Source organism: Priestia sp. YIM B13486, from assembly GCF_042787865.1.
In the GTDB taxonomy this organism is placed as follows: Bacteria; Bacillota; Bacilli; order Bacillales; family Bacillaceae_H; genus Priestia; species Priestia megaterium.
In genome coordinates, this window is sequence record NZ_JBHZOZ010000001.1 from 517,750 (window position 1) to 575,420 (window position 57,671).

60 protein-coding genes, 1 other RNA gene and 1 other annotated feature (2 of these 62 only partly in view) are annotated in these 57,671 nt (G+C 38.6%); of the genes, 9 read left to right on the top strand and 52 right to left on the bottom strand.

Going from position 1 to position 57,671, the window contains the following annotated elements; genetic code table 11:
• On the bottom strand, positions 1–192 hold the 5' end (the start) of the coding sequence (locus ACFX4G_RS02645; protein ID WP_013059263.1) for a YqeG family HAD IIIA-type phosphatase. Its footprint begins 321 nt before the window's first position; only the first 192 of its 513 coding nucleotides appear in the window; it begins with the start codon at positions 190–192; its stop codon lies off the left edge, out of view.
• Between the two features lie 549 nt (positions 193–741).
• Here ACFX4G_RS02645 and ACFX4G_RS02650 point away from each other — a divergent pair.
• A complete protein-coding gene (locus tag ACFX4G_RS02650) occupies positions 742–882 on the top strand; it encodes a sporulation histidine kinase inhibitor Sda (RefSeq protein WP_013059264.1) in 141 nt (46 codons plus the stop codon).
• A 73-nt stretch (positions 883–955) separates the two neighbouring features.
• On the opposite strand, the gene ACFX4G_RS02655 is transcribed toward ACFX4G_RS02650, so the two are convergent.
• Positions 956–1,738 carry a phosphatidylserine decarboxylase gene (locus ACFX4G_RS02655; protein WP_377572782.1) on the bottom strand — a complete coding sequence of 261 codons (783 nt, stop codon included), beginning with the start codon at positions 1,736–1,738 and terminating at the stop codon, positions 956–958.
• Positions 1,739–1,852: 114 nt separating this feature from the next.
• Here ACFX4G_RS02655 and pssA point away from each other — a divergent pair, with 114 nt between their 5' ends.
• Complete coding sequence (pssA, locus tag ACFX4G_RS02660; RefSeq protein WP_377572784.1) at positions 1,853–2,392, top strand: CDP-diacylglycerol--serine O-phosphatidyltransferase; 540 nt, start codon at positions 1,853–1,855, stop codon at positions 2,390–2,392.
• A 174-nt stretch (positions 2,393–2,566) separates the two neighbouring features.
• Here the strand turns inward: pssA and ACFX4G_RS02665 are convergent, their stop codons facing one another.
• Entirely contained in the window at positions 2,567–2,716 is a 150-nt protein-coding gene (locus ACFX4G_RS02665) for a hypothetical protein (RefSeq protein ID WP_014458166.1), read from the bottom strand.
• A gap of 217 nt (positions 2,717–2,933) precedes the next feature.
• On the opposite strand from ACFX4G_RS02665, the gene sigK reads away from it, so the two are divergent.
• Positions 2,934–3,662 (top strand): RNA polymerase sporulation sigma factor SigK, encoded by a 729-nt coding sequence (sigK, locus tag ACFX4G_RS02670; protein WP_013059268.1) that lies wholly within the window; start codon positions 2,934–2,936, stop codon positions 3,660–3,662.
• A 170-nt stretch (positions 3,663–3,832) separates the two neighbouring features.
• Here sigK and ACFX4G_RS02675 read toward each other — a convergent pair whose 3' ends face one another.
• The 6 genes from ACFX4G_RS02675 to ACFX4G_RS02700 all read right to left on the bottom strand — a co-directional run bounded on the left by ACFX4G_RS02675 (position 3,833) and on the right by ACFX4G_RS02700 (position 8,231).
• Complete coding sequence (locus ACFX4G_RS02675; protein ID WP_013059269.1) at positions 3,833–3,973, bottom strand: YrzI family small protein; 141 nt, start codon at positions 3,971–3,973, stop codon at positions 3,833–3,835.
• Between the two features lie 390 nt (positions 3,974–4,363).
• Positions 4,364–4,594, bottom strand: a complete 231-nt coding sequence (locus ACFX4G_RS02680; protein WP_377572786.1) for a YrhC family protein — start codon at positions 4,592–4,594, stop codon at positions 4,364–4,366.
• An 81-nt stretch (positions 4,595–4,675) separates the two neighbouring features.
• Positions 4,676–5,809 (bottom strand): bifunctional cystathionine gamma-lyase/homocysteine desulfhydrase, encoded by a 1,134-nt coding sequence (locus ACFX4G_RS02685; protein WP_377572788.1) that lies wholly within the window; start codon positions 5,807–5,809, stop codon positions 4,676–4,678.
• Between the two features lies 1 nt (position 5,810).
• The gene (locus ACFX4G_RS02690) at positions 5,811–6,734 is read right to left on the bottom strand and encodes a PLP-dependent cysteine synthase family protein (protein WP_377572790.1); all 924 of its coding nucleotides are present in this window, start codon (positions 6,732–6,734) and stop codon (positions 5,811–5,813) included.
• Positions 6,735–6,876: 142 nt separating this feature from the next.
• On the bottom strand, positions 6,877–7,572 hold the full coding sequence (gene mtnN, locus ACFX4G_RS02695; RefSeq protein ID WP_028411671.1) for a 5'-methylthioadenosine/S-adenosylhomocysteine nucleosidase: 696 nt from the start codon (positions 7,570–7,572) through the stop codon (positions 6,877–6,879).
• Between the two features lie 17 nt (positions 7,573–7,589).
• On the bottom strand, positions 7,590–8,231 hold the full coding sequence (locus ACFX4G_RS02700; protein ID WP_377572792.1) for a class I SAM-dependent methyltransferase: 642 nt from the start codon (positions 8,229–8,231) through the stop codon (positions 7,590–7,592).
• A gap of 138 nt (positions 8,232–8,369) precedes the next feature.
• Between ACFX4G_RS02700 and ACFX4G_RS02705 the strand changes: the two genes are divergently transcribed.
• Positions 8,370–8,585 carry a DUF2536 family protein gene (locus ACFX4G_RS02705; RefSeq protein WP_013085082.1) on the top strand — a complete coding sequence of 72 codons (216 nt, stop codon included), beginning with the start codon at positions 8,370–8,372 and terminating at the stop codon, positions 8,583–8,585.
• A gap of 13 nt (positions 8,586–8,598) precedes the next feature.
• Here the strand turns inward: ACFX4G_RS02705 and ACFX4G_RS02710 are convergent, their stop codons facing one another.
• From ACFX4G_RS02710 to cymR, 21 genes are all read right to left on the bottom strand, one after another.
• Complete coding sequence (locus tag ACFX4G_RS02710; RefSeq protein WP_013059276.1) at positions 8,599–9,264, bottom strand: YrrS family protein; 666 nt, start codon at positions 9,262–9,264, stop codon at positions 8,599–8,601.
• A 117-nt stretch (positions 9,265–9,381) separates the two neighbouring features.
• Positions 9,382–11,148, bottom strand: coding sequence for a peptidoglycan D,D-transpeptidase FtsI family protein (locus ACFX4G_RS02715; protein WP_097824619.1), 1,767 nt, complete (start codon positions 11,146–11,148; stop codon positions 9,382–9,384).
• A gap of 122 nt (positions 11,149–11,270) precedes the next feature.
• Positions 11,271–11,828, bottom strand: a complete 558-nt coding sequence (locus tag ACFX4G_RS02720) for an isochorismatase family protein (protein WP_377572794.1) — start codon at positions 11,826–11,828, stop codon at positions 11,271–11,273.
• Positions 11,829–11,947: 119 nt separating this feature from the next.
• Complete coding sequence (gene greA, locus ACFX4G_RS02725) at positions 11,948–12,424, bottom strand: transcription elongation factor GreA (protein ID WP_013059279.1); 477 nt, start codon at positions 12,422–12,424, stop codon at positions 11,948–11,950.
• A 218-nt stretch (positions 12,425–12,642) separates the two neighbouring features.
• A complete protein-coding gene (udk, locus tag ACFX4G_RS02730) occupies positions 12,643–13,278 on the bottom strand; it encodes a uridine kinase (RefSeq protein ID WP_013059280.1) in 636 nt (211 codons plus the stop codon).
• Between the two features lie 7 nt (positions 13,279–13,285).
• Positions 13,286–14,548, bottom strand: coding sequence for a peptidase U32 family protein (locus ACFX4G_RS02735; protein WP_013059281.1), 1,263 nt, complete (start codon positions 14,546–14,548; stop codon positions 13,286–13,288).
• Positions 14,549–14,587: 39 nt separating this feature from the next.
• The gene (locus tag ACFX4G_RS02740; RefSeq protein WP_028410597.1) at positions 14,588–15,517 is read right to left on the bottom strand and encodes a peptidase U32 family protein; all 930 of its coding nucleotides are present in this window, start codon (positions 15,515–15,517) and stop codon (positions 14,588–14,590) included.
• Positions 15,514–16,170: an O-methyltransferase gene (locus tag ACFX4G_RS02745; protein ID WP_013059283.1), complete on the bottom strand. Its 657-nt coding sequence runs from the start codon at positions 16,168–16,170 to the stop codon at positions 15,514–15,516. The genes ACFX4G_RS02740 and ACFX4G_RS02745 overlap by 4 nt, the downstream gene beginning before the upstream one ends.
• Positions 16,171–16,351: 181 nt before the next feature.
• A complete protein-coding gene (gene mltG / locus ACFX4G_RS02750; RefSeq protein WP_377572796.1) occupies positions 16,352–17,455 on the bottom strand; it encodes an endolytic transglycosylase MltG in 1,104 nt (367 codons plus the stop codon).
• A 412-nt stretch (positions 17,456–17,867) separates the two neighbouring features.
• Entirely contained in the window at positions 17,868–18,152 is a 285-nt protein-coding gene (locus ACFX4G_RS02755; protein WP_013059285.1) for a DUF1292 domain-containing protein, read from the bottom strand.
• A gap of 154 nt (positions 18,153–18,306) precedes the next feature.
• The gene (ruvX, locus tag ACFX4G_RS02760; RefSeq protein WP_013059286.1) at positions 18,307–18,723 is read right to left on the bottom strand and encodes a Holliday junction resolvase RuvX; all 417 of its coding nucleotides are present in this window, start codon (positions 18,721–18,723) and stop codon (positions 18,307–18,309) included.
• Positions 18,724–18,993 carry an IreB family regulatory phosphoprotein gene (locus ACFX4G_RS02765; protein WP_013059287.1) on the bottom strand — a complete coding sequence of 90 codons (270 nt, stop codon included), beginning with the start codon at positions 18,991–18,993 and terminating at the stop codon, positions 18,724–18,726.
• 84 nt (positions 18,994–19,077) lie between these two features.
• The gene (gene alaS, locus ACFX4G_RS02770) at positions 19,078–21,711 is read right to left on the bottom strand and encodes an alanine--tRNA ligase (protein WP_097824621.1); all 2,634 of its coding nucleotides are present in this window, start codon (positions 21,709–21,711) and stop codon (positions 19,078–19,080) included.
• Between the two features lie 388 nt (positions 21,712–22,099).
• On the bottom strand, positions 22,100–23,161 hold the full coding sequence (locus tag ACFX4G_RS02775) for an AI-2E family transporter (RefSeq protein WP_013059290.1): 1,062 nt from the start codon (positions 23,159–23,161) through the stop codon (positions 22,100–22,102).
• Positions 23,162–23,275: 114 nt separating this feature from the next.
• A complete protein-coding gene (locus ACFX4G_RS02780; RefSeq protein WP_013059291.1) occupies positions 23,276–23,410 on the bottom strand; it encodes a YrzQ family protein in 135 nt (44 codons plus the stop codon).
• 25 nt (positions 23,411–23,435) lie between these two features.
• Complete coding sequence (locus tag ACFX4G_RS02785; RefSeq protein WP_013059292.1) at positions 23,436–23,627, bottom strand: hypothetical protein; 192 nt, start codon at positions 23,625–23,627, stop codon at positions 23,436–23,438.
• A gap of 141 nt (positions 23,628–23,768) precedes the next feature.
• Positions 23,769–26,126: an SF1B family DNA helicase RecD2 gene (recD2, locus tag ACFX4G_RS02790; RefSeq protein WP_013059293.1), complete on the bottom strand. Its 2,358-nt coding sequence runs from the start codon at positions 26,124–26,126 to the stop codon at positions 23,769–23,771.
• Between the two features lie 24 nt (positions 26,127–26,150).
• Positions 26,151–26,810 (bottom strand): tetratricopeptide repeat protein, encoded by a 660-nt coding sequence (locus tag ACFX4G_RS02795; RefSeq protein WP_013085089.1) that lies wholly within the window; start codon positions 26,808–26,810, stop codon positions 26,151–26,153.
• A 157-nt stretch (positions 26,811–26,967) separates the two neighbouring features.
• A complete protein-coding gene (gene mnmA / locus ACFX4G_RS02800) occupies positions 26,968–28,080 on the bottom strand; it encodes a tRNA 2-thiouridine(34) synthase MnmA (RefSeq protein WP_377572798.1) in 1,113 nt (370 codons plus the stop codon).
• 106 nt (positions 28,081–28,186) lie between these two features.
• A complete protein-coding gene (locus tag ACFX4G_RS02805; protein WP_025750574.1) occupies positions 28,187–29,329 on the bottom strand; it encodes a cysteine desulfurase family protein in 1,143 nt (380 codons plus the stop codon).
• 23 nt (positions 29,330–29,352) lie between these two features.
• A complete protein-coding gene (gene cymR, locus ACFX4G_RS02810) occupies positions 29,353–29,769 on the bottom strand; it encodes a cysteine metabolism transcriptional regulator CymR (protein ID WP_013059297.1) in 417 nt (138 codons plus the stop codon).
• A gap of 225 nt (positions 29,770–29,994) precedes the next feature.
• Between cymR and ACFX4G_RS02815 the strand changes: the two genes are divergently transcribed.
• The gene (locus ACFX4G_RS02815) at positions 29,995–31,272 is read left to right on the top strand and encodes a replication-associated recombination protein A (protein WP_013085092.1); all 1,278 of its coding nucleotides are present in this window, start codon (positions 29,995–29,997) and stop codon (positions 31,270–31,272) included.
• 46 nt (positions 31,273–31,318) lie between these two features.
• On the opposite strand, the gene pstA is transcribed toward ACFX4G_RS02815, so the two are convergent.
• The 8 genes from pstA to ACFX4G_RS02855 form a co-directional block, all read right to left on the bottom strand.
• On the bottom strand, positions 31,319–32,248 hold the full coding sequence (gene pstA, locus ACFX4G_RS02820; RefSeq protein ID WP_377572800.1) for a phosphate ABC transporter permease PstA: 930 nt from the start codon (positions 32,246–32,248) through the stop codon (positions 31,319–31,321).
• A complete protein-coding gene (gene pstC, locus ACFX4G_RS02825; protein ID WP_013059300.1) occupies positions 32,245–33,132 on the bottom strand; it encodes a phosphate ABC transporter permease subunit PstC in 888 nt (295 codons plus the stop codon). The genes pstA and pstC overlap by 4 nt, the downstream gene beginning before the upstream one ends.
• 124 nt (positions 33,133–33,256) lie before the next feature.
• On the bottom strand, positions 33,257–34,141 hold the full coding sequence (locus ACFX4G_RS02830; RefSeq protein WP_043976147.1) for a phosphate ABC transporter substrate-binding protein PstS family protein: 885 nt from the start codon (positions 34,139–34,141) through the stop codon (positions 33,257–33,259).
• Between the two features lie 422 nt (positions 34,142–34,563).
• Positions 34,564–35,328, bottom strand: a complete 765-nt coding sequence (locus ACFX4G_RS02835; protein ID WP_025750578.1) for a tRNA threonylcarbamoyladenosine dehydratase — start codon at positions 35,326–35,328, stop codon at positions 34,564–34,566.
• A gap of 162 nt (positions 35,329–35,490) precedes the next feature.
• A non-coding RNA gene (gene ssrS / locus ACFX4G_RS02840) (6S RNA) lies at positions 35,491–35,672 on the bottom strand.
• A gap of 118 nt (positions 35,673–35,790) precedes the next feature.
• Positions 35,791–37,569, bottom strand: coding sequence for an aspartate--tRNA ligase (aspS, locus tag ACFX4G_RS02845; RefSeq protein WP_043976143.1), 1,779 nt, complete (start codon positions 37,567–37,569; stop codon positions 35,791–35,793).
• Positions 37,570–37,581: 12 nt separating this feature from the next.
• A complete protein-coding gene (gene hisS / locus ACFX4G_RS02850; protein ID WP_016765628.1) occupies positions 37,582–38,850 on the bottom strand; it encodes a histidine--tRNA ligase in 1,269 nt (422 codons plus the stop codon).
• Positions 38,851–38,918: 68 nt separating this feature from the next.
• Positions 38,919–39,151: a binding site (T-box leader), on the bottom strand.
• Between the two features lie 87 nt (positions 39,152–39,238).
• Entirely contained in the window at positions 39,239–39,415 is a 177-nt protein-coding gene (locus tag ACFX4G_RS02855) for a hypothetical protein (protein WP_013059305.1), read from the bottom strand.
• 166 nt (positions 39,416–39,581) lie between these two features.
• Between ACFX4G_RS02855 and ACFX4G_RS02860 the strand changes: the two genes are divergently transcribed.
• Positions 39,582–40,466 (top strand): N-acetylmuramoyl-L-alanine amidase family protein, encoded by an 885-nt coding sequence (locus ACFX4G_RS02860; RefSeq protein WP_377572802.1) that lies wholly within the window; start codon positions 39,582–39,584, stop codon positions 40,464–40,466.
• Here the strand turns inward: ACFX4G_RS02860 and dtd are convergent.
• The 6 genes from dtd to ACFX4G_RS02890 form a co-directional block, all read right to left on the bottom strand.
• The gene (dtd, locus tag ACFX4G_RS02865) at positions 40,457–40,918 is read right to left on the bottom strand and encodes a D-aminoacyl-tRNA deacylase (RefSeq protein WP_043976137.1); all 462 of its coding nucleotides are present in this window, start codon (positions 40,916–40,918) and stop codon (positions 40,457–40,459) included. The genes ACFX4G_RS02860 and dtd overlap by 10 nt on opposite strands.
• A gap of 15 nt (positions 40,919–40,933) precedes the next feature.
• Positions 40,934–43,132, bottom strand: coding sequence for a RelA/SpoT family protein (locus ACFX4G_RS02870; protein ID WP_013059308.1), 2,199 nt, complete (start codon positions 43,130–43,132; stop codon positions 40,934–40,936).
• 185 nt (positions 43,133–43,317) lie between these two features.
• Complete coding sequence (locus ACFX4G_RS02875; protein ID WP_013059309.1) at positions 43,318–43,830, bottom strand: adenine phosphoribosyltransferase; 513 nt, start codon at positions 43,828–43,830, stop codon at positions 43,318–43,320.
• Positions 43,831–43,845: 15 nt separating this feature from the next.
• Positions 43,846–46,188 (bottom strand): single-stranded-DNA-specific exonuclease RecJ, encoded by a 2,343-nt coding sequence (gene recJ, locus ACFX4G_RS02880; RefSeq protein WP_377572804.1) that lies wholly within the window; start codon positions 46,186–46,188, stop codon positions 43,846–43,848.
• 141 nt (positions 46,189–46,329) lie between these two features.
• Complete coding sequence (secDF, locus tag ACFX4G_RS02885) at positions 46,330–48,567, bottom strand: protein translocase subunit SecDF (RefSeq protein WP_377572806.1); 2,238 nt, start codon at positions 48,565–48,567, stop codon at positions 46,330–46,332.
• A gap of 137 nt (positions 48,568–48,704) precedes the next feature.
• A complete protein-coding gene (locus tag ACFX4G_RS02890) occupies positions 48,705–48,998 on the bottom strand; it encodes a post-transcriptional regulator (RefSeq protein ID WP_025750585.1) in 294 nt (97 codons plus the stop codon).
• 64 nt (positions 48,999–49,062) lie between these two features.
• Between ACFX4G_RS02890 and spoVB the strand changes: the two genes are divergently transcribed.
• A complete protein-coding gene (spoVB, locus tag ACFX4G_RS02895) occupies positions 49,063–50,673 on the top strand; it encodes a stage V sporulation protein B (RefSeq protein ID WP_097824628.1) in 1,611 nt (536 codons plus the stop codon).
• Between the two features lie 20 nt (positions 50,674–50,693).
• Here spoVB and ACFX4G_RS02900 read toward each other — a convergent pair whose 3' ends face one another.
• Positions 50,694–51,347 (bottom strand): DUF421 domain-containing protein, encoded by a 654-nt coding sequence (locus ACFX4G_RS02900; protein WP_405105263.1) that lies wholly within the window; start codon positions 51,345–51,347, stop codon positions 50,694–50,696.
• Positions 51,348–51,493: 146 nt separating this feature from the next.
• Here ACFX4G_RS02900 and ACFX4G_RS02905 point away from each other — a divergent pair, with 146 nt between their 5' ends.
• Complete coding sequence (locus tag ACFX4G_RS02905; RefSeq protein WP_013085105.1) at positions 51,494–51,877, top strand: TIGR04086 family membrane protein; 384 nt, start codon at positions 51,494–51,496, stop codon at positions 51,875–51,877.
• A gap of 36 nt (positions 51,878–51,913) precedes the next feature.
• On the opposite strand, the gene yajC is transcribed toward ACFX4G_RS02905, so the two are convergent.
• The 7 genes from yajC to ACFX4G_RS02940 all read right to left on the bottom strand — a co-directional run bounded on the left by yajC (position 51,914) and on the right by ACFX4G_RS02940 (position 57,125).
• A complete protein-coding gene (gene yajC, locus ACFX4G_RS02910) occupies positions 51,914–52,177 on the bottom strand; it encodes a preprotein translocase subunit YajC (RefSeq protein WP_043976131.1) in 264 nt (87 codons plus the stop codon).
• Positions 52,178–52,249: 72 nt separating this feature from the next.
• Positions 52,250–53,389 (bottom strand): tRNA guanosine(34) transglycosylase Tgt, encoded by a 1,140-nt coding sequence (gene tgt, locus ACFX4G_RS02915; protein ID WP_057245353.1) that lies wholly within the window; start codon positions 53,387–53,389, stop codon positions 52,250–52,252.
• Between the two features lie 23 nt (positions 53,390–53,412).
• Positions 53,413–54,441 carry a tRNA preQ1(34) S-adenosylmethionine ribosyltransferase-isomerase QueA gene (gene queA / locus ACFX4G_RS02920; protein WP_013059318.1) on the bottom strand — a complete coding sequence of 343 codons (1,029 nt, stop codon included), beginning with the start codon at positions 54,439–54,441 and terminating at the stop codon, positions 53,413–53,415.
• A gap of 23 nt (positions 54,442–54,464) precedes the next feature.
• Positions 54,465–54,665 (bottom strand): DUF2905 domain-containing protein, encoded by a 201-nt coding sequence (locus tag ACFX4G_RS02925; protein WP_013059319.1) that lies wholly within the window; start codon positions 54,663–54,665, stop codon positions 54,465–54,467.
• Complete coding sequence (gene ruvB, locus ACFX4G_RS02930) at positions 54,662–55,663, bottom strand: Holliday junction branch migration DNA helicase RuvB (RefSeq protein ID WP_013059320.1); 1,002 nt, start codon at positions 55,661–55,663, stop codon at positions 54,662–54,664. The genes ACFX4G_RS02925 and ruvB overlap by 4 nt, the downstream gene beginning before the upstream one ends.
• Positions 55,664–55,679: 16 nt before the next feature.
• Positions 55,680–56,291: a Holliday junction branch migration protein RuvA gene (ruvA, locus tag ACFX4G_RS02935; protein WP_013059321.1), complete on the bottom strand. Its 612-nt coding sequence runs from the start codon at positions 56,289–56,291 to the stop codon at positions 55,680–55,682.
• Between the two features lie 297 nt (positions 56,292–56,588).
• Positions 56,589–57,125, bottom strand: a complete 537-nt coding sequence (locus ACFX4G_RS02940) for a BofC C-terminal domain-containing protein (protein WP_116372478.1) — start codon at positions 57,123–57,125, stop codon at positions 56,589–56,591.
• A gap of 291 nt (positions 57,126–57,416) precedes the next feature.
• On the opposite strand from ACFX4G_RS02940, the gene ACFX4G_RS02945 reads away from it, so the two are divergent.
• Positions 57,417–57,671, top strand: the beginning of a protein-coding gene (locus tag ACFX4G_RS02945; RefSeq protein WP_377572809.1) for a YsnF/AvaK domain-containing protein. The gene runs 825 nt beyond the window's last position; only the first 255 of its 1,080 coding nucleotides appear in the window; it begins with the start codon at positions 57,417–57,419; the stop codon falls past the right edge of the window.

A 57,671-nucleotide genomic window follows, 5' to 3' on the forward strand; every position in this document is an offset into this window, starting at 1 on the left:
CGTAATTTTAATTCCACTATCTTTCATTAACTGAAACCACTCAATTAATTCCGGAGTGGCATCAGGGCGATCCCATTCCACCAACGTGTTATCTAAGTCGGTAATAATTCCTTTTATTCCGCGCTCTTTCAAATCGTCTGGCTTAATTTGAAACACGTTTTTCACATGTTCATTTGGTAAAAAAAGTTTCAACACGTATCATGCACCTCGAATATATAGTTACATACTAAAATTAACGCCGTCTATCATTATAACGACTTCTTGTTATTTTCCAACCTAAAATTTTATTCTCTTCAAAAACAGGTCTTTTCTTAGTATAAAGGATATGCCTTGTGAATGCTTTAACTTTATACAGAAAGTTATTGACAAAAGGTAGCAAACCTCTATTTGTTCGGAGGCTTACGATATATTCACCCTCTGCAAACTTAAAATAAAAAATAGTGCAGAAAACGTTTATTACTGATCAAATAGGGTAAGTGGTAAACAAATTCTGTTAAAAGTTTTCGACAAAAAATGATAAGCCTAATTATGTGGATAAGTTTATACACATTATCCTCTGTTATAGTTCAGCAATTAATGGTAATTATAAACAACATACCCACATTTTATCCACCGAAAGCTGTGGATAACAGAACGATTGTTCCTTTATTTGATTCATGTTAGATTATAAATAAGGAATTTATTAGCATTTAAATATAACTTTTTAGGATATTTATTTTAGTAGGAGGTGGCGGCAATCTTATGAGAAAATTATCAGATGAGCTGCTTATTGAATCATACAGCAAAGCAACCGAACTGCAATTAAGCCCTGATTTTATAAAATTAATTGAAGAGGAAATTGAAAGAAGATCATTAAAGATTAGCATACAAATTCCTTCTTAACGAATAAAAGAGCCTTCTTAATAAAAGAAAGCTGCATCTTCATTTATCTATCTACTCTTTTATTATATAGGCTCTATTTTTTCAAATGAGCAATTGGTTCTCCATACTTTACATAAGAACCTGAGTGGACGTTAGAATCAAAAGTGATTGAGTTCTTCTCAAATAATAAAATGACAGTCGAACCAAACGTGAAGTAAGCCATTTCTTCCCCTTTTTCGACTACTTCTTTTTTAGAAACCGCTTCAATGCTGTTGATAAACATGGCTCCTACTTTTACCATCAGCATGTGACCATTTTCAAATGTTAACTCCGTGAGCTTCCGGAAATTTTTCACCAGCGGTTCTTTTCCGTACTTGATTCCTAATGAATTTACTGGATAAGACTTTTGTCCAACGGTCCACGTATTCCCCACTTGGGCTTTAAGAGGACTGTGAATACGATGATAGTCTTTCGGACTAAGATAGAGAATAATAAACTGTCCCTCTATATATTTTTCAAGAATGAGATCATTTGAAACCATTTCCTGTATAGAATAAGGTTTGTTTTTTACAATCATTTCTTTTTGAGGCGTAATGACTCCATATGCTTCTATCTTTGCATCTACAGGACTGACAACGCTGTCTTTCTGCTGATCGACCGGACGGGCAGAAGGATTCAAACGGCGAATAAATAGCTCGTTTAAGGTTTGATAGTGATGCAGAGGCTTGTCCATTTCTTCTTTATTTACTTTAAAAACTTTTGTATAGGAGGGTATAACAAACCGACTCCATTTAGAGAAAGTGAATTTCCGAATGAGCTTCGATGATCCTTGATGATTCGTAAGCTCAATAAACGTTCGATACAGGTGCTGCAACAATAATTTTACCTCCACATACTGAATAGTTCTTTACTAGAATAAGGTTTGCGTCTACAATGAAATTACCATTATTTTTACCTTTAGTTCATTCCATCCTTTAAAGGAGTGAGGAAATTGTTTTTATTAGACTATCTAGATCATACAATTAAAAAGCTGAGATCCCAAGCGGCAAACTCCTTAACGATTGTTAATTTAAGTTTAGGAAGCTTTGCTATTTTATTTGTCATGAAAAATGAATTGAGCTTAAGTTTATTACTGATTTTTTTAGCAGCGTTAGCAGACCGATTCGACGGCATGGTAGCCAGAAAGCTGCAAATTGAATCTGAACTTGGAAAACAACTGGACTCCATGTGCGATATTATATCATTTGGCATCGCTCCAGCTCTACTACTTTATCAAAGTATTTTGTCTCACTTTGGTGCTGCAGGTTCAATTGTTACCATCTGTTACATTGCTTGCGGAGCACTTCGTCTTGCTCGCTTTAACATCACAGAAAATACTGGGTATTTTACAGGGCTCCCTATTACCGCAGCAGGTTGTTTATTAACTCTTAGCTACTTGGGCGTCCCTTATTTGCCTTCACACTTTTATATGTTTTTAATTATCGTACTCGCTTGCTTGATGATTAGTACTTTCAAGCTAAAAAAAGTGTAGAGCTCCATTTACTTTTGCAGAGGAATATTATCGTCTTGCTTCTTTTCTTAATTATAGAATAAATCATCTTCTTTAAGAAACAAAGCGAAAATTCCTTAAGAATTCTTAAGAATGAATGGTTCTATTCGGTAGGATATGTCATCTAAAAAAACTCATGCACATGCATGAGTTTTTTTAACACCAGCAGCTAAAAAACCAATAGAAGCTTCCGAAAATTAATAACAGGACAAACAGAACAATCAACAATCCAAGTCCCCAGCCGAAGCCTCCTCCACATGGGTAAGCTGGATAATTAGGATAACAGCAGCCTCCGTAACCGTACATACTTTCCCTCCTTACACTATGAACTACTACTAGCGTATGTACATACTTTTTTCTCTGTATAGGCTGGTAACTATCTATAAAGAAAAATCTGTGGACTTTTTCAAACTCTCTTGTCCCCGGGGGGAATTTTAAACGTACAGGCAAAGACATCCTTCTTTTTACATATAGTGTAATGTTAGTCTCTCACAAGTTGATATCCCCTTATGGAGGTGAAGAGATGTCTGCATTATTTACCGCACTAGGCTATTTCTTTAAAGAATTGGTTTTCCTTGTTTCCTACGTAAAAAACAATGCCTTTCCTCAACCCTTGTCTGCTGCTGAAGAAAAGAGATATTTATCTTTAATGGAACAAGGAGATCAAGAAGCGCGAAACCTTCTTATCGAACACAATCTCCGGCTCGTTGCGCATATTGTTAAAAAGTTTGAAAACACGGGAGAGGATGCGGAAGATTTAATTTCAATTGGGACAATCGGTTTAATTAAAGCAATCGAAAGTTATTCGCAAGGAAAAGGAACAAAATTAGCTACTTATGCCGCACGATGTATTGAAAATGAAATATTGATGCACTTGCGAGCGCTCAAAAAAACAAAAAAAGATGTGTCTCTCCATGATCCAATTGGCCAGGATAAAGAAGGAAATGAAATCAGTTTAATTGATGTATTAAAATCAGAATCAGACGATGTAATTGATATGATTCAACTAAATATGGAATTAGAAAAAATAAAAGAATACATCGATATTCTCGATGATCGGGAAAAGGAAGTAATTGTTGGTCGCTTCGGTTTGGATCTGCAGGATGAAAAAACCCAGCGAGAAATTGCAAAAGAATTAAATATTTCAAGAAGTTATGTTTCGCGAATTGAAAAGCGAGCGCTGATGAAAATGTTTCACGAATTTTACAGAGCCGAAAAAGAGAAAAAAAAGAGCGGAAAGAAGGAGAATTAATCCTTCTTTCCGCTCTTTTTTTAAAATAATTTCCAAATAATAATCCGTAGCAAACACATCATTACTCCCCCTACTAATCATTTAGGTGGAATCTTTCTCCACAAGCAGCCATACAACGATATATCCTTTTTGATTAATCATCATTCATCCACTCCTTTCCACTGTTCAAATTAGAAATGACGGTAAAACTCATACTTGCGGTCTTTTATTTCTTCTTCTAATTGTCTTACATACTGTTCATGCTTAATTTCTGCCTCAGAGTATTGACGAGACTTTATGGTAATAGTTAAAAAGAAAATGTTCAGTGTCATTACAATCACCTCCTTATACACAAAAAAGCCACAGTAATGCATAAGCATCCTGTGGCTGAAAAATAATAAAAACCACAGGGCTACTATTCGCACCTGTGGTGAATTAACGTGTTTTAATGATCAAAGTAAGAAAGTTACTTGATACAGGAACACGGCCGAATAGTATACGTATATAGACGATTTTTGAACATAGTTGAAACTGGATGACCCATAACTGATAAACGTCTTAACATATGACTCGACCTCCTTTTAATAAAGTATTTTCCTTACAATGGTAATTATATCCACAGACTCATAAAAAGTAAACTGTTTTTTTGAAAAATAGGGAATTTTTTTATTTTTTCAACCCTCATAAAAAAAAGACGATGTATGATCGTCTTTTTATATCTATTATTCTTTTTCTTTCATTAGTTCTTTTTTCAGTTTTTTAGTTTGATAACTAAAATAAAAGGCAAGAGTGGTAAAAAGAATAACGATGGCTTCCATTATTCCAAGCTGCATATCACTTTTTTCACCTTGGCCAATCATAACACCAATGTACAAGAATGTACTTACGGCTAGAAGGACGTAAATAAAGCGGCTGTAATCTTCAATTTTTGCTTTGATGCGTTGAGCTTTCATACAATCACCTTCTCAGTAGAATGTTATAACTCTACTCTATCATAGATCTATAGGTCTATAAAAATCCTATTTTTACCACCCTTATTTCAATGCCTCTTCTAAGTCTTCAATTAAATCTTCTACATCTTCAAGGCCTATAGAAATACGAATTAATCCATCTGTAATTCCTAGCTCTTTACGTCGGTCGCTCGGTATAGAAGCATGAGTCATTTTAGAAGGAATGGAAATAAGGCTTTCAATGGCTCCTAAACTTTCTGCTAATGTAAAATACTTCACTTTGCTCAGTACTTGTTCCGCTTTCTCTTCGCTTCCCACATCAAAAGAAACCATTCCTCCAAAACCTCTTGCCTGCTTTTTAGCAATGAGGTGGTTTGGATGGGTTTTTAATCCTGGATAATATACTTTTGTAACAGCAGGATGAGCAAGTAAAAATTCTACTATTTTCCCAGTGTTGAATTCATGTTCTTCCATTCGTATTCCTAATGTTTTAATCCCTCTCATCAAAAGCCAAGAATCTTGAGGTCCCAAAATGCCTCCAGTCGCATTTTGAATAAAATGAAGGTCTTCTGCCAATTTAGACGAATTCACAACGGCTAGCCCTGCTACAACGTCACTGTGGCCGCCTAGATACTTAGTTGCACTGTGCAGAACGATATCCGCACCTTTTTCGATAGGGTTTTGCCAATACGGGGTACTGAATGTGTTATCAACGATGGTAAGTAAATGATGCTGTTTAGCTACTGAAGAAGCCTGCTGCAAGTCAGTAATTTTTAGGAGAGGATTCGTGGGAGTCTCGATATAAATAGCTTTTGTGTTGGGGCGAATTTCTTTCTTAATATTTTCGATGTCGCTTGTATCAATAAAAGTAGCTTCAATGCCAATACGGCTCAGCACTTTTGTAATCACTCGGTACGTTCCTCCGTAAACGTCATCTGTAATTAGCACATGATCTCCGCTGTTAAACAGCATGAATACAGCAGTAGTAGCTGCCATACCAGATCCAAACGCAAACCCAGCATATCCTCCTTCAATTTCTTTGATAAGTTCTTCTAAGGCGTGGCGTGTAGGGTTACCGGTTCTAGAATATTCGTATCCCGTATGTTTCCCAGCTCCCTCTTGTTTATAAGTGCTCACTTGATAAATAGGAACAGAGACAGCACCCGTCTGTTCATCGCCAACAATTCCACCATGAATTAACTGTGTTTTACGTTTCATCTTATCTTCCTCCACTGTAAATATTTTTACTTAAGTACCGTTCGCTGCTATCGGGAAAAATAGTGACAATATGAGCGCCTTTTTCTGCATTTTTTGCTTCGAGCAGGGCTGCTTCAAAGGCTGCTCCCGAAGAGCTCCCTACTAGTAACCCTTCTTTTAAAGCCAGCTCTTTCACTCTTTGAAAAGCATAAACATCTTCAACAGTATGAATAGCATTAAAATAAGACCGCTCCATATAATCAGGGATGAACTCCATTCCAATTCCTTCAGTTAAGTGAGGGCCGGATTTCCCTCCGTTTAAAATCGAACCTTCTGGCTCTACAATGACTGTTTTTAGAGAAGGATTTTTTCCTTTCAAAAATTTTGCTGTACCCATGAATGTTCCACCTGTACCTGCTCCAGCCACAAACACGTCGATTTTTCCATCAAGCTGTTCATATATTTCTGGCCCTAAGGTTTTGTAATAAGTCATAGGATTGGCCGGATTAGCAAACTGCTGAGGACAATAAGAACCAGGTATTTCACGCAGCAGCTCTTGAGCCTTGTTTATAGCACCTTTCATACCAGCTTCAGTAGGTGTTTGAACCACCGTTGCCCCCAAAGCCTTCATAAGCTGCTGTTTTTCAATACTGAATTTTTCTGGAACACATAGTATAACGTTTATTTCGTGCTGAAGAGCAGCTAAAGCCAGCCCAATCCCCGTATTTCCAGCAGTAGGCTCAACCACCGTTCCGCCTCGATTCAGTCTTCCAGAGCTAAGAGCTTCTTTCAGCAGTTCTTTTCCTAAACGATCTTTTACACTTCCTCCTGGATTAACATATTCCAGTTTAGCAAATATCCTGATTTCTCTGGGTAAATCAAATTGTGTAATCTCAATCATAGGTGTGTTTCCAATCAATTCATGAACGTTTTTGGCTACCTTCATAAGCTTGAACACCTCGCTATCGAATAATATAACTTAACCTATAAATAAAGTCGGAATTAAGGTAAAAATATAGTCTACACCCCATGTTATGATAAACGATGCAGAGTGTAGACGAAAACAAACTCTATATTTTACGAACAGCTTATTTTAATTTTGTAATAAAATTCAATACTAATTTCGTTGAATTAACAGCTGCTTTTTCTAAAAATTGCTCAAAAGAAACATTTGATTCTTTGCCGGCGATGTCAGAAAGAGCACGAAGAATAACAAACGGTACGCCAAATTGATAGCATACTTGAGCAACAGCCGCCGCTTCCATTTCAGCTGCATACAGGTCTGGAAACTTAGAGCGAACAAACTCTACGCGCACAGGATCGTTCATGAACGAATCACCTGTAGCAATTAGCCCTTTTACAATTTTCATATCCGTTACTTCAAGAGCGCTTTCTTCAGCAAGACGAACTAGTTTTTCATCTGCTTTAAAAGCTGCAGGCAAGTTTGGTACTTGACCGTATTCATAGTTGAATACCGTTACATCTACATCATGATGACGAACTTCTGTTGAAATAACCGCATCTCCTACGTTTAACTCCGGATGGAAGCCGCCTGCTGATCCTGTATTAATAACGTAATCAGGTTTGAACTTCTCTAGTAAGATGGCTGTAGATAACGCAGCATTTACTTTTCCAATACCTGATTTTAATAATACAACCTCCACACCGCTGATTGTTCCTGTCGAGTATTCACATCCTGCGATTACTGTTTCTTGACGATTTTCAATTTTATCGCGTAAAATCGTCACTTCTTCTTCCATTGCTCCAATGATTGCTACTTTCATTTTAAAACCTCTTTCTACTATTGTTTCGTTGCCTCCAATACCCACACAAAGTGATTAAATTGTGTAAAGGTTATGTGAAAACCATTGCTTTCAAAGATTTGCTTTAAGACGGGAATCGTTGTATAGTATTCCCTCTCTAGATCTTCTGCTAGTTGCGTATACCCTTTGTGTTTTGCCTGAACAATGGTATCAGCAAATGAATCCGCTGTTTCAAACATTGTATCAGCAAACACTATTTTACCACCGGTTTGAAGTAACTTTCCATAGTTTATCACAGCTTCTTCTTTTTCTTTATCTGTTAAATGATGAAAAGCATACGTACTAACTAAGCTCTCTGCTGGAAACAATGATGTATCAAATTGTAAAAAGTCTCCTGGTGTGACTAAAACATCTGCCCCTAATTTCTGGTGTGCCAATTGTCTCATTGGTACTGAAGGTTCAATTCCTACTACAGTCAGTTCTTTTTCTAACAGTTTTTTTGTTAAGTTTCCAGTCCCTGTTCCAAATTCTATCACATGCCCTATTGAACGGTCTGCTACATGCTCTAAGATTTCATTATAATTGCGAAACACTTCTCTATACTGTTCATCTTTCCCGCTTACCGATGCATCATATTCATTCGCCCACTTTTCAAAGATATCTAAAAACTCTAGACCCATAAAAAACGCCTCCTTATAACTAATAATTCTTATGGATATAGTATGTTTTTGGCTATCGTTTGTTCTTCATTTACAAATATTTTAAGCTTTTAACTTTCTATTTGCTATACTATAGTAATGAGGTAAGGAGGTCGTAAGATGAATTTTGAATTTGAAATGATTGAAGATAAAATAGAATTTTTTGAAGCGCCTGATGTTAAAATGCTTGAGAAACAAATTGCGGAAAAAATTGATCAAAATAAAGCGATTTTGCTTGAGGTTCATAGCGTATCTCATCAAATGTCTGTGGACTATGAACAAGGTAAAAAACTGTACTCTGCGGTTGTTCATTTCAAATTAAAAAAGCAGCGCTAGCGCGCTGCTTTTCTTATTGAAGCTTATCCACTACTGCGGGCTTCCAGCCTTCTCCATCTACCCATTCAATTTGAACGCGGTATTTTGTTGATGAGTTGCCTTTAGGACTAACCGTAGCTACCGCTTTACCTACGCCACCGTTATTCCCTAAACGCCATACGGTCATATTGCTTGGGCTAATGCCTGACCCTTCGCCTACAGCTTTTAGCATTTCGTTCCAATCCGTTGATCCTTTTTTATAAGTTGCTGCAGGTGCATCTTGTGACGTACCTACTGAATCCCATGAAGGATCTACCTTGCGTTCTGCCACGCCAGGCTCTGGATTTTTCTCTACTTCAGCCTGTGAATCTGAATCATTTGATTCTTCATCTGTTGCTTGATCATCTTCAGAGCTTTGGTCATCTTCAGAACTTTGATCGTCTGTTGCTTGATCATCTGTTGCTTGATCATCTTTCGAAGAATCATCGTCTTTTTTAGCCGTCTTGTCCGTTTTTTGGTCATTTGTTTGCGGATTGTTTTGAGTTGTTTCCGCTTGGTTATCCGATTTATCCTTGTTTCCAAGAATCATCGTACCACCGACAAATACAATTAAAACTGCTACGACAGCAATTAACAGATTATATAATCGGTTTACTTTTTTTTCTTTGTTTTCGTGTCTTGAAGAACGATTGTTATTCATTGCTACAATTTCCTCCAACTTTTATAATGCTTTATTCTAACATGTGTTTTCTTATACATGAAGCATCAAAATTTATTTGAAGTATATTTGTAATATTTTTTACAAATTCTTCTTGTTTTAACGTGTATTTAAATCATACATCCCTTTAACAATATCATAAAATACGCTGTTTGTGGGAGATATCGCACTTTTTGTATTTAAATCCACTACTACCATTGCATATTTTGGATCATCTGCAGGAAAGTAACCCGCAAACCATTTATTGACGATATCTTCTTTCACATTGATTTCAGCAGTTCCTGACTTTCCTGCCACTTCATAAGGAAGCGTTTGAAATCTTCTTCCTGTTCCTTTTTCGCTCTGTACGACACCTTTTAAAAGCTGTTGCATAGAAGCAGCTGTGGCTTTATTAATGGTATCTCCTTTTAACCCGTGCTCTTTAAACGTATACAATGACGTGTTGTTTTTATACTCTAGCGCATCTACAGCTTTTACCTGTTTCTTTTCTCCTCCGCGTGCAATTGTCGCCATCATATTTGCTACTGCAAGCGGAGTCACTTTTACATCAAGCTGTCCAATTGCCGTTTGAGCTACAGCATTTGGTACTTTCTTTTCTCTTTCATTTGTCCAAACTCTTCCCGATTTTTCTCCTAAAAACTGCTTAAAATGTTCAAAGTGAAACACATCACCCGTCCATCCTACAGGCTGAATAAGCCCTAACTTATCGGCATATTGTTCAAGGATATTCGGATTAGATATTATCATTTCTTTTGCTAGCTGTGCAAACGTTGCATTACAACTTTGCGCGAAGCTTTCTTCAAACGTCAGCTGCCCTTTTTGATGATCTTCTTCTACATTATTGCCATAAATACTTTTATCGCAGTTATAGGTAAAAGAAGGCTGAATTTTATTTTGTTCAAGCGCTGCAGCTGCTGTTACGGTTTTAAATATAGATCCAGGAGTTTGTGGCGTCAGCAAACGATTTTCTACGCTGTCTGAACCATTTTGCTTTTTAAATGGATCTTTCTTATTAATCGAAGGCCTGCTGGCCATCGCAATTACTTTATTGTTTTTTATATCAATTAAGACGGCTCCTCCGTCTTTTAACTTATAATGATTTAATGTATTCTCTACTAGCTCCTGAGCAGACAAATCAAGCGTCGTACGCACACTGACTGGATAATACGGGTTAGCTGTGCCCGTGTATTTTACATCGATGCCAAACATAGGCCCACCTAGGCGATCAACATGATAAAGGAGCTTAGACTCCTGTTCCGGCAGCAAAAACTCGTCAAAAGCCCTCTGCATCCCTGAGATACCTACAGGCGTAGTTGATTTAATTGCTCCATTTTTTAATTTGTCACTATACTTCTCTTCAATTATTTGTTTGCTTTGTGCCTCTAGTCCGATTAAATGTTCAGCAAGAGGAACTGGACGCTCATCTTTTAGAGGAATTCCAAATACGCCAGGTACCTTTAATGCATTTATTTTTTCGACTTGTGCATGGGATAATTCTTTTGTAATAACAACCGGTGTTTTAGCATTCGCTAGTCTGTTCGTTAGTTCCTTTGGTTGCATTCCCACGATTTCACTTACTTGCTGAACAGGCCACTTCATTTTTTCTAAAAATGGAAACAGGACTAAGCGATTATGGGTGATAGATGTTAAAGACTGTCCATTTTTATCTTCAAATTTCCCTCGCCCGTCATCTACCACCATTTCCTGCGTACGCTGTTTTACGCTTCCTTCAATTAAGTTAATCTTTTTGTCAGTAAAAGATTCTGTGCTGACAAGCTGAAGTTGAACAAGCCGTGCTCCCAGTCCACTAATTAATAATAAAATAAAAATAAGAGTAATATAAATTCGCTTGTGAATTATTTTCATGACTACACCTCACTCTTTACAAGTGTCGACGTTGCCATTACTTTTAAAACCATTATCTTAAGAAATATTCATTCTTTTTTTCGTTTCACAAAAAAACTTGCTGATTCAGCAAGTTTTTATTATTAATTTTCTGTTAAAAATTGTTGAGTTGTTCTTAGCTTTCCTATTTTCGGAAAGATGTAAGAAAGAGTTGCTTCATGCTCTTCTTTTGTAAATGTCGCCATGGCATCCGTGATAAAAATTTGGTTATACCCATACTGAAATGCTTCACGAGCTGTGCTTTCCACACCAATATTTGTTGCAATTCCGCAAAGGACAATTGTATCAATTCCTCTTCGGCGAAGCTGAAGGTCTAAATCTGTCCCAAAAAAGGCTCCCCACTGACGTTTTGTCACAATATAATCATTCTCTTGAACATTAAGTCTTGGATCGAATTCCGCCCAGTCTGCACGTCTTTCTTGAGGAGCAGATGGCTTTTGATCCGTTTCTGGCGTCAACGCATCTTTTCCATCTTGAAAATCTACTCGTACAAAACTAATAAATCCATTTTGTTCGCGGAAACGATTCACAAGCTGAACAGATTTCTCCACAATTTCGTCTCCTCCAATTGGAACAATCCCTTTTTGTAAATCAATTAAAACAAGCGCTGTTTTAGCAAAATCGATATCTTTCATTTTCATCTTTCCTTTCTTACATATCTTTTCTATTCTCTCCGCTTTTTAAAATCATATAAAAAAAGCTGACGCGTGTCAGCTTTTTTACTTACGAGCATTCAGTAGAACGCTTCCAACCAAATGTTTTACTTAACAGATACAATTTTCACTGACATATCTCCACCAGGAGTTTGAACAGTTACTTGATCTCCAATTTGTTTGCCCATTAGACTTTTAGCAATTGGCGAATCATTTGAAATTTTCCCTTCAAACGGATCTGCTTCTGCACTACCTACAATTGTATACGTTTCTTCGTCACCATCTGGCAGCTCTACAAATGTTACAGATTTACCTAATGATACAATAGAAGAGTTTTCTACATCTTCTTCAATAATTTTCGCATTGCGAATCATATTTTCAAGCGTTGTAATACGGCCTTCTACGAAAGCCTGCTCGTCTTTTGCAGAATCGTACTCAGAGTTCTCCGATAAATCTCCAAAACTGCGGGCGATTTTGATACGCTCTACAACTTCTTTACGTTTTACTGTTTTTAAATATTCTAGCTCTTGCTCTAGCTTTAGCTTTCCTTCTTCTGTCATTGGAAATACTTTTTCTTGTGCCATAATCCCTTCACTCCTTCTTGAACTCAAAATCTCTAGTGTATACAGTCCATTTCTGTATGTACAAAAAATTTTCCACTCTGTGGAAAAATCAGTTAATAGAGAAATGACAGCTTCAAAACAGAAGCTGCTCGTTTCTCTATTCTTTATAATGTTTGTGTTTAGTTAGCAGAATATGTCTGCATTGTCTTCAAAAAAATTCCTGCATCTATGCTATGTTATTATAAAATGGCATTTTGTTCAAGAATTGTTTGAATTTTAGTGACCATCAAATCAATCGCTACGTGGTTTTGACCGCCTTCAGGAATGATAATATCTGCATAACGTTTTGTTGGTTCAACAAACTGATTATGCATCGGGCGAACGACAGATACGTATTGATCAACAACTGACTCAAGCGTACGCTCTCGTTCTTTAATATCACGAAGCATACGACGAATGATACGAAGATCCGCATCTGTATCTACGTATAGCTTGATATCCATTAAATTACGCAAGCGCTGATCTTCTAGTACAAGAATACCTTCTAAGATAATAACATCTTTTGGTTCTTCTCTAATTACCTTTTCAGAGCGCGTATGAATTGCGTAATCATATACCGGTTTGTCAATGCTCTCATAATTTAATAAGTTTTGCAAGTGTTCAATCAGCAAATCATTATCAAATGCTAAAGGATGATCGTAGTTTGTTTGCAAACGCTGTTCAAACGGCACATCGCTTTGATCTTTATAATAATAGTCTTGCTCAAGAAGCATAATAGAATGCCCTTTAAAATATTCATAAATAGCTTTGGTTACAGTTGTTTTACCAGAACCGGATCCACCAGCGATACCGATTACAACGGGCTTTTTCCCCATTTTATATTTAAATCCCCTTTCGCATCATGTTATATGAAAATAGAGGTTGGTCCACTTTAAATTTCACAATTTGCAGCGGATGACGCGCAGCATCTAGTTCATTGCCATCTTCGTCCCAAATTTTATCTATTTTTTGCGTAAAGTTTTTAATTTCCGGACCGAAAAATTCCACTTCTTCTCCCGGTTTAAAATAGTTACGCTGTTGCAGTGTCACGATGCTTGTTTCTTCATCATAATTCAATACTAAACCAGCAAAATCAAATTTTGTTTTCTTGCCGTGTACGCCAAACATTTGCTCATCTACTCCAGGAACTCCTTCAAAAAAGGCAGGAGCCGTATCGCGGTTTGCACATTTGTCTAGCTCATCAAGCCATTCTTTTTGAATCACAAAATTCTCAGGATCTGCACAGTATGCGTCAATCACCTTGCGATACACGCTCACCACTGTTGCGATATAGTGAATCGACTTCATACGTCCTTCAATTTTTAAGCTATCAATACCCAGCTCAATCATTTGAGGGATAGATTGAATTAAATTTAAGTCTTTTGGACTCATTGCAAACGGATCGTCTTGCTCATCAAATAAAGCCGTTTCCGTTTTACCGTCTTCTACTTTAAATAAATCATAGTCCCAACGGCATGATTGACAGCAGCCTCCGCGGTTTGAATCACGCGCTGTCATATGGTTACTTAGCACGCAGCGGCCTGAATAGGCAATACACATCGCTCCGTGAATAAAAGCTTCAATTTCAATATCCACTTTTTCTTTCATTTCGCGCATTTCTTCAGCACCCGTTTCACGAGCAAGTACAACACGTTCTAATCCTTCTTCTTTCCAGAACTGAACGGCTTTCCAGTTTGAAAGTGATTGCTGCGTACTTAAATGTACTTCAAGCTTAGGTGCAACGCGTCGACAGGTTTCGATAATTAACGGATCAGCTACGATGATTCCAGAAACACCAGCGCGCTCTAATCCCATTAAATAATCTTCAAGTCCGTCCATATTTTCATTATGAGCAAAAATGTTTGTTGTAACATAAATACGTGCGCCGTATTTGTTTGCAAACTGAACACCTTCTGCCATTTCTTCAAATGTAAAGTTATCTGCATTTGAACGAAGGCCAAACTCTTTTCCTCCGATAAACACAGCATCTGCTCCATAGTGTACGGCAACTTTTAATTTTTCAAGGTTACCGGCTGGAGCTAACAACTCAGGCTTCTTAGTAATAACTCGTTTACCTTCTACTACAGTATCGATTTGAACAGCCATCGTTTGTACCTCCTTTGTTTATCTTTTTTTGCATACTTTTTAATATACCGTTTCTTTAAAGAAAAACCCTGTGTCTAACGGACGGTTAATCGGCTGCAAGCTTTCAATTTCTTCTAACAAATCGTCTTTAACGTTTTCGTATTCTTCACGGTCATCTACACATAAATCAATCGCTTGACGATATTTTTTTGTTACTTCTAAAATATATTGCGGTGACTTTAATACGCCGTCAATTTTGAATACATCTACTTCAGCATCAATCATTTCGGAAAGCTCATCGATAATGCACATATCATTTGGACTCATAATGTGCGTTCCATTTTCATCTTCGAAAATTGGATACTTATTGTTTCGCTCATTATCAAGTAAAAACATATCTTTTTCCACTTTACGATTTTCAATTTCCATGACTTTTCCTTGATACTCAAAGTAGTTGCCAAGAAGTGAACGTTTTGATTGGAACATGCACGTCATGCCATGCACCTGAACTTCAATTTCTACTTCGGCTTTTTCTTTGATATCAATGATGCTATCCATGCTTAGCTCACGAGCAAGAACTGCGCGCTTAGCTCCTTTACGCCCCCAGTAGTTACATGAATACCAGTTTGTGCCCGTTGTTTCAGTACTCCAGTGCATCTTCATTTCTGGAGCTGTTTCACGCACTGCCATCAATACAGCAGGATCTCCAAATACAATCGCATCCACGCTTGCTTCTTTTAAGAATAAAATATATTCATTTAGTTCGGCGATTTTATCATTGTGAAATAATCCGTTCATCGCTACGTAGACTTTTGCATTATGCTGATGAGAAATATTTACAGCTTCTACGATATCTTCACGTTTGAATTCACCTGCTAAACGCAAACCGTAGCGCTGTTCACCAACCATAATAGCTGTTGCTCCAGCTTGTAGTAATGATTCGATTTCTGAAACTGCAGTTGGTGTCACTAATAGTTCTGGTTTTTTCATTCTTGGTCACCTCTTTTAATACTAATCGCGATTCCGTCTCCAATAGGGAGAATAGTTGTATAATAATCGGGATGATTCATCAGCCACGTATTGTATGCCTGAATTTTTTTAATTAAGCTGCGGCGTCGACGTGTTTCTACTTCGGCCAAATCGGTCGCTACGTGACCTTTAAATAGTACGTTATCCGAAATAATCATTCCTTTAGAAGACAGCATCGGCTCATAATGTTCAAAAAAACGCTGATACTGACCTTTAGCTGCATCAATAAACACTGCATCATAAGGACCATGACGTTCAATCTCATCTCTAAGCTCTAGTGCATCTCCAAACAACGACACAATTTTATCTTGTTTTCCCGCCCGTTCAATAAATTCTTGCGCTTTTTGGTAACGCTCTTCATTTCGTTCTACCGTAACCACTCGTGCCTCTGGAAGCGCATGGGTCATTCGAATAGACGAATATGCAATCGCTGTTCCAATTTCTAATATATGTTTTGGCTGATGAAGACGAAGAATTTGCAATAGCGTTTCAACACCAATCAATTCCATAATCGGAACGTGATGTTCTTTTGCATAAGCTTCCATTTCTTCAATAAGCTCCTGGCGCTTAGGAATAAGCTTTTCCACATACTGCTCTACGTTTTGTAAAAGCAAAACACTTCCTCCGTTCTCAGAAGTACATTTTACATTATGTTTTCATAACGTTTTATTACTGCAAAATAGTAAGACAACTAGTCTATTATAAGTTTTTTTCGTTTTTACGTAAACCCGATATATTTTAACATAAAAGATGGGGAATGCGAAGTATCGCGATTCCCCAATTTTAAATTTCCACTTATTTTTCGGTATTTTGCTTTTCTTTACCTGTAATATGCTTGGCTTTTTCTTTGTTATGTTCTTCTAACGTTTTGGTAAAAATAACTTTTCCTTCAGGTGTGGCCAAGAAGTATAAATAATCTGTATTGGCTGGATGTAACGCAGCTTTGATTGACATCAAACCAGAGCTGGCAATTGGTCCTGGAGGCAACCCTTTCACTTTATAAGTATTGTAAGGGGAGTCCACTTCTAAATGCTTATAGAACACGCGGTCTTTATGCTCTCCTAAGGCATATAAGACGGTTGGATCCGTTTGAAGAGGCATATTTTTTTCAAGGCGATTATAAAAGACGCTGGCAATTTTTTCTCGGTCGACTTTTGCAGTTGCTTCCTCTTCAATCAGAGAAGACATGGTTAACAATTTATGTGCACTGAATTTTTTCTTCTCCATTTGCCCACTGTACTGACCTAATACATTATTTGTTTTCCCTACCATTTTATCCAATATTTCATCTAACGACACATTTTTATCATAAAAATCATACGTAACGGGATATAAATAACCTTCTAGCGGATGTTTAATATCTTTTTGCATCACTTCATCCGTTACTAAATCTGGATATTTTTCTTTCATTTTATTGACGAATGCCTTATCGTCTAGCTTTTTCATGACTTCATCTTTTGTAAACTTTGTATTTTTAGCAATGATATCAGCAATTTCGACAAGCTGACGTCCTTCTGGAATGGTGACACGAATATCCGGTTGTTTTGAAACCTCGCCTTTTTCCATTTTTTCAACCATTTCCCCTAAGCTCATGGAAGGAGAAAATAAATACGTTCCAGCTTGAAATCCAGACACATGGGTTAATTTTACGTAATAGCGAAATGCACTTTTACTTTTAATTAACTCTTCTTTTTGCAATACCGTACCAATCGATTGGACGGAAGAACCTTGTGGAATGGTCACATTTACTTTTTTACTGCTGTTTCGATCCACGGGCGTTAAGCGGGATTGAGCATAGAAAAATGCACCGCCAACTAGTAAAAGAAGTACGATAATTGTAATAAAAATAACTCGTTTTTTTCTTGAACGATTAGGTGGTAAAAATGTTTGTTGCGACAAGCAGCTTCCTGGTTAAATCTACTTCTGTAAAAGAAGATACAACCAGTTTCACCTCTTTTCTTCTTGATTTTTTATAAGTATGAACAGAGAGGAGACATGAGATTGCGATTCATTCGTATCGCCTATAGGTGTGAGATGGTATCGCTTCCTTAAACTCTCGCCTCTTCTAAAATTTTTCCATGATTTATGTTATTGTCTGCCCAAAGTCTAGTTTCATCCGTTCAAACAATGAATTCTTTTATTAAAATGCACTCTCACACGCAGGAATTATTATACTACAATTTATCTTATTTTTCGTCATTATCATACAATCTGCCCTAAGAATGCAAGGAAAAACCTTTTTATATCTAAAAAGAACAGCCGCTATGTAAAAAAAAGCTGATAACGATTGTCATCAGCTTTTTCACTATAATTATTCGCCTTCTTCGTCAAGGAATGTATTAACCATTTCCTCAACCATGTCCCACTCTTCTTCTGTTTCAATCGGTTGAAGCTCACCGTCTTGACCATCTTCACTTGGTGTGAAAGCAGATGCATGAATTTCAATTTCCTCTTCATCATCTTGGTCTGCTCCGATTGGATAGTAAATTACATATGATTTGTTATATTGATCAGAATCAAATGTGAATAAAATTTCGCATAGCTGCTCATTTCCATTCTCATCGACGATTGTAATTTTATTTTCTTCTACGCTCATGTTTGCACCTCATTTTATATTGTAAGCTCTTAGCTTAACTTTTTCTTCAGCGAAAAGCAAGTCGTTCAGTTATTTCACTTCCCTTTTACGTACAAAAGAATATGCAAAAGGGAAATTCATAACTTTTCAGCTGAGGCAAAGCCTGCTGCTTTTCTTACTGCTTGCTGTCTAAGTATCCTTGAAGAATCATAACAGCTGCCATTTTATCGATTACTTTTTTGCGTTTCTTGCGGCTTACATCGGCAGACAGCAGTACTCGCTCTGCTGCCATCGTCGACAAGCGCTCGTCCCACATCATCGTTTCAATGTTAAGTTTTTCTTTGACGTTGTCAGCAAACTCAATGCACGCTTCGCCTCGAGGGCCAATCGTACCATTCATATTTTTAGGAAGACCCACTACAATTTTCTCTACGGAATATTCGTCAATTAGTTGCTGTAAACGAGGATATGATTGCTCCATCTGCTCATCTGCAATTTTAATTGTTTCAATTCCTTGCGCTGTCCATCCCATTTCATCACTAACTGCCACACCAATTGTTTTGGTTCCTACATCTAATCCTAATACGCGCATTTATGAATCCTTTCGATGCTGTTGTAAATAAGATTTAACAAGTTCTTCAATGAGCTCGTCTCGCTCTAACTGGCGAATTGTGTTTCTCGCATCGTTATGACGAGGAATGTAAGCAGGGTCTCCTGATAACAAATACCCAACGATTTGGTTGATCGGGTTGTAGCCTTTTTCTTGCAGTGCGTCATAAACCGTAAACAATACTTCATGTACGTTTGTTTCAGCTGGCTCATCTTGAAAATTAAATTGCATGGTTTTATCAAATGAACTCACGGTCCCACCTCACTCTCTTAATTTGTGAACACATTGTGCACTATGCTAAGTCTTATTTATATTGTACACCAAGAAAGAGGAGAATTAAACGGATTTAACCCATTCTTCTACAGTGCCAAGTGCTTTTTCAATTTGGCTAGCGTCTTTTCCTCCAGCTTGCGCCATGTCAGGGCGTCCGCCTCCGCCTCCGCCGCAAATCGTCGCTACTTCTTTAACAAGCTTGCCTGCATGATGGCCCTTAGCAATTAAATCTTTTGTTACACCTGCAATAATATTTACCTTTTCACCTTGTGGAGAAGCTAATACGATCACAGCGGATTCTAATTTTTGTTTTAAATCGTCAACCATTGCGCGAAGGTTATTCATATCCGTTGCATTCACTTTCGCTGCTAGTACATTCACACCATTAATGTTTTGCACGCGGTCAACGAGATTGCCAGCTTCAATATTGCCAAGCTTTGTAGATAGTGAATCATTTTCACGCTGAAGGTTACGAATTTCTTCTAGTAATCCTTCAACTCGCCCTACTAAATCACGCGGGTTGGATTTTACTTTTGCCGCAGCTTCTTTTAGTAAGCCTACTTGATCGTTCATTAACTGATAGGCAGCTTTTCCAGTTACAGCTTCAATGCGTCGAGTACCTGCACCGATTCCCGATTCTGATACAATTTTAAATAAACCGATAACAGACGTATTTGGCACGTGACATCCACCACATAATTCTAAGCTGTAGTCGCCTACTTGTACTACGCGCACGATATCTCCGTATTTCTCACCAAATAGCGCCATTGCACCCATCGCTTTTGCTTCGTCAATTGCTTTGTTTTCAATTTGTACAGAGATGCTGTCCCAAATCTTTTCATTAACGATTTGTTCAATTTTCTCGAGCTCTTCTTGTGTCACTTGACCAAAGTGAGAGAAGTCAAAGCGCAAGCGATCCGCTGTTACTAAAGAACCCGCTTGATTAACATGCGTTCCTAACGTATCTTTTAATGCTTGATGCAATAAATGCGTTGCCGTATGGTTTTTCACAATCGCACTGCGGTTTTCTTCATCAAGCGTCGCCGTATATGTTTCACCTTTTACAAGCTCACCGTTTGTTACAGCTACCGTTTGGACATTTTGGCCGTTTGGCGCTTTTTGAACGTCTTTTACTTGCGCTGTTCCTGCAGCACTTTGGATCGTACCTTGGTCCGCAATTTGACCGCCGCTTTCTGCATAGAATGGCGTGTGGCTTAAGATGACTTGCGCTTCTGTTCCAGCTTCAGCGCGGTCAACAAGCTCACCGTCTACAATAATTGCTTCAACAACTGTTTCTACTTCATTTTTATCATAGCCAACAAACTCACTTGCAACGGTTACTTCACCAAGTACGCCGCCTTGAACTTGCATAGAACTAGAATCTTGACGAGCAGCACGCGCACGCTCACGCTGTGCTTCCATTTCACGTTCAAAACCTGCATGATCAATTTTCATGTTCTCATCTTCTGCATATTCTTCCGTTAATTCAACAGGGAATCCATACGTGTCATATAAACGGAAAACATCTTCGCCTTGTACCGTATCACTGTTTTGCGCTTTTTCTTTTTTAATAACGGTTGCCAAAATAGCTAGTCCGTCATTTAACGTTTCGTGAAAACGCTCTTCTTCATTTTTTACTACGCGCTGGATAAAATCCGTTTTTTCCTTTACTTCCGGATAGAAATCAACCATGATTTCACCTACTACCGGCACTAGCTCGTACATGAACGGACGATTAATGTTTAACTTTTTAGCATAGCGAACTGCTCGGCGTAACAAACGGCGCAGCACATACCCACGGCCTTCATTTGAAGGAAGCGCACCATCACCTACAGCAAATGTTACCGTACGAATATGGTCAGCAATGACTTTAAATGCCGTATCTTGCTCATCATTTGTACGATATTTAGCGCCTGAAATGTTTTCTGTTGCTTCAATAATTGGCATAAACAAATCTGTATCAAAGTTTGTTTGCACGTCTTGAATAACAGAAACCATACGCTCTAAGCCCATTCCCGTATCGATGTTTTTCTTTGGAAGCGGCGTGTACGTGCCATCAGGATTGTGATTAAATTGAGAAAATACAAGGTTCCAAATTTCTAAATAGCGCTCATTTTCTCCACCTGGATATAATTCGGGATCAGTTAGGTCATTTCCATATGCTTCTCCGCGATCATAAAAGATCTCTGTATTTGGACCACTCGGACCTTCTCCGATATCCCAGAAATTACCTTCTAAACGAATGATGCGCTCTTTAGGCACGCCCATTTTTTCATTCCAAATCTTAAATGCTTCTTCATCTTCAGGGTGAACTGTTACAGATAGCTTATCTGCGTCGAATCCAATCCATTTATCGCTCGTTAAGAATTCCCATGCCCATTGGATGGCTTCTTCTTTGAAATAATCACCGATAGAGAAATTGCCAAGCATTTCAAAAAACGTATGATGGCGAGCCGTTTTACCTACGTTTTCGATATCGTTTGTACGAATGGATTTTTGTGCGTTACAAATACGCGGATTTTGAGGAATAACACGACCATCAAAATATTTTTTTAATGTAGCTACTCCACTGTTAATCCATAATAAAGATGGATCTTCATGCGGAACTAAAGATGCGCTTGGTTCTACATCATGGCCTTTTTCTTTAAAGAAATCTAAATACATTTGACGAACTTGTGCTGACGTCAGTTTTTTCATGATTGGTCCTCCTTTAATACTCTTCTTATTTATAGACAAAAAAATGATGACATAAAAGCATCTATTTTCTCCGTGTACAAAAGCAATTGCTAGTTATTTGCACACAAAAAAACTCTCATCCCTGTAGCAGGGACGAGAGTTGAACTCGCGGTACCACCCTGATTATAAATGCCAAAAGCATTTATCACCTTCATAGCGTTAACGTTGCTGACACGGCAGGTTTTAGCCTGCACTCTGGACTAGCGTTCAGCTGCTCTTTGTTTAGCGCTTCTTTCAGCCAAGGAAGCCCTTCTCTAAAAACCAGTGTGCAACGTACTCGATCCATCATTGTGTTTAAAATATGTAGCGTTTTCTTATGGCGATATTATGACAAATTAACCGCTCTTTGTCAATGTTTGAGCGTATAAGAGCGGATATGCAAAATAGATATTTTAATGACTGCTAAAATTGGCACAGCCAAAATGAGACCCAATACTCCTCCAAATTCTCCTCCTAAAAGGAGTGCAAGCATGATAAACAAAGGATGAATATGAAGACTCTTTCCTACGATAAGCGGAGACAGCACATTTCCCTCTAGAAACTGCAGCACAAAGATTATAATGACAATGGTAATAACCAACTTTATCGAGATTGTGGCTGCAATAATAGCCGCTGGAACTGCACCAATAATCGGGCCAAAATAAGGAATGATATTCGTTACACCAATAATGAAGCCTAAAAGAAGTGCATAAGGTACATGAAAGAACCACAGTGCTGCCGTGGCAATCACACCAATAATGAGACAAACAAAAAACTGCCCTCTAATATAATTGCCGAGCGATTCATTCACATCCGATAAAAAACGTTCTCCTGGTTTGTGCCACTTTTTAGGCGTGACATAAGCCGTTGCTTTCTTAATAGAGGAAAAATCCTTCAGCATATAAAAAACAATAAATGGAATAATGATTAAAATTAAAAAAGAGGTAATCAATGACTTTAATCCTTCGGCCACTTTTGTAAGCCACACGTTGAGCGTAGCCTCTACATCATCAATGCTGCCTTCAATTTTCTCATGTACACCGTTTGGAAGTGAAGTTGTACGATCATGAATCGATTCTACCCAATGTCTATATGTATTCGTAAAATGAGGCAGCTGTTCATTTAAATCTTTTACTTGTTCCACAAAAATAGGGTACGACTTATAGGCTCCAAACCCAATTCCTCCAAAAAAGATGATGTAGATCAGTAAAATAGCTAGAGGACGAGGCACGCCTTTATCATGCGTTTTTTCAATAAGCGGATGAAGTAAATATGTAATGAATGCTGCAATAAAAAAAGGCAGCAGTGCTTTTAAAAACATGTAAATAACAGGAAGCCATAAAAACTGGACTTTAAAAAAGACTAATATGCACAGCAGCGCTAATAACAGCAGTCCGAATCTATAGAACCATTTGAATGAACTATCTTTCAACGTAAACTCCTCCTCTCTTCTATTTTTTGATAAAGAAAGGAGTTTATACATGCTGTTGTCTCTTCTGCCTGCAAAAAAGCACTATTGCAGCTCAGTGCAATAGTGCTTTTTTTATTAGTGAATAGCTTTCATCATACGTTTACGCATTTTTTTCATATTTCTTTTTGTAAACATCTCTCGATCATCTGCCATTTTAAATGCATAAGCTCCAAGACCGAAAGCGACTACTGACGGAATAATTCTGCCCATTGCTCTTCCTCCCGGTAAAAAAGAATTAGAAATTAATTGTGCGCTCGTCGTCTGAGAACAAATCATCAAGCGAGCTCAATGTTCCATCTTCTTCTACTTGGTGAGTATTAATTTGTCCTTTTGAAATAGTCATTTCAATAAAACAATTCCAACAGTAATACTGATTTACACCAATTTTGCCAACGTCAATACTTTTACAGTTTGGACATTTAAACAAAGTCGACACCTCTTTATACGTTCTACTTATATAAACGCATTATGTCCACTTCTTTCCATGTCCATACTTTATTTTCTGACAATTAGCAAAGAAGGATGGCAACAAAGGAGTTTATTTAACTCTTTGTTAGCATACGAAAGGTTACATGAAATCATACGGCGTAACGTTTTCCATCCCAATATTTGCATCTTTCATAAATGGAATTTCGGGATCTTCTATGTCGTTATCCAAGCTTTCTCGAAGCAACGGCTGTAAATTCGTTTGGCGAACGCTGTCTTCATTTCGGCTAACTCCCAGCTGAAACGCTTCGTCTTCTCCGCATAAAATTAAAAACTGTTTGCTTCGCGTAACGGCGGTATAAAGTAAATTACGTCGCAGCATCCGGTAATAGCTTTTAACAATTGGAAGCACAACAATTGGAAATTCACTTCCCTGTGATTTATGAATGGAACAGCAGTATGCATGAGTTATTTGATTAAAGTCTTGCTTTGTGTAAGTTACTTCATTTCCTTCATATGAAATAACCAGCATATCCTGTTTTTCCGTATTTTCTTTGGCAAAGAAAACCGAGACGATTTCTCCCATATCTCCGTTAAATACGTTGCTATCCGGCTGATTTACAAGCTGCAGCACTTTATCTCCGACTCGGTACGTAATATCTCCGTGCTTAAGCTCTCTTCTTTGTTCAGAAGCCGGGTTGAATAATTCCTGAAGAACTTCATTCAGCTTATCAATACCTGCAGGACCTTTATACATAGGAGCTAAAACTTGAATATCTTTAGCCGTATAGCCTTTTTTTAACGCATTCCCGCAAACTTGTTGCACGACGTTCGTGATGTGCTGTCCTTGACAACGAATAAAAGAACGATCTCCTTGCTGCCTTGATAAGTCTTCCGGAAGCTTTCCTTTTTTTATTTCATGAGCCAAATCAATAATTGACGATCCTTCCGCTTGCCGGTATACATCTGTCAGACGGACGGTAGGAACTACTTCTGAACTCAGTAAATCTTTTAACACCTGTCCCGGACCTACTGAAGGAAGCTGGTCTTCGTCTCCAACTAAAATAACCTGTAAATTAGCAGGAAGAGATTTAAAAAGCTGATGAGCAAGCCACAAATCTACCATTGATACTTCATCCACAATCAGTAATTTTCCGTCAATTGGATTTTCCTCATTATGATCAAATCCTTCTTGTCCGTTCCATTTTAATAATCTGTGAATGGTAACTGCCGGAAGTCCCGTCGCTTCGCTCATTCGTTTAGCAGCGCGTCCAGTAGGTGCCACAAGTAAAACAGGAAAAGCTTCATCTTTTTTATAATCCCCTGGATTTAACGAACATCCGTGAAGTTCTGCATAGAGTTCGACTATTCCTTTAATAACCGTTGTTTTCCCTGTACCTGGTCCACCCGTTAAGAGAAGCATCGGAGACATTAAAGCGGTTTGTATGCCCTTGCGCTGAGAAGGTGCATATTGCACGTCTAATCGCTCTTCTAGTTCACCCAGTGCCAATAAGAATTCTGATTCTGGAAACTGCTCTTCGTACTGTGTTTGAGCCATAATTTTTTGAATAGCTTTAACCAGCCCTTTTTCAGCATAGAAAAGGGGAGGAAAATAAATTTTTTCGTCTTGAATGATAAGCTTTTTGTCTGCTTTTAATGCGTCCACTTCTCTTGTAAGATCCATTTCAGACAGGTTCTCATGCCTGCTTTTTCGAAGAAGCTCTGCTGTTTTTCCATACAGCTGATCTGCCGTGACGTATACATGTCCCATTTGATTGCATTCTTGCTCAATGACATATAAAATACCTGCACGCAAACGATCAGGATGATTGGTTGCCATACCAAGCCTCTTTCCAAGTTCATCGGCCCTGCTAAAGCCAATACCTTGAATATCTTCTACAAGCTGATAAGGATTATTTTGAACAATTTCAAGCGCTTCTTGTTTGTACGCTTGGAAAATCTTCATCGAAAGCTGCGGTCCAAACCCAAGGTCTGTCAGCTTTACCATTACTTCTTCTAACCCTTGATGTTCACGAAGCTGCGTGACTAAAGCTTCTGCCTTGTCGGCTGAAAGCCTCGGAACCTCTTTTAGCACAGACTCATTTTGCAAAATACGAAAAATAGCGCGTTCTCCTAGAGCGTCCACAATGTTTTCAGCAGTTTTTTTACCGATTCCGTGAAATAAATCGCTAGACAGGTACTGAACAACCCCTTGCCTTGATTGCGGAAGTTCTTTTTTAAACTGTTCAACATGAAACTGCAGACCAAACTTTGGATGCTCTTTGAAGTCTCCGTAAAACGTGTATACTTCATCTTCATTCAGCTTAGGAAAATAGCCTGTAACGACCGTTTCTTTATCTTCAATCTCTAAATTTGTTTTTTTGATCCGTATCCGCGTAACGTTATATAAGTTTTCTTCGTTATGAAAGACCGTTACAATCGACGTGCCGCTTATATAATGACGTTCTGGCTGTGAAGGGTTCACTTGTTCTTCGTTCATGTTATCCTTCCTTTACCCGCTTTCTTAATGTTCTAATGTAGACAGAACTTGTTTGGCATTTGCTGCCATTACGTGATCTGGCTGCACGTTTAAAGCTTCATCTAACATCTCAATCGCCTTGTCTTTGTCGTCTTTCATAGCATACGCTACGCCTAAATTATAAAAAGCATCGGCGTGTTCTGGCTCTTGATTGACTACCTTAAGAAATTCAGCAATCGCTTCATCTACCATTTCGAGCTGTGCTAAACAAAGACCGTACTGAAATTTTGCTTCTACATCATGTTCGTTTAGTTCTACCGCCCGCTGAAGATAAGGCATCGCAAAACGAATTTCTTCCATATGAAACAGCGTTAAACCAAGCATAAAGTACGCATCGGATGAATCTAAGCCTTTTTTGATTGCTAAATCAAAGTAGTGCTTTGCCTGCTCAAGCTGCTCTGCATTAAAATAAATATTTCCTGCTCCGTAATACGCTGTTGCCGTTTCTTCATCTAATTCAATCGCACGTTCATAAAATTTCAAAGCACGATCCATCTCACTAACAGCCGCTAACAAATTGCCAAAATTCACATACACAATTGGATCTTTTGGATTATCTTCAATTGCTTCTGAAAATGTTTTAGCAGCCTCTTCAAATTTCCCTTCCTGCATATACTGAATTCCTAGCTGATTTTTATCTGTCATTTTTTCGTTCACTCCACTGTTTTAGTTATGATTTAAAAGATTTTCACATCATGAAAATCTACAATATGTAAGTTATTAGTTTACCCAATAAGTAAAGTATATCATAGAAAAACCTCAGCTATATACGGCCGAGGTTTTTCGTTCTTGCTTATATGAATTATACGTACCAGATTTGCTCTTCTTCTTGAAATACTTTGTCAATTGTTGCTCCGCCAAGACATTCATCGTCTTTGTAAAACACAACTGCTTGACCTGGCGTAATTGCGCGAACAGGGTCAGCAAAAATAACCTTAATTGTATCATCATCGACTTTTTCAACGGTTACTGCTGAATCAGTTTGACGATAGCGGAATTTTGCTGTGCACGTCATTGGTGACGACCAGTCACGTTCGCTTACCCAGCTGACATTGGTTGCTGTAAGAGATGTAGAATAAAGAAGCTCATTGTGAAAGCCTTGATCGACGTATAAAACATTTTTTTCTAAATCTTTTCCGACTACAAACCAAGGTTCACCGCTGCCTCCAATACCTAAACCGTGGCGTTGACCAATCGTGTAGTACATAAGACCGTCGTGCTTGCCTTTTACTTCGCCGTCAAGCGTTTGCATTACACCTGGCTGAGCAGGAAGATACTGACTTAAAAATTCTTTGAAGTTGCGTTCACCGATAAAGCAAATACCTGTGCTGTCTTTTTTCGTTGCTGTAGCAAGGCCTGCTTCTTTCGCAATTTCACGCACTTTTGATTTCTCAATTTCACCAATCGGGAACATTACTTTTGAAAGCTGATCTTGTCCTAATTGATTTAAGAAATACGTTTGATCTTTATTTCCATCTACGCCTCTAAGCATTTTATACTCCCCGTCGCGGTACGCGACGCGTGCATAATGTCCTGTCGCTAGATAATCTGCTCCTAGCGTCATTGCATGCTCTAAAAAGGCTTTGAATTTAATTTCTTTATTACACATTACATCAGGATTCGGTGTACGACCTGCTTTATATTCCTCTAAAAAGTAGGTAAATACTTTATCCCAATATTGTTTTTCAAAGTTGACTGCATAGTAGGGAATACCAATTTGATTACATACGCGAATAACATCGTTATAATCTTCAGTCGCAGTACAAACGCCGTTTTCATCCGTATCGTCCCAGTTCTTCATAAAGATTCCGATCACATCGTATCCTTGTTGTTTTAATAAAAGAGCTGCTACGGATGAATCAACGCCTCCGCTCATTCCGACTACTACACGTGTATCTTTAGGTGATTTTGTCAACTTCGCCACCTCCGTTTTCTTCATTTTAATTAAATTGTTCGCTAAAAAGCGAAAGAAACGACACAAACCATCAGTGAGGGATGAAGACCCTACTGATGGCTGCTATTTACATCGTTAGTCGCTTAACGATGTTTGCTGTTTGACGTGCGGTTTTTTCAATTTGCTCAGCTGAGTTTCCTAAGCCAAAGCTAAATCGAATAGAAGTTGTTAAACGTTCAGAACCTTTTCCAAACATAGCAACAAGCACATGAGAAGGATCGATTGCTCCCGCTGTGCAAGCTGAACCGCTCGATGCCGCAATTCCTGCTAAGTCTAAATTCACGAGCATCGATTCAACATTTGTTTTTGGAAATGATAAATTTAACACATGTGGCAGAGAATTTTCAAGATGTCCGTTAATTTCAAATGAAATACCTTCTTCTTTCAACACAGCTACCATTATTTCTTTGTATCTTCTATATTCATCTGCACGTGTTTGCAGCGTTTGTTGCGAAATTTTCACAGCTTCTTCAAACCCGACAATACTTGTCATGTTCTCAGTTCCAGCTCGTCGTTTGCGCTCTTGTTCTCCTCCAAATAGCAAAGGAGACAGTGAAACATGAGCAGCTGCATATAAAAAGCCCATCCCTTTTGGTCCGTTAATTTTATGAGCAGAAACGGATAAAAGATCGACACCTAATTGTTGCACATTTAACGGAATTAATCCATAAGCTTGCACTGCATCCGTGTGGAAATATGCTCCATGCTCTTTTAATAGAACTCCAATTTCTCCAATTGGCTGAATAGCACCTACTTCATTATTTCCAAACATCACCGACACAAGAATTGTTTGATCGGTTAGGGCTGATTTTATTTCATCCACAGATACTTGTCCGTACTCATTAACTGGTAAGTAAGTCACTTCAAAGCCCTGTGTTTCTAAATATTCACACGTATGAAGCACAGCGTGGTGTTCAATTTGCGTGGTAATAATATGATTTCCTTTATGGCGGTTTGCAAGAGCTACTCCGATCAGTGCCATATTATCTGCTTCTGTCCCACCACTTGTAAAAATCAGTTCATTTTCGTGTGCTCCAATACTTGCTGCAATCGTTTGGCGAGCTTCGTCTAAATAGCGTCGACTTTCCCGTCCGTAGTGATGAATACTGGACGGATTTCCAAAGTACTCATGCATAAAAGTCGTCATTTTCTCAACGACTGCTGGATGTATTGGAGACGTTGCTGCATGATCAACATAAATACGTTCCAAAATAAACGCCTCCTAGCTCATTATTAAATATAAAACATATAAGACGCTTGATCATCATCAGAATGATTTGCTAAATCTTCAAGCGTTGTACTATCTAGCACTTCTTTAACCGCATCTCGAATACGAATCCACAGCTCGCGTTTTGCAGGCTCTTCATCTTCAATTCCTTCTACAGGACTAATAGGACCTTCTAAAACAGAAATAATATCACCAGAAGTAATGTTAGCAGGTTCATGTGCTAAGATGTAACCTCCATAAGCTCCGCGCACGCTTTTTACAAGCCCAGCGTTACGCAGCGGTGAAATAAGCTGCTCTAAATAATGTTCAGATAAGTCATGCGTTTGAGCAATAGTTTTAAGCGAGATAGGACCTTCGCCAAAGCGCTTCGCAAGCTCAATCATAATCGTTAAACCGTAGCGTCCTTTTGTTGAAATTTTCATACGATACACTCCTTCAATACACTTTTTTATTTATGAAAAAAATAAGACCCTCACGTTGTCACTGAATGCTGTGATGAGTCGTTTTTTACTAAGCTATATGAACTTCTCTATATGCATTTCTTGCAAATGTAACTGTTGATATTATAACATACTATGCCTATAAGATAAATTTCGACCACCTATTCACCGCTTGTGATACAGTGAAAGAAAAGAAAGGAGAAAAACATGGCTACAAAACCTCTCGCATTTCGAATGCGTCCGACTCATTTAGATGACGTTATCGGACAGCAGCATTTAGTTGGCAAAGATAAAATGATTTATCGAATGGTAAAAGCAAATCACTTAAGCTCGATGATTTTATATGGACCTCCAGGCGTTGGAAAAACAACAATTGCCACGGCTATTGCAAAAACAACCAACACGGCGTTTCGTCAGTTAAATGCCGTTGTAAACAATAAAAAAGATATGGAAATTGTCGCCGAAGAAGCCAAAATGTCAGGCAAAGTAATTCTCCTGTTAGATGAAGTTCATCGGCTTGACAAAGCTAAGCAAGACTTTTTGCTTCCTTACTTAGAAAACGGCATGATCATTCTAATCGGAGCGACAACAAGCAATCCTTATCACGCAATTAATCCTGCTATTCGAAGCAGATGCCAAATCTTCGAATTAAAATCTCTTACGCCAGATGATATCAAAATGGCGCTAACAAGGGCGCTCAACGACTCATCAAACGGATTTGGGGATAGAAAAATCATCGTAGAAGATGACGCCATGAACCACTTTGCCAACAGCTGTAACGGTGACGTGCGCTCGGCTTTGAATGCTCTGGAACTGGCTGTTTTATCAACAGGTGAAAGCGATGGTAAAATCGTTATTACCTTACAAACGGCAGAAGAATGTTTGCAGCAAAAATATTTTTCACATGATAAAAATGGTGACGCTCACTATGATGTATTATCGGCTTTTCAAAAATCGATTCGCGGCAGCGACGTAAATGCCGCTCTTCATTATTTGGGACGGCTAATTGAAGCAGGAGACTTGATCAGCATCAATCGTCGCCTTTTAGTCATTGCCTATGAAGACATTGGACTAGCTGATCCGGATGCCGGCATGAGAACTCTCGCAGCTATTCAAGCAACTGAGCGATTAGGACTCCCAGAAGCACGTATCCCGCTTGCAAACGCCGTTATTGAGCTTTGTCTATCACCGAAGTCCAACGCTGCTTACAAAGCATTAGATGAAGCGATAAGCGATATTAAAAAAGGGCTTTCCGGCGACGTTCCCCCTCATTTGAAGGATGCTCATTACAAAGGAGCAGAGAACCTTGGCCGAGGCGTTGAATATCAATACCCGCATGATTTTGATAACGGATGGGTCCTTCAACAGTATTTACCGGATCGCATCAAAAACAAACAATATTTTCATCCTAAACAAAATGGACAAGAAAAATACTTTTCAAAAGTTTTCAATCGTTTAGAGACATTAAAAAAAGAAAATGGCTGAAACTGTTGCTCAGTTTCAAAGCCATTTTCTTTTTTGTCTTTATCTATTAAGCTGCACTTTTAACGCCTTTGCGTTTTTTCGTTTTTGTTGAACCTTTAAAGTAGCTGTCTAAAAGTTTAGCGACTAAACGAGCGATTATGTTAAACAACAGAACCATAATGATTAAAATAGCAGCTGACTTTGTTGCAATCAATCTTGCATCAGGTACGATTCCTTCAGAGTTTAATTTCCAAATGTGAACGGCAAGCGTCTCTGCTGGTCGAAAAATATTAAACGGGTTTACAGGACTCGTTAAGTCAGCATTTGAATTTAACATCGGCGTCGTTAAGCCAGCCGTATAAATCAACGCAGCTGCCTCTCCAAAGATTCGTCCCGCTGTTAAAATAACGCCTGTGATAATTTGTTGAATCGCTGATGGAATGACGACTTTGACAATTGTTTGCCATTTAGTCGCACCCAACCCTAAACTCGCTTCTTTTACGCTCGCAGGAACAGATGCAATCGCACTTTCACATACGCGTGTTAAACCCGGTAAATTTAAAATTGTAATCACAAGTGCTCCGCCGATAAGCGTATAGCCCCAGCCTGAAAATGTGACAAAAATTAATAATCCAAATAAACCAACTACAATGGACGGTAATGACGCCATTGTTTCGATACATAAGCGGACGAAATTTAAGAAACGACCTTGCTTCGCGTACTCCGCTAAGTAAATCCCGGCTCCTAAACCAAGAGGAATAGAAATGATCAGCGTTAAAACAAGCATGTAGAACGAGTTAAACAGTTGGGGTCCGATACCGCCTCCTGCCATCGTATTGCTTGGCTTTCCAAATAAAAAGTTCGGATCCCAAAATCCCCAACCTTTAGCAATAATTTCAACAACTAAATACACTAATAGCAACACAACTAGAGCGGCAATGCCATAAAAAATACCTGTCCATATATTATTTACTGTGCGTGCATTTTTGTTTCTCATTGATGAGCACCTCGTTTCCCAATTGCTCGGATAATTAAAATGAACACGAAAGAAATAAGCAGTAAAATCATGGCTAACGTCCACAATGCGTTATTCCATGCCGTTCCGTTTAACGTATTAGACATATCCATTGTTAAAATACCTGTTAATGTTGCCGTTGGGCTATATAAGCTTTCAGGAAGCTTAACCGTGTTTCCGATAACCATTTGAACAGCTAGCGCTTCTCCGAATGCACGCGCAAGCCCTAACACAATACCTGTTAAAATACCTGTTTTAGCAGATGGAATAATGACTCGGCTAATTGCCTGCCATCTTGTTGAACCTAGTCCATAAGAAGCTTCTAAATATTCAGGTGCTACGCTTCGAATTGCATCGTCAGCAATACTTGCAATTGTCGGAAGAATCATGACGCTTAAGACAATAATTCCGGCAATCAAACTAAAGCCCACTCCGCCGAAGTTATCGCGAAGAAGCGGCACTAAAATTGTAACCCCTAAAAGACCGTATACCACTGAAGGAACTCCTACTAAAAGTTCTAAAACGGGTCGTAAAACCGTTGAACCAAATTTAGGCGAAATATAGTTGTTAAAAATGGCGATAGCAATTCCAATTGGAGCACTTATAATAACGGCTCCGATTGATACAAGCATGGAACCTAGAATAAACACAAGTGCACCGTATTCTTTATTGTTTGGACTCCATTTTGTTGAAGTCAACATTTCACCGATTGATATATTACTTTGTAAAAATGACTGTATGCCTTTTTCACAAATAAATACGATAATAGCTAACGTAACAAGTACAATTAAAATACCGCAAAATGTAGAAAGCGTACGGCCAATGTATTCGCTTTTTACATAATTAATGGATTTTTTCCCCTTCATCGCTCTGTCTCCTTACATATTCAGTATATATTCGCTTTTCTTTTTATTCGCTATATACTTTATTAACATTCAAATAGAATAAGACTGACTGTGTTAGTCAGCCCTATTCTTTTTAAAAACACTCTTATTTTTTGAACTCAGTCATTGGGATATATCCCATATCTTTTACTTGCTTAGCAAAGTCTTTACCAGCTACGTAGTCAATGTACTCTTTTGCACCATCTTTTGGCTCACCGTTTGTAATCATGTACTCATAAGACCAAAACGGATATTTTTTAGAAACAATGTTTTCTGTTGTTGGCTCTACACCATCAATATTAAGCATTTTTAAACTTTCTTTTTTATCGCCAATTAAATACGACATAGCAAGGTAACTTACTGCTCCTGGCGTTGAGTTTACTGATTGCTCAACCGCTCCGTTTGAATCTTGAGCTGTACCAACGCTGTCATTTACTTTTGCGTCACCCATTAATGTTTTCTCGAATGTAGCACGTGTACCAGATGATGCTGGACGGTTGATTACGTTAATTTTCTCGTCGTTTCCGCCAACTTCTTTCCAGTTTTTAATTTCACCAGAGAAAATCTTTTGAATTTGCTCTTTTGTTAACGATTCTACTTTTACATCTTTATTTACAACAAGTGCGAACCCAATGCCCGCTACTTTCGTATCGACAAGTTTATCTGCTTTTGATTTATCTTCGATTTTATCAGCTGCTGGAACGTCAGAGTTTCCAATGTCAACTGCTCCTGATGCTACTTGGTTAACACCCGTTCCACTACCTCCACCTTGTACCGTTACTGAAAGGTTTGGATATTTTTCAGTAATTCCATTGGCTGCTTCTTCTGCAAGTGGTTGTAAAGCTGTAGATCCCGCCGCTGTTAACGTACCTGAAACTTCTTCTTTGCTGCCCGAACCACTGTCGTTGCTTGCTCCGTCTTTACCACATGCTGCTAGTGCTCCTACCATTAAAAAAGCTGCTAATGTTACTTTAAAACCCTTTGTTTTCATTACATTACCCTCCAATAAATATATGTGTAATTAGTACTAGTCCTTTGTACTCGAACAACAGGTACAAGACACATTATACGAGTAGATTGTTGTCTTTATATGAAGTGAATTTTAAGTTACTGTAAACTTACTTATTTGGGGTTTATTTTTTCTTATTTCTATCAAAACCCTTGATACATAAGACTTTCTGAATATTGCTGTAGAAGATATAAAAGAAAGAAAGCCAAAACGTAAATTTTATGTAAATAAAGCGTTAAATAAATTTACATAAATCTCTTTTTTTAATACAGTGTAAATTCACCATCAAGCCATATTTTTCAATTTATTAGTACTTTTTATACATATCAAACAGAAGATTCCATCCAAAGCATAAATAGAACAGATATTTCCATAAAAAAAAGAAGGCTGCGATAGCCTTCTTTTTATTCATCACCTACGCGGCGAATCTTAATATCACTTAATAATTCATTGATAACATGGCCGCCCATAATTAATCCTGCTACAGATGGAACAAAAGCATTAGAAGATGGGGGCATTTTCGCTTTGCGAATTTGCGCTTGATCGTTTCCTACTTCTTTGCGAACTTCTTCGCGAATAACGATTGGACGTTCATCAGAAAAAACGACGTTAATTCCTTTGCGAATTCCTTCTTTACGCAGACGAGTACGAACCACTTTTGCAATCGGATCTGTATGTGTCTTTGAAATGTCTGCAATTTTAAAACGTGTTGGATCCATTTTATTCGCAGCACCCATACTTGAAATAATCGGAATATCACGTTTTAAACATTCTTTCATTAAATGAATTTTATACGAAATCGTATCGGATGCATCCACTACGAAGTCGGGTTTGTAACTAAAGAACTCTTCATACGTTTCTTCCGTATAAAACATTTGAAGAGAAACGACGTCACAGTCTGGGTTAATATCCAAAATACGCTGTTTCATTAATTCTGTCTTGGGCTGACCTACCGTAGAAAGCAGCGCGTGAATTTGACGATTTACGTTTGTAATATCAACATCGTCTTTATCTACAAGAATTAAACGCCCTACTCCTGACCGAGCCAAAGCCTCAGCAGAAAACGACCCTACTCCTCCTATCCCTAAAATAGCAACTGTGCTGCCTTTTAAAGTAGCTAGCCCTTCTTTTCCTATCGCCAGTTCATTACGCGAAAACTGATGCAACATGTTAAAACACTCCTCTATTAAATACACCAACGTGTATGATTAATTCAAATAAACAACGAAATTGACTATATCATATTTTTAGCAAAACGAACATGAGCATTCGTTATTTATCCATAAAAAAACTCTATGCAAATAATTACATAGAGGATTTTTTATATGTATGCTAGTCCCGATCGTGCCGTCTCGAGTGCCTTCGTTTTGAACCCGCTCTCGGCAGGTGGGTGCTCTGCTTTAACCATTGTAAGTCCTCGAGATGAGGCATGTACGCTCGTTAAAAACTCCGAGCTCCCAAGCAAAAAATTGTTCGGTCAAAACTGGATTAAGGACGAACACATCAGGACTATTTAGTTCTTGAAAGTATCTTATCACAGAAAAAATCACTTTGCAATTAATAAGTAAAACAAAAAAATCGAGCCTGTCACGTTCCAGTGACAGGCTCGATTTAACAGACGGTTCAATCGATTACGCTTCTGTTTTTTGCTTTTTCACCTGCAAATGCAGCTCGTCTAATTGCGCTTCACTTACTTCACCAGGTGCGTTTGTTAATAGACAGCTTGCACTTGCTGTTTTAGGGAAGGCAATTGTATCACGCAAGTTTGTGCGTCCTGCTAGAAGCATAACCAAACGGTCAAGACCTAATGCAATTCCGCCGTGAGGAGGAGTACCGTATTCAAATGCTTCAAGTAAGAAACCGAACTGCTCATATGCTTCTTCTAATGTAAATCCAAGCGTTTTAAACATTTTTTCTTGAATATCACGCTCGTAAATACGTAAAGATCCTCCGCCAAGTTCGTAACCATTCAATACTAAGTCATATGCTTGTGCACGGACTTGTCCAGGATCGCTTTCTAACATTGGTAAATCTTCACGAACTGGCATTGTGAATGGATGATGAGCCGCGTAGTAACGGTTGTCTTCTTCATCATGCTCAAGAAGAGGCCAATCTGTTACCCATAGGAAGTTAAATTTCGTTTCATCAATAATTCCTTGTTCTTTTGCAAGCTTTAGACGAAGAGCGCCAAGTGCATCTGCTACAACTGACTTTTTATCAGCTACAAATAAAAGTAAATCTCCTTCTTCCGTTTGAAGAGCTTCAGCAAATTGCTTTTGCTCATCTTCATTGAAGAATTTTGCAATCGGTCCTTTTAAGCCGTCAGCTTCCACTTTCAACCATGCTAACCCTTTAGCACCGTAAATTTTCACGAACTCTGTTAGAGCATCGATATCTTTACGTGAATAGCTAGAAGCGCCACCTTTCACGTTAATTGCTTTTACTTCTCCGCCGTTTTCAACTGCTGCGCTAAATACTTTGAACCCGCAGTCTTTCACAAGCTCTGATAAGTTGACTAGCTCCATTTCAAAACGTGTATCCGGCTTATCTGAACCGTAGCGACTCATCGCTTCATCATATGACATGCGCGGGAAAGGCGTCGTTATATCTAAATCTTTTACTCGCTTCATTACTTTAGACATCATTTCTTCCGTCATTGTCATGATGTCCTCTTGAGATAAAAATGATGTTTCAATATCGATTTGAGTAAATTCAGGCTGACGATCTGCACGCAAGTCTTCATCGCGGAAGCAGCGAGCGATTTGATAATAACGCTCAACTCCGCTTACCATTAGCAGCTGCTTAAAGATTTGCGGTGATTGAGGAAGAGCATAAAACTCCCCTTCGTGCACGCGGCTTGGCACAAGATAATCACGTGCGCCTTCTGGCGTACTTTTCGTTAAAATAGGTGTTTCAACATCTAAAAAGTCATTTTGATCCAAGAAGTCACGAATTGTTTTTGTAATGTCATTGCGCATTTTAAGCGTGTTAAACATCTCAGAACGTCGAAGGTCTAAATAACGATATTTTAATCGAACATCTTCTGATACTTCCGTTTGATCTGCAATGGCAAAAGGAGGTGTTTTGGCTTTGTTTAATACCGTAATCTGCTCAGCGTGAACTTCAATTTTACCTGTTTTTAAGTTCGAGTTAACGGTTCCCTCTTCACGAGCTACAACAGTTCCTTGCACTTCCAGTACGAATTCATTACGTACATCTTCAGCAATTTTTAGCGCTTCAGCAGATTTTTCAGGATTAAATACAACCTGTACAACTCCGCCGCGGTCGCGTAAATCAATAAAGATTAATCCCCCTAAATCACGGCGTTTTTGAACCCATCCTTTTAATAGAACTGTTTCGCCAGTTGCTTGTTCTGTTACATCTCCACAGTAGTATGAACGTTTTGTCATCATGGTTCCCCCTTATACTTGTTTTTGCAAATAGCTGACCAATTGATCAATTGATACTTCTTGCTGTTCGCCAGATTCCATATTCTTTACATTTACAACTTGTTTTGCTAGCTCATCTTCACCTAGAACAACAACAAATTTTGCTTGTACACGATCAGCTGCTTTGAACTGAGCTTTCATTTTTTTATCTTGATAATCTTTATCGGCTACAAAGCCTGCGCGTCGAAGCGTATTTACAATTGAAACGGATTTTTCTTTTGCTTCATCGCCCATGGTTACTACATAGCAATCTACGCCTGTTTCTACCGGAAGCTCAATTCCTTCTGCTTCCAATGCAGATAATAAGCGTTCGATACTTAAAGCGAATCCGATACCCGGTGTTTCAGGTCCGCCGATTTCTTGAATCAGCCCATTATAACGGCCTCCGCCACAAAGAGTTGTAATGGCGCCAAATCCTTCTGCTTCACTCATTAGTTCAAATGCTGTGTGATTATAATAATCTAACCCGCGTACCAGCGTCGGATCTACAACATAGTCAATGTCTAAATCGGTTAAGTACTGCTGTACTTTTTCAAAATATTCTTTTGAATAGTCGTTTAAATAATCAAGAATAGACGGCGCTGTAGCCATCAGTTCATGGTCACGATCTTTTTTACAGTCTAAAATACGAAGAGGATTTTTCTCCAATCTGCTTTGGCAGTCGCTGCAAAACTCTCCAATGCGAGGTGCAAAGTGGTCGATAAGCGCTTGACGGTGAGCTTGACGACTTTCTGTATCTCCTAAACTGTTAACAACCAACTTTAATTTTTTTAATCCAAGCGATTGGTAAAAGCTCATTAACAGGGCAAGAACTTCAGCATCAATAGCTGGATCATTTACTCCTAATGCTTCTACGCCAAACTGAACGAATTGACGGAAACGTCCCGCTTGAGGTCGTTCATAGCGAAACATAGGGCCAATATAAAACAGCTTGGTTGGCTGCGTTGGATTTCCAAACATTTTATTTGAAACAAATGATCGTCCAACTGCAGCTGTTCCTTCTGGGCGAAGCGTTAAGCTGCGGTCACCTCGATCTTTAAATGTGTACATTTCTTTTTGCACGATATCTGTTGTTTCTCCCACTCCGCGCAAAAATAATTCAGTGTGTTCAAACATTGGTGTACGAATTTCTTGGTAGTTGAACGCACGGCAGATCTCTCTTGCTCGCTGTTCAACAAACTGCCAATATTCTACTTTGCCCGGTAAAATATCTTGTGTGCCTCTAGGTATTTGAACTGACATAACGTGATATGCCTCCTATTTTTAAAATTTACAATACAAAAAAACTCTCGCCTCTACTATTTTTCCATAGTAGGGACGAGAGTTAATCTCACGTGGTACCACCCTAATTGAAACATATGACATGTTTCCACTCATTTCGTTAACGCACGAACACGTTCATCTCCTACTAAGTTTCCCTTTTCAGAGTGAAGCCTCCTGAGTGTTCTTTCATAAAGTCATCATGTAGAAATGCTTTCAGCCTAAGACATTTCCTCTCTAGCCATGTGTCATCTTTACTACTTTTCTCGATCTTTGGCTTATCAATATAAAAATGTTATACATTCATTTTAATTTAGCAATTGCTTTCTATATTACGAATGAAATGAGCAGTTGTCAAGCACCTTTCATGTTAAGAGCGGTCTAATTGTTTTCTTAGTTTCTGAATATCTCGAAGCGTTAAACCAAATTCAGAAGCCAATTCAAGGGATGAAGCTTCACTTTCTCTGTCAATAAAATCATGAAAATGAATGCCAAATACCGGATTTACCTGCTGAAATGATTGTTCACCTTTTTCACTAAACTTCATCGTTTCTTCCTCCCTGCCTACACTTACTTATCCTTTTATTAGCATTGCCCAAAAAAGATGTTTTTACATAAGAGAAAGGATTTTTTTTATTTTCATCGAATACTCTATTTTGTTATAAAAAGGAGGTCTATCTATTCGCCATCTAAACATGAAGTCTGTATCTGTTTTGGCTGCAAGTATCCTTTTATTACTGTGCTCTTCCTCATTTGAGCGCCCAAATGTACCGGTGCATCAACCCATTATTGTAACAGCTGACTCTCTTCATGTACGGAGCGGTCCAGGACGTTCATTTTCAATTACAAATAAATTGACGAAGAATACAAGACTATCCGTTTCAGACCGTCAAGGAGATTGGTATTATGTAGAAAGTTCGGGTATTCAAGGCTGGGTGTTTAAAAAATTCACGAAAACCGTAACGCTTCGCAGCGTTCAACCTAGCATGCAGGTAGCACAGCGTCAGCCTGTCTATACGCTGAGTAAAAGCTTGCGGCACCTAAAGGGCAAAACAATTATTATTGATGCAGGCCATGGTGGAAAAGACAAAGGAGCCATCGGCACACAGGGCACATATGAAAAAGACCTCACTCTCCGAACAGCACTTATTTTACAAAACAAACTTCAAAAAGAAGGCGCACACGTCATTTTAACCCGCACCCATGATGAGTACCTTCTACTTTCACAGCGCACGCTGCAATCGACTAAAGCAGATGCTTTTATAAGCATTCACTACAACAGTACGAACAGCTCACAGCTAACTGGCCTTATGACGTATTATTACCATCAGCATCAGGACAGTCCACTCACACATTCTATTCATCAGTCCCTTATTAATCATGCAAAATTGAAAGACAAAGGAGAACGTTTTGGAAACTATTATGTTCTTCGCGAAAATACACGTCCGAGTACATTAATTGAACTGGGCTTTTTAAGCAACGAAAGGGAAGAAACGTATATTGATTCCATCAGTTATCAGCAAATGATTACGTCCGCTATCGCTGAAGGATTAAATCACTACTTTCAAAGCAAAGAAAAAACGCAGGCTCATCTGTGAGTCTGCGTTTTTTCTTTGCTTTCTACAATAAGTGTGACCGGTCCGTCATTTGTAAATGATACGTCCATCATTTCACCAAATGCGCCGGTCTCTACTCGAACATTTTTTTCTGATAATACTTTATTAAAATAGTTGTAAAGCGTTACAGCATGATCTGGCCTAGCAGCTCCCATAAAGTTTGGTCTTCTGCCTTTTCGGCAATCTCCGTACAGCGTAAATTGAGATACCGATAAAATTTCTCCTTCTACATCTAGAAGCGACAAATTCATTTTGCCAGACTCATCATCAAACACTCGCAAATTCACAATTTTATCTGCTACATACTCTGCATCAGCTTCAGTATCGTCATGGGTAATGCCCACTAAAAGCATATATCCGTGCTTAATCTCACCGACCGTCTCTCCTGCAACAGTTACTTTTGCATTCTTTGCTCTTTGTACGACTACTCTCATGTATAACTACCTTTCTTAATGCATAATTCGGCGAACTGAATAAATGTCTCGAAGCTGCTTAATGCGCTCAACCACTTTATGAAGGTGACTGATGTTATGAATAGAAATTGACATATGAATCGTAGCCATTTTGTTTCGGTCCGATTTTCCTGAAACGGCTGAAATATTCGTTTTAGTCTCGTTTACAACCTGCAGAACTTCATTTAGTAAGCCTCTGCGGTCGTATCCGGAAATTTCAATTTCCACGTTAAACTCTTTGCCTTCTTTAATATGTGTTTCCCACTCTACAGGAATAAGGCGGCTTTCAGCATCATCTGTGTGAACGTTTAAACAATCTGCTCTATGAACAGATACTCCTCGCCCCTTTGTAATAAAACCAACAATCTCATCTCCAGGAACTGGATTACAGCATTTAGACAAGCGAATCAGCATGTTCTCTACACCCGGTACGATAACCCCGGAATCTTTTCGTTTATGCTGGCGAACACGCTTGGCCGCAGTGTCGCGTGCAATATCATCAATTTGGATCTCTTGTTCTTGATCACGCTGCTTTCTCCACTTCTCGGTTAAACGATTAGCTACTTGAGCCGCAGTTAATCCGTTATACCCAATAGCTGCATACATATCATCTTCGTTTGAGAAATTAAACTTCTCCGCTACTCGTTTGATATTATCAGCTGTTAATACTTCTTTTAAGTCAAACTCCATTTGACGAATTTCTTTTTCAACCAGCTCTTTGCCTTTTTCAATATTTTCATCGCGGCTTTGCTTTTTAAAGAATTGGCGAATTTTATTTTTGGCTTGAGACGTTTGAGCAAGCTTTAACCAGTCCTTGCTTGGACCATACGAATGCTTAGACGTCAAAATTTCGATAATGTCCCCCGTTTTCAAACGGTAATCAAGCGTAACCATCTTGCCGTTGACTTTTGCTCCAATGGTTTTATTTCCGATTTCAGAATGAATACGATAGGAAAAATCAATTGGAACAGAACCCGAAGGAAGCTCAATGACGTCGCCTTTTGGCGTAAAAATGTAAACCATGTCAGAAAACAAATCAACTTTTAGAGATTCCATAAATTCTTCTGCATCGTTTGCGTCATTTTGAAATTCTAAAATTTCTCTGAACCACGTCAACTTTTCTTCAAATGAAGCATGCTCAGCTGTTTTTCCTTCTTTGTAAGCCCAGTGAGCAGCAATTCCATACTCAGCAATTTGGTGCATGTCAAACGTTCGAATTTGAACTTCTAACGGATCACCTTTTGGTCCGATAACCGTCGTATGAAGAGACTGGTACATATTTTGTTTTGGCATTGCAATATAATCTTTGAAACGTCCCGGCATTGGCTTCCAGCACGTGTGAATAATTCCTAACACCGCATAGCAGTCTTTAATGCTATTTACAATAATGCGCACAGCTAGTAAATCGTAAATTTCATTAAACTGCTTGTTTTGCAGTGCCATTTTACGATAGATGGAATAAATATGTTTTGGACGTCCTGAAATTTCAACTTTAATCGACACTTCATCTACTTGCTCTCGAACTTCATCAATAACTTCAGCCAAATACTGCTCGCGTTCCGCACGCTTTTTCTTCATCAAATTTACAATGCGATAATATTGCTGAGGATTTAAGTAACGTAAAGCTGTATCTTCAAGCTCCCACTTAATTTTTGAAATACCAAGACGATGAGCAAGAGGAGCAAAAATTTCAAGCGTTTCATTTGAAATGCGTCGCTGTTTTTCCTGCGGTAAATGCTTTAGCGTACGCATGTTATGAAGACGATCCGCAAGTTTGATCAGTATGACTCGAATATCTTGAGCCATTGCTACAAACATCTTGCGGTGATTTTCAGCCTGCTGCTCTTCTTTAGACTTATATTTAATTTTTCCCAGTTTTGTTACGCCGTCTACTAACATTGCTACTTCTTCATTAAAAGCTTTTTCTAAATCTTTTAGTGTTATCTCTGTATCTTCAACCACATCATGTAGAAATCCAGCTGCAATTGTTGCTGGATCCATATCTAGATCAACTAAAATTCCTGCGACTTGAATCGGGTGGATAATATATGGTTCACCCGACTTGCGATATTGTTCTTTGTGAGCTTCTTTTGCAAAATCATATGCTTTTTGTACAAAAGCCACATCTTCTTCATTTAAATATCGCTTCGTATTGTCAATGACCTGTTCCGCTGTTAGGACTTGCTCATTTGCCATGAAATCACCTTTTATCAACTAGCATTTTTAATTCATATTGTAACTATTATCTTGAAAAAATCCAAGGATGTAAAGCCTTTGCGTTTAATTTATCAAATTTACATCATTTACATTTTACGTATTAACGTTTTTTAACGAAAAAAGAGCACCTGTATCAGGTACTCTTCTTTATGTGATCGTTCTTCTTAATACGTCATTAATGTGAATACATCATAACCGTCTAGTTTGTCACGGCCATCAAGGTAAGAAAGTTCAATTAAGAACGCAGCTCCAACAACAATTCCGCCTAATTCTTCGACAAGCTTAATTGTCGCTTCAATTGTACCGCCTGTTGCTAATAAATCATCTGTAATCAACACGCGCTGACCTGGCTTAATTGCATCTTTGTGAATCGTTAATACGTCTTTACCGTATTCTAAACCGTAATCTACTTTGATTACTTCACGCGGTAATTTTCCTTCTTTACGAACAGGTGCAAAACCGATACCTAACGCATATGCTACTGGACAACCAACGATAAATCCGCGAGCTTCCGGTCCTACGATAATATCAACTTGTTTATCATTCGCATATTTTACAATCTCATCCGTTGCGGCACGGTATGCATCACCATTGTCCATTAATGTTGAGATATCTTTAAATGTAATACCTGGTTTTGGCCAGTCAGGTACAATTGTAATATAATCTTTAAAATTCATTCTAATGTTGCCTCCTCATTCCATCGAACGCTTAAAAATATCTTGAAATTGATTTTTAAGCTGTACATATGACGTATAAATAAAGTTTTTTTCTATTTCAATCTGCTGCTGCTTTTGGCGATAAGTCGCAGATTCTATTAAATCACGTTTCGCAGAATTTTTCACTAACGAAATTAAGCCATTGTTTATTGTAACAAATTCTAACTCAAAAAACACCTTTGCCATAAAATCAATCGTTTCTTTTGACCAGCCCTTATGAATCGCTAAATCTTCTTTGTAGCGTTTTAAATCAAATGGACCCTTTTTCGCTAAAAAGCCGTAAAACCATTTAAAATGATCGCGAGTTGGGATTGTATCAAAATAATGGTCTTCTTCCGTTAAGAAAATAGCGTATAGTCTAGAAGGGATACCTTGGACAAACAAACATTCAAGCCATTTCTGTGAAGGAGGCAAATCTAATAAAACGATTTGTTCCCCTGCAAACATACATGCTTTTGCCTGTTCTTCATCTTGAATAAGAACAACATGCTCCATCGGCAGCAACGACTTGTATTTATCAATTGTTGAAGCGTGGAAAGCAACAACTTTCATTTGATCCGTAAATACCTGCTGAAAGAAACGTTTGACATCAACTGCACTGCGATAATCAAACATCTGCCATTCATCTACAGAAATATCTTCCACCATCAGCTGCGGCTTGCGCATATTATTCCACTCATTAATAGATAGTTCACCTACTAATGATACTTTAGCTATAGGAGATACTTCATCTAATATATAGCCTAACCCAAATCCTACTGCATCAACCGATACACCGCTGTCTTCAAATACGAGTTTTAAATGATTTTTATTAGCACCAATTTTCCGCATAGATGTTGTATGAACATCTTTAATGAGAACTTTTGGCTTCGGGTTATGCATACCAAATGGAGCAAGCGCACTCATTTGTTCAATGTTTTCCAGCGTAATTTCCTCTGTTGTGCATACTGTATCAACTGATGTAATTGGAATAAAATCCTGTTTGGTTAACACGTTGCTTGCTTGTTCATTAAGACGTCTGCGCAGCTCTTCTACATCATCGCTGTTTAATGTCATGCCGGCTGCCATTGGGTGCCCTCCAAAATGTGGCAAAATGTCACGGCACTTAGATAAGTTCGCGAATAAGTCAAAACCTTCGATACTTCTTGCTGAACCCTTGGCAATACGGTTTTCAGAGTCAATACTTAGTACAATTGTTGGTCTGTAGAATTTTTCTACGAGCCTAGAAGCGACAATTCCAACAACGCCTGCATTCCATCCTTCTCCCTCTACAATAAGAACGCTGTTTTCACCCGGAGGATACATACTCTCAACAAATTCAACGGCTTCTTCTGTAATATCGTTTACGATTTGCTGCCTTTCCTTGTTTAACGCATCAATTTCTTTAGCTAAACCTTTTGCCTCTTCAGCATTTGTCGTCATAAGCAAATGAACAGCTGGATCGGCATCTTGAAGACGTCCTACTGCATTAATGCGAGGAGCCATCGCAAATCCAATTGTATCCTCATTAATTTCTTCACGTTTTACTCCACATACGCTCAGCAGCGCTTCAATTCCGGTGCGCTTCGTGAGCTTGAGATAATCAAGACCTTTGCGAGCAATTAAGCGGTTTTCGTCCACTAAAGGAACTAAGTCAGCAATTGTCCCAATTACTGCTAGTTCTAACAAATGTTCCGGAAGCTCCCCTAACAGCGCATGAGCGAGTTTAAAAGCCACCCCTACACCTGCCAGTTCTTTAAATGGATATGTACTTCCCGGCAGCTTTGGATGAATAATTGCATAAGCATCCGGTAAAACTGGCCCCGGCTCGTGGTGATCGGTAATAATTAAATCAAAATTTAATTCACGTGCATACGCAGTTTCTTCGACTGCCGAAATACCTGTGTCTACCGTAATCACCAGCTGATAGCCGCCCGCGTTTATTTTATCAAATGCCGCCTTATTCGGCCCATAACCTTCTGTAAAGCGATTAGGAATATAAAAATCAACATCAGCTCCAAGCTGCTGTAAAGCAGTTAACATAACAGAAGTGCTGCTGACGCCGTCAGCATCGTAATCTCCATAGATCATAATTTTTTCATTATGATCAATTGCTTGCTGAATACGAGCTACTGCTTTGTCCATATCGTGCAACAAAAACGGATCGTGGAACGTTTGTGCATCAACGTGTAAAAACTCACGCGCCGCTTCTACTGTTGTCATGCCTCTATTAAGTAATAACGAAGCTACTAGAGGTGTAATATTGAGGTTTTCTACAAATTCATTAACAAGTTGTTCATCACATTCTTGAACATTCCAACGTTTTTTTGACTGTAACATGTCTCTTCACCCCTTAACCCACATTATTATACTAGAGTGGATGAAATGGAGCAACGAAAGAAAATAAGCACATTTTTCTGACAGTACGTCTTGAATTTTCACGCACAAAAAAAACGTGCGAATACTTCGCACGTTTTTGAATTACTTGCTTTCTACTTCTTTTTGTTCCTCACGCTTCAACTGTTTTCCTTTCCACACAAGCCATAGCTGAGCAGCAATAAACACAGATGAATATGCACCAAGAATTAAACCTACTAACAGAGCAATTGAGAAGTTTTGAATCGATTCACTTCCGAATAGAAGAAGTGCTACAACTGCAATCACAACTGTTAACACGGTATTCATCGAACGAGTAAACGTTTCACGCAAACTTAGATTTACGATAAACGCTAAGTCGTCAAACGTTTTGGATTTAAATTTCTGCATATTTTCACGAATGCGGTCAAACGTAACGATCGTATCGTTAATTGAGTAACCAACAATCGTCAAGACAGCAGCAATAAACGTTAAATCAACCTCTAACTTCGTTAAGCTGAAGACCGTAACGATAAAGAACGCATCATGCAATAGGGCAAGCACGGCTGCAAGTGCCATGTAAAACTCAAACCGTATCGTTACATAGATAATAATTCCAATTGAAGCAATGGCAATTGCCATCATTGCATTTTTCGCCAGTTCTTTTCCAACCGTCGGCGAAACGGTGCTTACATTTGGTTCAGAACCATATTTATCTTTAAAATGATCTTTTAAATTGGCAATTTCTTTTTTATTCAAGACCCCAACTACACGTACGACACCCGTGTCATTACCTTTTCCTGTAATGACTACGTCATCCGTTTTGATATTAATGGACTTCATTTCACGCTGTATCTCAGACTGTGTAACGGTATGATTTGCTGGAATCTCTATACGAGTTCCGCTCGTAAAGTCAATACCAAGGTTCAATCTGAACACAACAACCGAGATAATACCGATAATAACAAGGACGCTTGAGAACGTGAAGAATGCTTTACGGTATTTAACAAAATCAAGTTTATCCCATGCTGTAGGCAAAACGGTTGTGCCGTCGTCTTTACTTAGGTCGTGAATTTGTTCTTTCTTTACGCCAAAGTAGCCTGGTTTTTTATCAAACCAGCGGCTATTTACTAAAAGACTCATTAATAACCGCGTACCGTATACGGCCGTAATAAAGCTTAGTACAATCCCGATCATTAACGTTGTAGCAAATCCTTTTACTGAACTTTGACCATAAAAGAACAATACAAGAGCCGCTAGCATCGTTGTAATATTGGCATCAAAAATGGTCGCAAGAGAGCGACGATTTCCTGCCCGGTATGCAGATATAACAGACCTTCCTGTTTTCAGTTCATCTTTAATCCGCTCGTAGGTAATGATATTCGCATCTACTGCCATACCTACGCCGAGAATAAGAGCCGCGATACCTGGAAGCGTCATAACCACGTGCATCAAGTCAAATACAACTAAGTTCAAGTAGATATAGAAACTGAGTGTAATAATAGCAATAAGCCCCGGTAAACGGTAGAAAAACAGCATGTAAAGGAAGATAATTCCGATGCCGATAATACCCGCTAATATAGTCGTGTGAAGAGCTTCTTCTCCAAACTGTGCTCCAACGGATGTAGAGTATAGCTCATCCAATTTAACCGGCAGCGACCCGGCGTTTAGTAATTCCGCCAGCTGTGTTGCACTTTTCACTGTGAAGTTTCCACCTGAAATCTCAACATCTGGCTGTGTTAACACGCTGCTAACAGAGGCTGCAGATAGATACTTCGGATTTTGTTTTGTCGCTTCTTTTTGGTACGAGTCTTTTCCTTCTTCATAGTCCAGCCAAATGACAATTAAATTGTTAGGTGCTGGTTTTTGAGAAAGCTCTCGCGTGATCTTTTCAAATTTTTTCGCTTTTTTTAACTTTAGTGAGACGCTAGGCTGATTACTTTGGTCAAACGATTGCTTTGCTCCGCCTTGCGCTAAGTCTGTACCATCCATCAACACCTTATCGTTCACGTCACGGAACGTTAAGTTTGCTTGAGTTGATAACAGATCCCTGGCTTGCTTTTGATTCGTGACACCAGCTAGCTGAACGCGGATACGGTCATTTCCTTCAATTTGAATGCTAGGCTCACTAACTCCCAGTACATCGACACGTTGACGCAGCGCTTCAACCGTGCTGTTAAGTGCCTTTTTGTCAATGACATCGCCTTTTTTAGCTGGACTGACTTTATATAAAATTTCAAATCCACCTTGAAGGTCGAGGCCAAGTTTAATATCTTTTGTAATTCCAGTCATCGTTGTTCCGATTGTACTAAACACAAGCAGTACTAAGAGGAAAAAGGCAACGATACGTCCTCTTTTAACCATCGACAGAAAATCCTCCTTCTTATGTAAAAAACATGAAATGATAACAATAGATAAATGACCAATCTAATTATCATTCATAACCTAATGTCTGTCAAATAAAGACCTTATCAAATTTTAATACATGTATTTTACAAACTCTACTTTAATAATTCTTTCCAGTCTTCTCCATTATTAACACTTGAGAACATATCAGATTTATAAGATTCAATTGTTACATAGCTCATCACCTGCGTGATCTTAACAGATAAAATATCATTTACCACTTGATGGAGAGATAGCTCCTTTTCTTTTTTCCATTTTTTCATTTCTAAATAACTCAATAAATCGTTCTCCGTTACTTCTTCATATCCAAGCATATGAAATTCTTCCATTTTGCTGGATAAGACAGGCTGTATAAGTTCTTTCGAAGCTGAAATAAATGGATGTGTCATATCGATCCTCCTTTCTGTTTGACATTTCGCGTAAAATTTCTTTCTCGTATGAGGAATACTTGTCATGCTTGGACACCGGGGACGCATATATTCACTGTATAAACCTCAAGAAAGCAGTGAGTATATGTCTAAATTTTTACAGGGAACTATTATTTTAATAATTGCTGGCTTAATTACACGTGTACTCGGGTTTGTCAATCGAATTGTGGTGGCTCGAATGATTGGAGACGAAGGTGTGGGACTTTATATGATGGCGGTCCCCACGCTGGTATTAGTAATCACCTTAACACAGCTTGGGCTACCGGTTGCCATATCCAAGTTAGTGGCAGAAGCAGAAGCTTTAGGTGACAGGCATAAAATAAAAAAAATACTTGTCGTCTCTTTAAGTATTACGTGTACGCTGAGCGTTTTATTTACGCTCGGACTAATATTATTCGCTCCCGTTGTAGCAAAAACCTTCTTTACAGATTCACGTACGATCTATCCGCTGCTTGCGATTATTCCAGTTATTCCAATCATCGCCGTCTCGTCTGTCATCCGCGGATATTTTCAAGGAAAGCAGCAAATGAAGCCTGCTGCTTATTCTCAAATTATCGAACAAGTGGTGCGCATTACGTTAATTGCCGTATGTACAAAAGCATTTTTGCCCTATGGAATTGAGTACGCTGCGGCTGGTGCTATGCTATCTTCCGTATTTGGAGAACTAGCTTCACTGTTTTATATGATGTTTATGTTCAAGCGAAAGAAGAAAATAACGGTGAGACGAAAATTTTTTGCTTCTTTACATGCGGGCAAAGATACGTTCTTTGACTTAATGCGAATTGCTCTTCCCACGACAGGAAGCCGCATGATTGGGTCAATTTCTTGGTTTTTAGAACCGATTGTAGTAGCTCAAAGTTTAGCAATTGCAGGAGTAGCGACAGCTGTAGCAACGAAGCAGTACGGAGAATTAACAGGCTTTGCACTCCCTCTCCTGATGCTGCCTTCTTTTGTAACGGTGTCTCTATCCACGTCTTTGGTTCCCGCAATCAGTGAATCTCTTGCACAGAATCAAATGAAGCAAATCGAATATCGGCTTCATCAAGCTCTCCGCTTGTCGTTTGTAACAGGCGGGCTAGCCGTTGTTGTTCTTTATGTATTTGCTAATCCGGTAATGGAATTGATGTATGGTTCTGACAAAGCTGCTATTTTTGTCAAAGTCATGGCGCCTTTTTTTATCTTTTATTACTTTCAAGGGCCGCTTCAAGCTGTTCTGCAGGCGCTAGACCTTGCAAAAGCCGCCATGATTAACAGTTTTATAGGAGCAGCGGTCAAAACATCTCTTATCTTCTTACTCGCAACTCAGCCAAACCTAGGCATTATGGGAGCTGGTCTTGCAATTGTTGTGGGAATGATGCTTGTCACTCTTTTACACCTGTCTACCGTCATGAAAAAAATCACGTATAAGATTCATGTGTTTGAGTATCTTCGCAGTTTTTCTGTAATGGGAATATCAGGTTTTACCGGACACTTCGCTTATATGAACCTTTTCACTTCCATCCCTTTGAGCTTACGAACCGTTTTATCGATTGCACTTACAAGCGTTGTATACGTACTGTTTTTGCTGCTTTTTAGACTGATAACAAAAGAAGAATTAAACCGTTTTTCTGTTTTACGCTATTTTAAACGAAAATAAAACGCGGAGCAATCCGCGTTTTATTGTTTCACATCTACCAAATCTATAAAAAATTTTCCGTTGTCGTAGCTGCAATATGAAATCTTATCTAAGTTTGAATACCCTCGCTTTTCCAGCTCTGTCCTTAACCATTCCGTCGTTTTATGTTCATGCAGCAGATGCTCTTCTTGAATAATGCCGTCAATGATAAAAGGCAAATTCAAATTGCCTTTTTCACCTGATTGCTGATCTTTCTCAAACACGGATAGCCTTCCTGAAGATTCTAAAATAGCAAATTCAACATCAGCTACATTTTTTATATTTTTATCACGCAGCTGCACGAGCAAGTCATTGAAGTTATATCGCTGCCTTTTCATTTCATGTTCGTTTATTTTTCCGTTTTCAATGATAATACTAGGTTTGCCATCAATAAAATTTCGCATTCGATTGCTTTTAAGAGACCATATAGCTAAGCCGATTTGAATAATAAGAAGCGTTAACATCGGAAGAATTGAATACAGCAAAGGATCTTTTGGGTTTTCAATAGCCATTACTGCCATTTCAGCAATCATAATAAAGACAACTAAATCCAAAATGCTCAGCTCTCCTATTTCCCTTTTACCCATGACGCGAAAAATAATTAAAACTACTACGTATAAAAGCACGGTTCGCGCAACCATAATCAATAGTTCCACTGCAAAGACCTCCTTTATGTATTCCCTTGTAGTTTGTACCATTTATTTTAAAATAGCCTTACTTTTATGCGTCTATTTTGAAGTCATCCCGAATATGCTCGTACTAAGGGTTCACCTATCTTTTTATTTCATGAGGGGGAAACAAGTTGGGTGCAAAACGAATGAGCAACGCTGTATTTGCAGGAGTAGCAACAATCTTAGTGATGGCTTTAGCGATTAGCATTATCTTTTCGCTTATTTTAAAGTTTACATCGCTTGAAGAACAGTCGGTCCGTTTATTTTTACTTATTCTCTCATTTATTACACTGTTTATCGGAGGATTTATCGCGGGAGGACGAAACGGTTCAAAAGGACTTCTCGTTGGAGGAGCCACTGGTGTTTCTTATTCTTTTTTAATGTTTTTACTACAATTTCTCGGCTATAGTCACCTGTTTTCTGCACAGCAGCTCTTATTTCACGCTGGATTTATTGGAGTCGCTATTCTAGGGGGAATTGTTGGCGTAAACATTGCCGGTTCACGAGAAGCATAAAAAAACGTCACGTACATGTACGTGACGTTTTTTTTATTAATCTACGCTTCTTACTTCACGAATAGCATTGCGGTCAAACGTTAATTTTGAACCGTCAGTGCTGCGAACCACAACTTGTGACTCATCAATTGCGTCTACCAAACCGTGCATACCGCCAATTGTAACAACCTTATCACCTTTTTTAAGTGTTGATTGCATTTGCTGTACGTTTTTTTGACGTTTTTGCTGTGGACGGATTAACAAGAAATAGAAAATGACAAACATTAAAAGTAATGGCCAAATATTTTGTAAAACTCCCATGAAAACTCCTCCTTTTATTTATATTATCAACAGGTACTCATTCATAAATTTGATGAAAATTCCTGTAGTGACCTAGAAATTCTTTGCGTCTGGACCGTTAAACCCATATTTTTCAAAGAACTCATCACGGAAATCGCCAAGTCGGTCTTCGCGAATGGCTTCACGGACTTGCTCCATTAAGTTTAGCAGAAAATATAAGTTATGGTAAGATGTTAAACGAATTCCAAACGTTTCATTACAACGAATTAAGTGGCGAATATACGCTCTTGAATAATTTTGACACGTGTAGCAGTCACAGTTTGGATCAATCGGACCGAAGTCTTCTGCATATTTTGCATTTTTAACAACAAGACGACCTTCGCTTGTCATAAGCGTTCCGTTACGTGCAATACGCGTTGGTAATACGCAATCAAACATATCGATCCCGCGAATCGCTCCATCAATTAACGAGTCAGGTGATCCTACTCCCATTAAATAACGTGGTTTATCGGTTGGTAAGTATGGCGTCGTAAACTCAAGCACACGATTCATCACATCTTTTGGTTCTCCAACTGACAGCCCTCCCACAGCATAACCTGGGAAGTCCATTGAAACTAAATCAGCTGCACTTTGACGGCGTAAATCTTCAAACTCTCCGCCTTGAACAATTCCAAAAAGACCTTGGTCTTGAGGGCGGCTGTGAGCCTCAAGGCATCGCTCTGCCCAGCGGCTTGTGCGTTCAACTGAACGTTTTAAGTAGTCATATTCTGCTGGATAAGGTGGGCATTCATCAAATGCCATCATAATATCAGACCCAAGCGCATTTTGAATGTCCATCGCTTTTTCTGGAGATAAGAAAAGCTTGTCTCCATTCAAATGGTTGCGGAAATGGACGCCTTCTTCTTCAATACGGCGCAAATCACTTAAGCTAAAAACTTGGAAGCCGCCTGAATCCGTTAAGATGGGACGATCCCAGTTCATAAATTTATGAAGGCCTCCCGCTTTTTCAACAATTTCATGACCAGGACGAAGCCATAAATGATACGTATTACTTAAAATAATGCCTGCTCCCATTGCTTTTAAATCTTCCGGAGACATTGTTTTTACTGTAGCTAATGTGCCTACTGGCATAAAAATAGGTGTTTCAAATGAGCCGTGAGGCGTATGGACAATCCCTAAACGCGCTCCTGTTTGTTTACAAGTTTTTATATGTTCGTAACGAATTGCTGTCATTGATGTATTCCTTTCATGTTAAATTACAAAATTAGCATCGCGTCGCCGAAGCTGAAAAAGCGATACTTCTCTGCTACAGCTTGTTCATAGGCAGAAATGACGTTTTCTCTTCCTGCTAAGGCACTTACAAGCATAATGAGCGTAGATTTTGGAAGGTGGAAATTTGTAATCATTCCATCAATTGCTTTAAATTCATACCCTGGGAAGATAAAAATGTTGGTCCAGCCTGAAGAAGCAACAAATTTGCCGTTATGCTCAGTTGCAATCGTTTCAAGGGTACGGGTAGAAGTTGTGCCTACTGAAATAATGCGACCGCCTTTTTCACGTACGCTGTTTAGTAAAGCAGCGGTTCCTTCACTCACTTGATAAAACTCTGAGTGCATATCGTGCTCTTCTAAGTCGTCAACGCTGACTGGACGGAATGTACCCAATCCGACATGAAGCGTTAAAAATGCAATATGCACACCTTTTTCTTTTAACTGTTCAAGCATCTCTTCTGTAAAGTGAAGACCTGCTGTTGGCGCTGCTGCAGAACCTTGTTCGCGAGCAAAAACCGTTTGGTAGCGCTCTTGATCATCCAAGCGTTCTTTAATATAAGGCGGCAACGGCATTTCTCCTAGTTGTTCCAGAACCTCATAAAAGATGCCTTCATAGTTGAATTCCAACAAACGTCCGCCTTGGTCGCTCGTTTCTTTACATACAGCTGTCAGACGTCCGTCACCAAACGAAATAACCGTGCCTTCTTTTACTCGCTTAGCCGGTTTTACAAGCGTCTCCCACGTATCGCCTTGTGTTTGTTTTAAAAGCAATACTTCAATATTAGCACCTGTATCTTCTTTTGTCCCAAATAATCGTGCAGGAAGAACACGCGTGTCGTTTAACACTAAACAATCTCCTTCTTGCACATAATCAAGAAGGTCATGAAACATATGATGCTTCACACTTCCTGTTTCCTTGTTTAATACCATGAGTCTTGACGCATCTCGCTGCTCAAGCGGCGTTTGGGCAATCAATTCTTCTGGTAAATGAAAATCAAATAAATCTACTTTCAAAATGTTCACCTGTTTCTACTTAATTATTTAAATTTGCCAATTACATAAAAAATAAGTGATAACACAACGCTTACTAGAATACATGTCACAATCGGGAAATAAAAGGTTGTATTTCCTTTTTTGATAAAAATATCGCCAGGAAGCTTGCCAACGAACTGCCATAACAGCCCAATGACGACTAAAATGCCCCCTAATGTGATAAGCATCTTAGGCATATCATTCACTGATCAGGCACCTCCAGCTGAAAATGATCATAAACCAAAGGCGTCACAATTCGTCCTCGCGGCGTTCGCTGCAAAAAGCCGATTTGCAATAGATACGGCTCGTATACGTCTTCAATTGTGTGAGACTCTTCACCAATAGTAGCCGATATGGTGTCTAACCCTACAGGTCCGCCCCTAAATTTTTCGATAATCCCTCTTAATAATTTATGGTCAATATGATCAAGACCTAAACGGTCCACCTGCAACATTTCTAATGCTTCGTTGGCAAGCCTTTCGGTTATGGCTCCGTCTCCTTTGACCTGAGCAAAATCTCTGACTCTTCGAAGCAAGCGATTCGCAATACGCGGGGTTCCCCTAGCACGCCTAGCCATCTCAAACGTAGCTTTCTCATCAATCTCTACATCTAAAATAGCGGCTGTCCTTTCCACTATCGAAGCAAGATCTTCTTCTTGGTAATATTCTAAACGGCTTAAAACGCCGAATCGATCACGCAAAGGAGAAGATAAAAGCCCTGCTCTTGTCGTTGCACCTACTAGCGTAAACGGAGGCAAATCCAGACGGACGGAACGTGCACTCGGTCCTTTTCCAATAACAATATCTAAACAGAAATCTTCCATTGCTGGGTACAGTACTTCTTCAACCGAACGATTTAATCGATGAATTTCATCAATAAAAAGCACATCTCCAGGCTCTAAGCTGGTTAAAACTGCGGCTAAATCGCCTGGACGCTCAATAGCTGGTCCTGAGGTCGTTCGGATTTGCACGCCCATTTCATTAGCGATAATAGTAGCAAGAGTTGTTTTCCCCAATCCTGGAGGACCATATAAAAGCACGTGATCTAACGTTTCGCTTCGCATTTTGGCAGCTTTAATAAAAATGTCCAGATGGGATTTTACTTTATGCTGACCAATATACTGCTGTAAGGTTTGCGGCCGCAAACTTTGCTCGATGATTTCTTCTTCACCAAGAACATCTCCCGTTACAATACGATCGTCCATTTTACTCCTCCCTTACTTATTGTTTCAATAATCGCTTTAACGCTTCTTTAATATACTGATCCGTTGTCATCGTTTCCTTCATTAAAGCCGGAACAATTTTTTTGATTTCTCTTTCTGCATAACCTAATACTTTAAGTGCTTCAATCGCTTCATCCAGTGCTTCTGAACTTTGAGATTTGACTTCTTGTGCGTCCAAATCTGCGAATAAAGAAGGAACGGCATCTGGTACAATATCATGCAGCTTTCCTTTTAAATCTAGAATCATCTGTCGAGCTGTTTTTTTACCTACTCCTGGAAACTTAACTAAAAACTTCTCATCTTCCTCTTCCACAGCTTGGACAACCTGCGCTGGATTACCTGACGCTAAAATAGCTAAACCGCCTTTTGGGCCAATTCCTGACACGCTAATTAACTTCATAAATAAATCCTTTTGTTCTCGGGAAGCAAACCCGTAAAGTGCAATTACGTCTTCTCTTACATATTGATAGGTGTAAACCGTCTTTGGTTGTTCATCAATTGAAAATACATATGGATTCGGCGTAAAGACTTGATAGCCTATCCCATTGTTTTCGATTACTACATACTCAGGATTTATATATGTAACAGTACCTTTGATATAATCAAACAATAAGCTCTCTCCTTAATCACGTACGCGCGGGCAGTGACCTTCCACTTTGCCTACGAAGAATCCTGCCAGCATCGTTCTCTATTTTCCTTTAAAGCTGCTTTTTAAAAAGACGTTCAAGAGAACGTTTGCCTCTTTTCATCTTTGCCAACCTATTTTTACAATAGCTATAAAAAATAGAACCGCACACTTTTATTGATGAATGACCTTTTAAAATATATACAATACTAGACTGCTGAATACCATTTTAACATATCGCCAAAAGCAAATAGAAGCAATTTAGAATGTTGCATTCAATAATTATTTTACCATACTAAAAAACGGCTGCTTGATTGAAAGCGGCCGCTGCTGGAGCTGATAGATTTTATAGAAATTAATGAGGGAAAGATATTCATCTTTTGATTGAATGCGAATACCTTTCTTTAATTGTTCATGCTGATAGCTCTCAAGCCTTTTGATGTCAATTTGAAAAAACGATTGTATAATGTGCTGCGACGAAGCTGGTTTGCCTTCAAATGCTGAGAGAATACCGTTAACAGAAAGCCCTACATAACCGTTCTCTTTTAAAATAGGTGAAATATCGTCTATGCTTGTTCTAAAAACTAGCTCTTGATCCGTTTCTTTAAGCAGTCGCCAATTTTTATATTTTTTCATTAATTGTTTTTTCGTCATAGAAGGGCTTTTGATCATCTCTTGACTTACAACTCCATCCACATACACGCGCTCAAGAAATAATGTCATCGGCTCCTTTTCATTCGCATCTGCACGGTATGGCATTATACAAAGCACAATACTTACTAGCATTAAAAAAGCTGCTTGATGAATGACTTTCTTCACTCACCTTCACCTCACACGTTAATCATACTCTTTTTAGTATTATCTAAAAAGGTTTTGTGAAAATCTACACTAATAGTTTGACCTACTTATTTTCTTTTATCCTCTTATTTTATGAAGCAAATCCCTTTTACGATATTATGTTAAGAAAACATGGCGTATTTGTTACACTTGCACACTATTTGTAAAATTTTCTCTTGAACGTTTTAATTAAATTTTCGCAGGGTATGTACATAGTGGAAGTAATTGTAAGGACTTCTATTATCTATTTTCATAAAAAAGGGAGCTGAAGTAATGAGAATGAATAAACGTGTAGTCGGAACTTTTTTTTCAGAGAAAGAAGCTTTAGATGTTATCCATAATTTAAAGCGTCAAGGTTATCGAGAAACAGACATTATGGTTATTTCTAACAGTAAAAGCAATACATTTCAAATAGGTCACGATACAAATGTAATTATTGAAGCTGGTTCACCTGCCGTAAGTTCATTAGCTGGCGTCATGATGGATAACTTTTTTACCATGATGACAGGCGGCATGGGGCTCAAACAA

Coding starts and splice junctions, on each gene's coding strand:
- ACFX4G_RS02650 (WP_013059264.1), top strand. CDS start 742: ATGAGAAAATTATCAGATGAGCTGCTTATTGAATCATACAGCAAAGCA.
- ACFX4G_RS02665 (WP_014458166.1), bottom strand. CDS start 2,716: ATGTACGGTTACGGAGGCTGCTGTTATCCTAATTATCCAGCTTACCCA.
- sigK (WP_013059268.1), top strand. CDS start 2,934: ATGTCTGCATTATTTACCGCACTAGGCTATTTCTTTAAAGAATTGGTT.
- ACFX4G_RS02675 (WP_013059269.1), bottom strand. CDS start 3,973: ATGACACTGAACATTTTCTTTTTAACTATTACCATAAAGTCTCGTCAA.
- ACFX4G_RS02680 (WP_377572786.1), bottom strand. CDS start 4,594: ATGAAAGCTCAACGCATCAAAGCAAAAATTGAAGATTACAGCCGCTTT.
- ACFX4G_RS02685 (WP_377572788.1), bottom strand. CDS start 5,809: ATGAAACGTAAAACACAGTTAATTCATGGTGGAATTGTTGGCGATGAA.
- ACFX4G_RS02690 (WP_377572790.1), bottom strand. CDS start 6,734: ATGAAGGTAGCCAAAAACGTTCATGAATTGATTGGAAACACACCTATG.
- mtnN (WP_028411671.1), bottom strand. CDS start 7,572: ATGAAAGTAGCAATCATTGGAGCAATGGAAGAAGAAGTGACGATTTTA.
- ACFX4G_RS02700 (WP_377572792.1), bottom strand. CDS start 8,231: ATGGGTCTAGAGTTTTTAGATATCTTTGAAAAGTGGGCGAATGAATAT.
- ACFX4G_RS02705 (WP_013085082.1), top strand. CDS start 8,370: ATGAATTTTGAATTTGAAATGATTGAAGATAAAATAGAATTTTTTGAA.
- ACFX4G_RS02710 (WP_013059276.1), bottom strand. CDS start 9,264: ATGAATAACAATCGTTCTTCAAGACACGAAAACAAAGAAAAAAAAGTA.
- ACFX4G_RS02715 (WP_097824619.1), bottom strand. CDS start 11,148: ATGAAAATAATTCACAAGCGAATTTATATTACTCTTATTTTTATTTTA.
- ACFX4G_RS02720 (WP_377572794.1), bottom strand. CDS start 11,828: ATGAAAATGAAAGATATCGATTTTGCTAAAACAGCGCTTGTTTTAATT.
- greA (WP_013059279.1), bottom strand. CDS start 12,424: ATGGCACAAGAAAAAGTATTTCCAATGACAGAAGAAGGAAAGCTAAAG.
- udk (WP_013059280.1), bottom strand. CDS start 13,278: ATGGGGAAAAAGCCCGTTGTAATCGGTATCGCTGGTGGATCCGGTTCT.
- ACFX4G_RS02735 (WP_013059281.1), bottom strand. CDS start 14,548: ATGGCTGTTCAAATCGATACTGTAGTAGAAGGTAAACGAGTTATTACT.
- ACFX4G_RS02740 (WP_028410597.1), bottom strand. CDS start 15,517: ATGAAAAAACCAGAACTATTAGTGACACCAACTGCAGTTTCAGAAATC.
- ACFX4G_RS02755 (WP_013059285.1), bottom strand. CDS start 18,152: ATGAGCGTAGAAGAAAATAAAATTACAATCGTCGATGAGAATGGAAAT.
- ruvX (WP_013059286.1), bottom strand. CDS start 18,723: ATGCGCGTATTAGGATTAGATGTAGGAACCAAAACAATTGGTGTGGCA.
- alaS (WP_097824621.1), bottom strand. CDS start 21,711: ATGAAAAAACTGACGTCAGCACAAGTTCGTCAAATGTATTTAGATTTC.
- ACFX4G_RS02780 (WP_013059291.1), bottom strand. CDS start 23,410: ATGGGCAGAATTATTCCGTCAGTAGTCGCTTTCGGTCTTGGAGCTTAT.
- recD2 (WP_013059293.1), bottom strand. CDS start 26,126: ATGAACGAAGAACAAGTGAACCCTTCACAGCCAGAACGTCATTATATA.
- ACFX4G_RS02795 (WP_013085089.1), bottom strand. CDS start 26,810: ATGACAGATAAAAATCAGCTAGGAATTCAGTATATGCAGGAAGGGAAA.
- cymR (WP_013059297.1), bottom strand. CDS start 29,769: ATGAAAATTTCAACAAAAGGACGCTACGGTTTAACGATTATGATTGAG.
- ACFX4G_RS02815 (WP_013085092.1), top strand. CDS start 29,995: ATGGCTACAAAACCTCTCGCATTTCGAATGCGTCCGACTCATTTAGAT.
- pstA (WP_377572800.1), bottom strand. CDS start 32,248: ATGAGAAACAAAAATGCACGCACAGTAAATAATATATGGACAGGTATT.
- pstC (WP_013059300.1), bottom strand. CDS start 33,132: ATGAAGGGGAAAAAATCCATTAATTATGTAAAAAGCGAATACATTGGC.
- ACFX4G_RS02830 (WP_043976147.1), bottom strand. CDS start 34,141: ATGAAAACAAAGGGTTTTAAAGTAACATTAGCAGCTTTTTTAATGGTA.
- ACFX4G_RS02835 (WP_025750578.1), bottom strand. CDS start 35,328: ATGTTGCATCAGTTTTCGCGTAATGAACTGGCGATAGGAAAAGAAGGG.
- aspS (WP_043976143.1), bottom strand. CDS start 37,569: ATGACAAAACGTTCATACTACTGTGGAGATGTAACAGAACAAGCAACT.
- hisS (WP_016765628.1), bottom strand. CDS start 38,850: ATGTCAGTTCAAATACCTAGAGGCACACAAGATATTTTACCGGGCAAA.
- ACFX4G_RS02855 (WP_013059305.1), bottom strand. CDS start 39,415: ATGAAGTTTAGTGAAAAAGGTGAACAATCATTTCAGCAGGTAAATCCG.
- dtd (WP_043976137.1), bottom strand. CDS start 40,918: ATGAGAGTAGTCGTACAAAGAGCAAAGAATGCAAAAGTAACTGTTGCA.
- ACFX4G_RS02870 (WP_013059308.1), bottom strand. CDS start 43,132: ATGGCAAATGAGCAAGTCCTAACAGCGGAACAGGTCATTGACAATACG.
- ACFX4G_RS02875 (WP_013059309.1), bottom strand. CDS start 43,830: ATGAATTTTAAAGATTATATTACAATTGTACCTGACTGGCCAAAACCA.
- recJ (WP_377572804.1), bottom strand. CDS start 46,188: ATGTTACAGTCAAAAAAACGTTGGAATGTTCAAGAATGTGATGAACAA.
- secDF (WP_377572806.1), bottom strand. CDS start 48,567: ATGGTTAAAAGAGGACGTATCGTTGCCTTTTTCCTCTTAGTACTGCTT.
- ACFX4G_RS02890 (WP_025750585.1), bottom strand. CDS start 48,998: ATGACACATCCATTTATTTCAGCTTCGAAAGAACTTATACAGCCTGTC.
- spoVB (WP_097824628.1), top strand. CDS start 49,063: ATGCTTGGACACCGGGGACGCATATATTCACTGTATAAACCTCAAGAA.
- yajC (WP_043976131.1), bottom strand. CDS start 52,177: ATGGGAGTTTTACAAAATATTTGGCCATTACTTTTAATGTTTGTCATT.
- tgt (WP_057245353.1), bottom strand. CDS start 53,389: ATGACAGCAATTCGTTACGAACATATAAAAACTTGTAAACAAACAGGA.
- ruvB (WP_013059320.1), bottom strand. CDS start 55,663: ATGGACGATCGTATTGTAACGGGAGATGTTCTTGGTGAAGAAGAAATC.